The sequence below is a fragment of the Flavobacterium sp. MDT1-60 genome, assembly GCF_014844035.1.
In the GTDB taxonomy this organism is placed as follows: domain Bacteria; phylum Bacteroidota; class Bacteroidia; order Flavobacteriales; family Flavobacteriaceae; genus Flavobacterium.
This window is the reverse complement of the sequence record NZ_CP062159.1, coordinates 2075810-2133480: the sequence shown is the minus strand read 5'-3', so window position 1 is coordinate 2133480 and position 57671 is coordinate 2075810. Positions and strand designations below refer to the sequence as shown.

Here is a 57671-nt window from a genome sequence, read left to right as displayed (position 1 = left end):
GAAGAAGAACTTAATATTTTAATTTTCGACAGAAGTAAAAAACCCATTCAACTTACAGATATTGGTCAAAAAATTGTAAATCAGGCTAAAAACATTGTAAATGAAGCGAATAGAATCAAAGACATTGTGGAGCAACAAAAGGGTTTTATTGGCGGAGAATTTCGTTTGGGAATTATTCCAACAATTATGCCTACGCTTTTACCAATGTTCCTTAATAATTTCATTAAAAAATACCCAAAAGTAAAACTCTTAATTGAAGAGCTGAATACAGATGAAATTATCGTAAAACTTAAAAATGGTCATTTAGATGCTGCAATTGCCGCTACTCCACTTGAAGACGAAAAGATAAAAGAGATTGTTTTGTATTTTGAGCCGTTTGTCGCTTATATACCAGAGCATCACGCTAATTTTCAGAAAGAAGAAATTGAGGTTGCCGATTTAAATATCAATGAAATTTTGTTATTGCAGGACGGACATTGTTTTAGAGACGGTATTTTGAATTTATGCAAAAATGGCACTGATGTCGAACAAAACAATTTTCAGATTCAAAGCGGAAGTTTTGAGACTCTTATAAAATTGGCCGACGAAGGCTTGGGCACAACGTTACTACCGTACTTGCACACAATGGATTTAAAAGATTCCGATAAACTAAAACTTCGTAATTTTAAGGAACCAAAGCCTGCTCGTGAGGTAAGTTTAATTTATCCGAAGAGCGAATTAAAAATGCAAATCATTGATGCACTTCGATCAACAATTGCCGGAGTTGTAAAAGGGGCAATCGTTTTTCAGAATGTTCAAATTATCAGTCCGCTACAAAAGAAATAAAAATAAAAAAGGAGCCAAATTGGCTCCTTTTTTTATACTTTAATTAGTAGTAGACTTTGTTTTAATTCTGGTTTTTCAATAATAAAATTCAATAACCATTCTTGCAATTGTTCCATCTCATACGGTAACAGCGTTTTGATAGCTTTTTCCAGCTCTTTGCAGAAAAGTATCGGATCGAAACTAACTCTCTCAAGTATTGATTTCGTGTAATCAAACATCATTTTTGACATAATAAAATAAGATTTTGGGGGTTATCTCTATTTTTAAACTCGCAACAAATGTAAACAAATAACATTCATATGCACTCTTTTTAACTTATTTTTTTAAAAACTTTAGCAACGAAACCGTTTTCTTAGTACGGATAAATCAATATAGAATAATTCTAAATAACTCATTTAAACCTCTTTAAACGCCCGAAACATCTCTCGTTTACCTGGAGGACCTGCCAATTTTTCGACCGTAAATCCTACTTCAATCATACTTCTTTTAACAACTCCGCGGGCGGCATATGTTACTAAAACGCCATTTGGTTTTAGACTATTGTACATTTTTCGAAAAATTTCTGTACTCCATAATTCAGGTTGCACACGATATCCGAAGGCATCAAAGTAAATCAAATCGAAAGTTTCAAAATCGTTTATATCATCAAAAAATTGTTTCCTTTTTGTTAACGAGAACTGATCGCAAATTTCTACTTTATTATCCCATTCACATTTATGCATTTTCTGAAAAATGTTCTCAAATTCCAATGCGTTGAGTTCATTCACATAATTCATTGCCAAAACTTCTTTTGCATCAACAGGATAAGCTTCTACTCCAATATAATCAATCTTTTGGTGTTTTTGTTGTGCTTCTAAAAAAGTAATAAAAGCATTTAAACCGGTTCCAAAACCAATTTCAAGAATACTAACGGGTTTCCCTTCGAATAATGAAAGTCCATTTTTTATAAATACGTGTTTAGCTTCCTGAATGGCACCATGTTTAGAATGATAACATTCATCCCACTCTTTCAAATGAATTGTTGTTGAACCATCTAGCGTTTTAATTATTTCTCTTTCCACTTTTTCGATATTATCAATGTAATTATATTGTTTTTCAGCACATTTTGTTAGTCAAATTTAGTCAAAACAAATGCGTAAAGCCTTAAAAATCGATACTTTTTTCATAAATTCTTTATAAAAGTCAGTGTTTTTTTTAGGTTTATTATAAGATAAATAAATCTCAGTTAAACCCCGTAATTAATGCAGTTTTAGTAAGTAATTTATATATTTTTACTTAATTTTGCATTTAATAAAACCTATTTCACACCAAATCATTACTTTAGAATTCATTCTGTTGTGATGAAAATTAGATAAAACATATATTATTATGAGTACAACTCAAACAAGCAAAATTGAAATCAGAAAAGCTACTTCGTCAAAAATAAGCGCAGTAGACTTTGAAAACTTAAGCTTTGGTGCTGTTTTCACAGACCATTTATTCGAATGTGATTTTAAAAATGGGGAATGGCAAACTCCTGTCATTAAGCCTTATGCTCCTATTTTGATGGATCCTTCTTCAAAAGTCTTTCATTACGGGCAAGCTATTTTTGAAGGAATGAAAGCTTATAAAGATGTCAATAATGATGTTTGGTTGTTTAGACCTGATGAAAACCATAAGCGTTTCAATAATTCTGCAGTTCGTATGGCAATGCCAGAAGTTCCGGAATCTATTTTTATGGATGGTTTGAATGAATTATTAAAAATAGACCAGGAATGGATTCAAAGAGGAAACGGAAGCAGTATGTATATCCGTCCATTTATGATTGCAACTGGCGCCGGAGTTGTTGCAAATCCTTCTGATGAATATAAATTCATGATTTTACTATCCCCTGCAAAATCATATTATGCTGGTGAAGTAAAAGTAATTATTGCTGAACACTATAGTAGAGCTGCAAATGGTGGAATTGGAGCTGCAAAAGCGGCAGGAAATTATGCTGCACAATTTTACCCAACAAACCTGGCAAACAAAGATGGCTTTCAACAAGTAATCTGGACAGATGATGCAACGCATACTAAACTGGAAGAAGCCGGTACAATGAACGTATTCTTTAGAATTAATGATACTTTGTTGACTGCTCCAACAAGCGAAAGAATTTTAGATGGTATTACCAGAAAAAGTTTGATTGCTATGGCAGAAAAAGAAGGACTTAATGTAGACGTTCGCCCAGTTATTGTTTCAGAATTAGTTGAAGCAGCTAAAAACGGATCTTTAAAAGAAATTTTCGGAGCCGGAACTGCAGCTGTTGTAAGCGTAATCAAAGGATTCTCTTATCAGGATGTTTATTATGAAATGGCTCCAATTGAAAACTCTTATGCTTCTCTTTTAAAAGAAAAACTTACAAGTCTTCAAAACAAACTTTCTGAAGATACTTTTGGATGGACAGTTAAAGTTCAATAATCAAAAGACTTATATAAAAACAAAACCCGACAAATTCTAAGAATTTGTCGGGTTTTTTATTTTACAGTAATTTCGAAAAATCCGGTTTAAAATAATTTGGGCCTTTCATCACTTTTCCATCTTCACGATAAATAGGTTGACCGTCTTCTCCTAATTTACTCATATTACTACGCTGAATTTCATCAAAAACAGCTTCAATTTTATCCTGCAAACCATGTTCGATTATGGTTCCACATAAAATATACATCATATCTCCAAGAGCGTCAGCAATTTCGACCAAATCATTATTCTGAACTGCATCAAGATATTCTTCGTTTTCTTCTTTCATTAAATTATACCGAAGAAATTTTTTGTTTTCTCCCACATCAGCAATTGGCGTTTCGCTATGTCCTATTTTAAAAGCAGTATGAAATTCCTTAACTGCGTCTATTTGTTTTTTCATATGTAGATAAATTTGTTTTTTAATGAAATCAAAAGCCAAATTAGCAACTATTCATATACAATTCTCTAAATTTGTCAAAAATAATTTCAACTATGTTTAGTCAGGGACAATTAATATTCGCAGTCTGTTTTTTCATCGCCTTCGTAATCGTAATGATATTTGCTTATCGAAAAGATCTGGCATTGCACAAAATTTTTTATAAAGGAAATTACAAAGTATTAATTGTTTTCCTACTTTTTATTGCAATCTTATTTGTTATCAAATTCTTTTTTAAAAGGTAATTCCGTAATTTATTTCTATATTTAAAAAATATAAAATAAATGCCGAAGTTTTACAATTAAACCTCATCAGTATCGTTTTGTCTGAAGTTGATTTTAACCTGAAGAATAATTTAAAAAGTATGTTTTTATTTTTTTTCTGCTATAGTGCGACTAGTAATAAAATTTATAACTTTACGACACCAAACAACCTACACCAATGAAGATTTTAAAATATTTATTTCTTTTATCGTTATTAAGCTTAGTTGCGCTAACCGTTTTTGTTGCCACACAAAAAGGGATTTTTTCTGTAGAAAGAAGCAAAGTCATAAACTCACCACGAATTACTGTTTATAACTATGTAAACGATTTTAGAAATTATGAAGATTTTGAATCCTGGTCAGTAGAAGATCCTACAATGAGAATGACTTTTCCGAACAAAACAGTAGGAAATGGTGCTTCATTTTATTGGGAAGGTAGTGATGGAAAAGGAAACGCCATAACGCTAAAAACAAAAGAAGGCGAAAGTATTCAGCAAAAAATCAATTTTGATGGTACTCAGGCTGATGTTAACTGGACATTTAAAGATACTTTGGCAGGCAAAACAAAAGTGACATGGAAAGCTCAAGGAACTATGAGTTTTTTATTTAAAATTTACACTGCTTTAAATGGTGGTTCAGATAATATTATCGGAACAATTTCTGAAAAAAGTCTTGCTAACATTGATAAAAATCTGGATTACGAAACCAAGACTTATGCAATAAAAGTAAACGGTGTTGTTAAGAAAATCGAAACACCTTATATTAAACAAACCTTTACAAGCGAAATTCAGAAAGTAAATAAAAATGCCAGAATTGTAATTCCGAAACTAATAGAATTCAGTGAAACGAATGGTTTATCTACCAATGGAAAACCTTTTATTATTTACCATACTTATGATACTGCTAGCGGATTGGCTAAAATTTCAATCTGTTTACCAATCAATAAAGAAATCTCAACGAGCGCAGGAAGTGATATTACAGCAGGAAAATTAAATGGTTTTGAAGCTGTAAAAACTACGCTAAAAGGAGATTATACACATACAAATGAAGCTATTGCTAAAACAACAGCTTTTATTAACAACGAAAAAATTACTCCTGATTTAAGCTGGTCACATCTTGAGATATGGACCATCAGCAAATTGGATGTAAAAAGCCCGTCAAAACTAATGACCGAAATTTATTTTCCGACAAAACCTAAAGTAATTCCGGTTGCAAAAGTTCCTGTTTATCAACCTCAGACAGAAACTCAAACTGCAAAACCTGCAACTCCTGCTCCAACTACACCAAAAACTGAAGAAGAAGATTCGGAATTCTAAAAAAAAAGTAAAGACGATTAAACCTTTTGTTTAAAATTCATTCTAATTGATATAAGGTTAAAATTCCTAACTTTATATGTGGTAACAAGATAAAGTTTAAAGCTTGACAAACGAGAAGGAATTTATAGCACAATTATTAGATCCTAAAACGCAAAATATTGCGTTTCAAAAACTCTTGTCTGATTATCAAAAGCCGTTGTATGCTCACATTCGAAACATTGTTTTGAATCATGATGATGCACACGATGTTTTGCAGAATACTTTTGTGAAAGTTTTTCAGTATTTAAAAAACTTTAAAGGAGAAAGTAAACTCTTTTCGTGGATGTATCGCATTGCTACCAATGAGGCATTAACATTCCTGAACCAAAAAGCAAAGTTAAACGGAATAACATCTGAAGCATTGCAAAATAAAACTATAGACAATTTAAAAGCTGATGTTTATTTTGATGGAGATGAAATTCAGATCAAACTCCAGAAAGCAATTGTCACATTACCGGAAAAACAACAATTAGTCTTTAAAATGAAATATTTTGAAGAATTAAAATACGAAGAAATTGCAGAAATTTTAGGAACCTCAGTCGGTGCATTGAAAGCTTCTTATCATCATGCAGTTAAAAAAATTGAATTATATGTTACGTCAAATTAAACCTTTTGTAACTAAACCTATCTTATAGACATTATGAAAGCATTTAAATTAGAAAACGAACCGAAAATAGAAACTGGATTTAAAACTCCGGATCATTATTTTGATGATTTATCGGCAAAAGTTTTACAGCAAATAACCGAAAGAGAAGTAAAAGTAATTCCGCTTTACAAACGTAAAAAAGTACTTTCACTGGTGGCTGCTGCTGCAATTGTAATAACGATGATGATTCCTGTAATAAACAATTACAATGCAACATCAAAAGAACTGGATGAAGCTACTTTAGAAAGTTATTTATCATATCAGTCCAATTTAAATCAATATGACCTGGCAAAAGAACTTGATACGAAAGATATTGAAAAACTAGGCAAAAGCGTTGCCCTTGAGCAGGAAACACTGGAAGATATTCTGTCTTCGAACCCTAATATTGAAAATTTAATTTCAGAATAAAATAAAAATTTAAAAAGATGAAATTCAAAAACATACTACCGTTATTTATGTTCTTAATCACTTTTTCATTTTATGCCCAAAATGATAAAAAAGTAGATGAAAAGCGTGAGAAAATCAAAGCCTACAAAGTATCCTTTTTAACTACAGAACTTGAACTTACTTCGACCGAAGCAGAGAAATTCTGGCCTATCTATAACGCTTTTGATGATAAACAATATGAGTTGCGTCATGACAAAATGAAGACTTATATGAATAAGCTGGATGATGATAAGATCAATTCAATGTCAGAAAAAGAAGCAGCTACGCTTTTATGTCAAATAGAAAGCACAGATAAGGAACTTTATCTTTTACGAGAAAAATACATATCAAATCTTAAGAAGATACTTTCACATAAAAAGATATTAAAGCTTAAAAAATCTGAAGACGATTTTAACCGAAAATTGCTAAAACAATATAAAGAAAAAGCCGGCAAATAATATAAAAAGAACAACAGCGATAAGCCCCCTATATAATAATACTTGCTTTATTATTTAGGGGGCTTGTTATTTATTTAATGTTATTTAAAACGAAGTCTTACCACTTTATTGTGACCTGCAGCAATTGCAGTATTTCTATTGATAAAACGAATTGTAAAAAATTTTGTATCAGTAGATAATTGTGTCCAGTTTTCACCGCCATTTTGAGAATATTGTATTCCTTCAGAGCCTACACAAATAATTTCTTTACCATTTCCTCCCGGAACGTATTGTACACATGATGCGTACCCAAATCCCATATCCTGACCTATCAATAACCAACTCTTTCCTCCATCAGTAGTAAAAGCTTTATTTCCTGATTTTTTGTTTGGAAGTTCATAATCACCCCCGGCAATAAAACCATGATTAGAATCGTAAAAATCAGCTGTAAAAATACCCGTCATTGTTTTACCCTGAACAATAGGAGTATCAATTACTTTCCATGTTTTAGCTTTATCCGGAGAATAAAAAACGCGGGCTTTTTTTCCTCCTGAAACCAGCCAGGTTTCATCTCCATTTATTACAATATTTGTATTACTGGCTGCGAAAGCTGCTTCACCTTGTGCATTTGTTGGTAATTTATCTGATAATAATTTTGTCCAGGTCTCTCCTCCATCACGTGTAACGATTACTGAAAAAGTATCTTCAGTTGGATCTCCAATGGCGATTCCTTCTTTATCATTCCAGAATTGCATACTATCATAAAAAACTTTTGGATGCACTTCTTTATAAACCAGCTTCATTTTGTGGTCTTTTTTAGAAACCGAATAAAGTAGTGCGGGATTTCCTACACTTAATAAAAAAATATCTTTTGAAGTTTGAGCAATACTTCTGAACTCTAATTTTAAGGTATCACGATAAATATGTTCTTCAAATTTTTCTTTTTTATCTAAATCATAATATCCAAAGCGAGAATTATCTCCTCCATACCAAACCTTATTTTTATCAATAACGATGGCCCTAATACTAATTTTATCCTGAAATAATGTATCTATTTGCATTGATGTAAAACCACCATAGACCATCCTTTTATCTCTATCACTCAATGTTTTAAAGGACATAAATAAAATAAAAGCGCAACAAAATAACAATACTTTTTTCATATAGGGTAAGATTTAGTATTGCTAAAATACAATTATTTACAACATCTGAAATAAGTTTTGTTTTTTTTTCTGGCACAGTAATTGAATATCTCAGAATATTAATCTTTAATATGATTTGCCATGAAAGCCAAAGTACTTTTTTTAGTGTTCTTAGCAATAGGTTTTAGCTCTTGCTCTGCACAAAGTCAAACCACAGTATATGCAAAAAATTCAGATATCAGCGATAATTTAGATTTAAGAGCTGTTGCTTCCATTTTTGGAGAATCAGCTAATCTTCAGGATTTCGAAAGACGTTTAAATGATCCTAAATATCAAATATCAAATCTGGACTTAAATGGTGATGATCAGGTTGATTATCTTCGTGTAATCGAATCTGTAGAAGCCAGAACTCACGTTGTGATTATCCAGGCGGTTCTTGATCGTGATGTGTATCAGGATATAGCTACAATTGATGTCGAACGCGATAATTACAATCAGGTAAATGTTCAGGTTGTGGGTAACAGTTATTTATACGGTGCGAATTATATCTATGAGCCTGTTTACAGTGTGGCTCCGGTAATTTATACCTCATTTTGGATCACAAACTACAGACCGTATATTTCTACCTGGACCTGGAATTACTATCCAACCTATTATTATGCATGGAGACCTTATCCAATTTACAGATACAGAAATAACATCAACGTATGTATTAATGTAAATAATCGTTACAATTATGTGAACAATAGAAGAAGCTATAGAGCTCCTGCATTATACGAATCAAGACGTTCTTACGGATACGAAAAAATGCGTCCAAACAATAGTTTTGCGCAAAGACATTCTAATGTTAATAATAGATATGAATTAGACCAAAGACGTGTTGCAAGCAGAGAAACAAGTAGAAATTCGAATGTTTACAACAGTAATAGATCTAATACGAATAGAGTTTCTGATAACAATACCAGAAATACAAGCAGAGATAATAATCAAAACAGAACAACTTCTGATAGAAATTACAACTCAAATCCTGTTTCATCAAACAGAGACAATCAAAACAGAGCAGGCACACCTTCAAGAGTTGAAAACACTCAAAGAACTGCTGAACCAAGACGTGATTATTCTGAAAACAATAACTCAAGAGGAAACTCAGAAAACAGAATGAGTACAAACAGAACAGCTTCCACTCCCAGCGCTGAAGCTCCAAGAAATTCTGATAACAATATGAATAACTCCAGAGGGAATTCAGAAAATAGAATGAATACCAACAGAGCGGCTTCATCTCCAAGAGCAGAAGCGCCTAGAAGTTACTCTGAAAACAGAGCCAATACTGCAAGGCCACAAAGTGCTCAGAGATCTGAAGCCCCAAGAGTAAGTCAGGAATCAAGAGGAGGAGGTCAATCACAAAGAGATAATAACTCCGGAGGTTCAAGAGGCGGCGGTAGAAGAATGTAAATTTAAAAACAGGTTTTCTATAATAAAAGTAAAAGCACAATTGTTTAATTGTGCTTTTTTTTATTTTTACTATTAATAGACGCTAATTTATTTTAAAACAGTAAATTTGCAACCGTCTTTTATAAAAATATACATGAGCGCAGCGCATAAAAACTTACACAGTAAGTTGTCTATTGGAGGTTTATTGATCACATTAGGAATTATTTATGGAGATATTGGTACATCTCCATTGTATGTAATGAAAGCCATTCTTGGTGAACACATGATTAATGCAGACATCGTTTTAGGAGGTATCTCTTGCGTTTTCTGGACATTAACACTGCAAACCACTATAAAATATGTTCTTATAACACTAAGTGCTGATAATCATGGTGAAGGAGGTATTTTCGCTTTGTATGCCTTAGTCAAAAAAACCAAAATCCAGTGGCTCATAGTGCCCGCTATTATTGGAGGGAGTGCATTACTTGCCGATGGAATTATCACTCCGCCTATTTCGATTTCCTCTGCAGTAGAAGGAATCAGGGCATTTTATCCTACCATGGAAACGGAGACAATAGTTTATATTGTTATCGGAATCTTATTTATTTTATTTACTATTCAACAATTTGGAACAAAATTGGTTGGGAAGTTTTTCGCTCCAATGATGCTGATCTGGTTTGCTATGTTGGGCACATTAGGAGTTATTCAAATTTCACAACATCCTGAAGTTTTTAAAGCAATTAATCCTTACTATGCCTATCATTTATTACAAATTCACCCTGAAGGTTTTTTTGTTCTTGGATTAGTATTTTTATGTACTACCGGAGCTGAAGCTTTATATTCTGACATGGGACATTGTGGAAGAAAAAACATCAGAATCAGCTGGATATTCGTAAAAACAACATTAGTATTAAACTATTTTGGTCAGGCTGCGTATTTAACACACCATGAAGGAAGTACATTACAGCAATTAGGAGGAGAAAATGGGAATCCATTTTATCTGATTATGCCTCATTGGTTTCTTCCATTCGGAATTGTTGTTGCTACTTTAGCAGCTGTAATAGCTTCCCAGGCACTTATAAGCGGATCATTTACCCTGATAAATGAAGCTATGCGTTTGAATTTCTGGCCGAAAGTAAAAATCAAATATCCAACTGAAGTAAAAGGACAATTATACATTCCGTCAATCAACTGGTTACTGTTTTTTGGTTGTGTGGGTATCGTTTTGCACTTCCAGAAATCAAGTAATATGGAGCATGCTTATGGTCTTGCCATTATTCTATGTATGATCATGACGACCATTTTACTGAATTACTATTTAATAATGAAACGTGTTAAACTGTATTTTATGGTACCATTGATCACGATTTATTTATTGATTGAATTTAGTTTTCTTATTGCTAATATTACCAAATTTGCCGATGGCGGTTACGTGACTTTAATCATTGCAATAATGCTGATTTCGATTATGACGATTTGGTATTTGGCTAAGAAAATTAATAAAAGCTATACTAAAATTATCAAGATTGATGATTATAAGAAAGTTTTAATGGAATTAAGCGAAGATCTTTCGATCCCGAAATACGCAACGCATTTAGTATACATGACAAATGCGAATCGCGTTGATGAATTGGAGGAAAAAGTAATTTATTCCATCTTGCAAAAACGTCCAAAAAGAGCTGATATTTACTGGTTCGTTCACGTAAACATTTTGACAGAACCTTATAAAACACAATATAAAGTTACCGAAATTGCGAAAGACGATATTTACAGAATCGATTTTAACTTAGGATTTAGAGAACCTACCAAAATCAATTTAATGTTTAGAGAAGTAATTCGTGACATGGTAAAACGAGGAGAAGTTGATATTACCAGCCGTTACGAATCATTAAACAAAAACAATATTATTGGTGACTTTAAATTTGTATTGTCTGAGAAGTTTTTATCAAATGACAACGATTTAAGATGGCATGAAAACATTATTATGAACTCATACTTCTTTATCAAGAAACTTAGTTTATCTGAAGAAAGAGCTTTCGGTTTAGATAGTAGTTCGGTCAAAATTGAGAAATTCCCAATGGTACTTCACGCTCCGGAAAACATCGGATTGACCCGAATTATAAAATAAATCATTTATAAAATAACTTAGAAAAACACTCTTTTAAACTTTATCAGAGTGTTTTTTTTCTTTTACTGAAAGTCGAAAAATAACAATCAAAATTAAAAATTTAACTTTCAATCAATTAATAGTACCTTTGCAACTCAAATAATTAAAATGAGATTACACAGAAATTTAGTTTATACTACCATCGATTCTTTAAATGCGATCTTCAATGAAGGAGAATATGCTGATAAAGTGGTAGCAAGAGCATTAAAAAAAGACAAACGTTGGGGAAGTTCTGACAGGAAGTTTGTTGCTGAAACGATATACGAAATTGTTCGTTGGAAAAGATTATACGCTGAAATTGCCGAAGTTAAAGAACCTTTTGACAGAGACAATTTATGGAGAATGTTTGCTGTTTGGGCAGTTTTAAGAGGATATCCTATTCCGGATTGGAGACAATTGGAAGGAACTCCTGAAAGAAAAATTAAAGGTCGTTTTGACGAACTTTCAAAAATTAGAGCTCTAAAAGAATCTATTCCGGACTGGATGGATGAATTAGGCGTAAAAGAATTGGGAGAAAAAGTTTGGTCTACCGAAATTGCGGCTCAAAACCAACCTGCAAAAGTTATTTTAAGAACAAACACACTTAAAGGAACTAAAGAAAGTTTAAGAAACACGTTGATGGATTTAAATATTGAAACAGAATATTTAAAAGATCAGCCGGAAGCTTTGGTTCTAAAAGAAAGAGCTAACGTATTTTTAACAGATGCTTTTAAACAAGGGCTTTTTGAAGTTCAGGATGCAAACTCACAATTGGTTGCCGGTTTCCTTGATGTAAAACCAGGAATGCGTGTGGTTGATACTTGTGCAGGAGCCGGAGGAAAAACATTGCATATTGCTTCTTTAATGGAAAACAAAGGGCAATTGATTGCAATGGACTTGTATGAAAGCAAATTGAAACAATTGAAATTGAGAGCCAAAAGAAACGGCGCCTTCAATATCGAATATCGTATTATTGACACTACAAAAGTGATCAAAAAATTACACGAAAAAGCAGACCGAGTTTTAATTGACGCACCCTGTAGCGGTTTAGGAGTTTTGAAAAGAAACCCTGATGCAAAATGGAAATTACAACCCGAGTTTATCGATAATATTCGTAAAGTTCAGAGTGAAGTTTTAGAAAGTTATTCTAAAATCGTAAAACCAGGCGGAAAATTAGTTTACGCAACTTGCTCTGTTTTACCATCAGAGAATCAGGAGCAAGTAGAAAAATTCTTAAAAACTGAAATCGGAAAGCAATTTACATTCATAAAAGATCGTAAAATTTTAGCTTCTGAGTCTGGTTTTGACGGATTTTATATGGCACTATTAGAACGTAACGCTTAAGTTTAAATTCCAAAATAGAATTAAATTCCAAAATAAAAAAATCCCAAATTCCAATCTTATAACTGGAATTTGGGATTTTTTATTTTTATTTAAGATCATTAAAATATTTAGTCCCAACGGGACATTTTCTCATCTTATTTTTTTTCTACCAAAATTAAACTCCTAACGGAGTGTATTTGTAAGGTCTAAAAAAAAGTTTTAAGTCCTCAAGTTGACGATAAAATTGGAATTTGAAGTTTTAAAAATTTGGAATTTACTAATTTAAGCTTGGCTTTCTTAACAATTTTCCGTTTTCGTTTTCCTTGAATTTTGGTACGAAAACTATTTCTTTAGGTTTTTCGAACTTATCTAAAACATCAAAAAAATCAGAAGTAAAATCTTGTTTTTCGCCTTCAATAACCAAAATTAATTTTTCTCCTAAAACAGGATCAGGCAATCCTGTTACAAAAAATCTTGAATCAATTTTTTCAATTAGCTTTGCTTCTATTTGTTCCGGAATAAGCTTCACTCCTCCACTATTAATCACATTATCAATTCTTCCCAAAAAAATGAATTGATTTTCTCTTATTACCTCAACCAAATCGTTTGTAATAATTGATTCTTCAGAAATAGCAGGAACTGTAATAACCAGACAACCTCGATCATCCTGAGCAATTTTTACATTTGGTAAAACGGTAAAAACATTTTCTCCCAGTTTCTTTGCTGCAATATGGGTAATGGTTTCCGTCATGCCATAGGTTTCATAAATCTCCGTTTTCAAAGGCAAAAGTTTCGCTTCAAGCGTTGTATCCATTTTTGCTCCGCCGATAATTAACTTTTTTACATTTCCTAAAGATTCAATCGAATTTTGAACCTGTAGCGGTACCATAGCCACAAAATCATACTTAGTTTCATTTAAGGCAAGAGGTTCTGTACTTGGCGTTACTATATCTAAATCTAGTCCTAAAATTAAGCTTCGAACCAACATCATTTTACCAGCTATAAATTTTACAGGCAGACAAAGTAAAGCTTTATTGTGAGGCTCTAACCCAAAGAAATCTCCTGTAGCCAATGCAGATTGAATCATGGCTTGCTTTTCTAATTTCACTACTTTGGGAAGTCCAGTTGTTCCTGACGTTCTCATTTCGATATATTGTTTGTTATCGAACCAATCCAACAAAAATTCACCTATTGCCTGTTCATTAGCATCTCCTTCTTTTATATAATCATAAGCCACACGGCACAAATCAATTGCGTTTAAATGGAATCCATTTATTCTAAAATGGTTGTGAACATTTTTATGTGTTAGTTCTAACATAAATATTTAGTTTGATTACTCTAAGGTAATAATTTTCCCTGTTAATTTTTCTTTCCAGTTATTCCAATTATACTTTTTAGTAAAAATAAAAAGCAAAATCGGGTAAACCACAAAAATAGGCAGGATAACATCCATTCCGGCAGAAGGCTCTGACATATCTTTAAAAATAGAGTAAGTCTGAAACACTGACCAATCTGAAGTAATCAGAATGGCCCCAACTAAATTGTTAGCGGCATGAAATCCTAAGGCCAGTTCTATTCCTTCATCCATTAGCGTGATGATTCCCAAAAACAACCCGGTTCCTATATAATAAATCATAATGACGTAACCCATTTTTGCCACTTCAGGATTAAAAACATGCATCGATCCAAAAATTAGTGAAGTCATGAGAAGCGGAAACCATTTGTTTTGTGCCAGATTGGCAAATCCCTGCATCAAATATCCCCTAAAAACATATTCTTCAGTGCTAGTTTGAATAGGAATCATTATTACTCCAACTAACACTAAAATTAGAAAGGGAATTAATTTAAAATTCCATAAGAAATTTTCCGGAGACCTCAGATAAACTGCCCAAAAACTTAATGCTGAAAAAATAGACCATACTACAAATGAAAATAAAATACGGCTCCAGTCAACTTTTTTTCTTGATGTTGTTATTGACAAAAGCGTTTGATTATGCAAATATTTTACAACACAGTAAACTCCGGCAAAAGCAAAAACAAAAGAGATCATAACCAGAAATAATGTTAGATTTTGATCAAAAATTCTCATAATTGCTGCATTATCTGTTGGAAAAGCTTTTTTGTTTTTAAAACTAGAATACAAAACAGCAACAGAAAAAGGAATTTGTCCGATAAATGATGCGATAATAATTAAAACTGACCCAATAAGATATAGCCAAAATTTATTCTGAGGTTTAATTCCTTGTTCTAAAAACATACTTTAAAATTTAAAAATGAGAATTCGATTTAATAAGGAAACCTTATTTTTGGTGTCGCTAAAATACCCAATTTTGCATTAATTACATTACGACATCCTAAATATAACAAAATGATACAAATTTATCACAATCCACGTTGCGGAAAATCAAGAACCTGCCTCGCTTTTTTAGATCAGGCAAATCAGGAATATGAAATTATTCCCTATTTAACAGACACTCCAACATATGATGATTTAAAAATTTTACTTGAAAAATTAGACATTGAACCGCTTCGATTAGTCAGAATCAAAGAAAAAATCTGGATTGAAAATTATAAAGGAAAAACATTGACTAACGATCAAATTATTGATGCAATGGTTGACAACCCAATTTTGATTGAACGACCGATTGTAATAAAAGATGGTAAAGCCATTATCGGAAGGGATTTAGATCTTGTTGCCTCTTTTTTAGACTAAGTATAAAGTATCGAATTAACATTTTTTTGTGATTTTATTCTTTAAACCAAAAGCTATTTTTGCGGTCTAAGAGTAAATGAAACCAAAAATAACAATGAAAAAAATCAAATTTGCTGTATTGCTTGTTCTTTTCTTTACAAGTTTTTACAACTATGCACAGCAGGCACCTCCTGGTAAAAACAAGGTAAAAGTTACCGGAAAAGTATTCGAAAAAGTAAGCAAGCAACCGCTTGAGTATGCTACTATTTCGATAATGGCTCCAAATGACACCAAAGTTATTGCAGGCGGAATCACAAACCCAAAAGGTGAATTTGAAGTAGCTGTTGCTCCAGGAACTTATGATATAAAAGTTGAATTTATTTCATTTAAATCGACTGAAATTAAAGGAAAAACCATTTCCGGAGACACTAGTTTAGGAGTTGTAAATTTATCAGAAGATGCAGCACAATTGAATGAAGTTGTTGTTCGTGCTGAAAAATCTACAGTCGAAATAAAACTAGACAAAAAGGTGTATAACGTTGGTCAGGACATGATGGTAAAAGGCGGAACCGTAAGTGACGTTTTAGACAATGTTCCTTCAGTTTCTGTTGATACTGAAGGAAATGTAAGTTTAAGAGGAAGTGATAATATCCGAATTTTAATTGACGGAAGACCATCAAACGCTATAAATGTTGCCGAAGCTTTGCGTCAGCTACCAGCAGATGCAATTGACAAAGTTGAAGTTATTACTAACCCATCAGCACGTTATGATGCAGAAGGTGGTTCAGGTTTGATCAATATCATCCTTAAAAAAGGTAAAAATCAAGGTTTCAACGGAACTTTTATAGCCTCTACCGGACTTCCGGAAACTTATGGTTTAAGTGCCAACCTGAACTATAAAACAGAAAAATTAAACTATTTTACAACTGCTGGTTACAATTACAGAACCAATGAAGGTGGCGGTGAAACTAACACATCTTATTTAAATGCTGATGGAACACCAAAAGGCTTTTTAGATGAAGATCGTGATACGAAAAGAACAAATGACGGATTTAATGGAAGAGCTGGTATAGAATGGACAGTGGCGCCAAATACTTTCTGGACAAACGCCATCAATTATCAAAAAAATTCAGGTAGTACAACAGACCTCATCAATTATAATAATTACGATGCTGCCCATGCCTTTACAGGATCTTCATTCCGTTTAAATAATGGTGATACGGGAAGCGAAAATGTAGAATATACTTCTAATTTAATTAAAAATTTCAACGACAAAGGACATAAACTTACTGCCGATTTATCGATTTCAAGAAATACAGACGACAGCAATAGTTACATTACGGCATCTCCAAATTTCAACACCACCTTAAACAATCAGGTTCAGAAACAAATTCAAATTCAGGCCGATTATGTTTTGCCATTAGGAAAAGGAAGTCAATTTGAAGCAGGATATAAAGGAAGTTTTGGTGACCTAAACAATGAATATTTTGTTAAGGATGAGAATGATGATCCAATTTCAAATTTATCAAACACTTTAGAATACAAAGAAAACATCAATGCGCTTTATACTTCTTATGGATTTAAAGTAAACAAATTCTCTTATTTATTTGGTTTGCGTTGGGAAGACACTAATATCCAGGTTAACTTACTAGATACTAACGATTTCAATACTAAAAAATACAATAACCTGTTTCCTAGTGCTTTTATTAGTTATGAAATCTCAGATCAAAGCAACTTTACCGCAAGTTACAGTAAACGTCTAACAAGACCAAGAGGGCGTTTCATGAACCCTGCTGTAAACTATTCAAGTAACGTTAATATTTTTCAGGGAAATCCAGATTTAGATCCTTCATTAACTGACAAATACGATATCGGATATATCAAACGTTGGGAGAAAGTAACTTTTACGACTTCAGCTTATTTCGAAGATACGAAAGATGTTTTCAGTTTTGTGAGAACTCCAAACGGCCAGGAAGTAAACGGAATTCCGGTTATTTTAAGCAGACCGATTAACTTAGGAAAAGAGCAAAAGTTTGGTTTTGAATTTACATTCAATTATAACCCATACAAATGGTGGAGATTAAACAGTAATTTCAATCTTTATAATGTAAAAACAACCGGATCAAACACTTATACAGATACAAATGGAAACGACGTTGTTCAGAATCTTGATAACCAGGCCAACACTTGGTTTGCCAGAATTAGTTCAAAAATAACTTTACCATACAAGATAGACTGGCAATTAAACGGTACTTATAATGGAGAGCAAAAAACCGCACAAGGTAAAAACTTAGGTCAATTTGCTATGAATACCGCTTTAAGCAAAGATGTAATGAAAGACAAAGGAACGATTGCTTTCAATATCAGCGATATTTTCAACTCAAGAATCATGAGATCGTATACATACCTTCAAAATGATACAACACTTGAGAGTCAAACCTCGTATGGTGAAATGCAATTCCGTAAACGTCAATTCAATTTATCGTTTACATATCGTTTCAACAAACCTAAAAGTGAAAGAGACAAAAATGCACAGCCTAGAAATGATGGCGACGGTGGCGGAGATTATCCGGGATAATATAAGTTAAATTTCAATTATTAAATTCCAAATTCCAATTAATCAAATTACTGATTGGAATTTGGAATTTAATAATTGGGTTTTTTATTTTTTGCCATAAAAAAAAGGACTCGTAAAAACGGGTCCTTTCTTTATGAAGTCAATTTAAAATTAAATTGATTGTTCTTCTTGTCTCTTTTTTGCTCTTTTCTCTTTGAACATTTCCCAGCTTGCTCCCGTAACCCAATAAGATACGAAACCAACTAAGAAAAACATCAACCAAAACCCTATAGTTAGTATGGTCAAGAAAAGTAAAAAGCCTAAGTACTGTGAAAATTCAAACATGTTTTCCGGAATTTTTGAATGTAAGGACAAATGTAAGTTTTATATTTTTCCTTAGCAATAAAATCCAAATCAATTTTTATAAAAACACAATTATCCGTATATTTAAACTCATTTTAAATAAGAGGTTTTGTTTAACATTCTTTTGTTTTTCATTGAAATGTCTTAAACAGAAGACGATACGCATTTTCAGGAGCTGTATCCTGCTGTCCACTGTATCTTTTGTGTCCGCCGCGGCGGACACAAAAGGATGCCGCTCCCATCAGGGCTAGGGCACTCGTTTTCAAAAGATCTTTCCTATTTTAGTCACCAAATTCAATCGGACAAACAATAAACAACAAACATACATATATAATGAAATACAGAATAGAAAAAGATACCATGGGCGAAGTACAAGTCCCGGCTGATAAGTATTGGGGCGCACAAACAGAACGTTCCCGAAACAATTTTAAAATTGGACCATCGGCCTCAATGCCACCAGAAATCATTGAAGGTTTTGCGTATCTTAAAAAAGCTGCCGCTTATGCAAATTATGATCTCGGTGTTTTACCTATAGAAAAAAGAGATGCTATTGCAGCAGTCTGCGACGAAATTTTAGAAGGAAAATTAGAAGATCAATTTCCACTTGTAATCTGGCAGACCGGTTCAGGCACGCAAAGTAACATGAACGTAAATGAAGTAATTGCAAATCGCGCTCAGGTTCTTAAAGGTTTTGAAATTGGCGAAGGCGAACAATTTATAAAAGCCAATGATGATGTCAATAAATCCCAGTCATCAAACGATACTTTTCCAACCGGAATGCATATTGCGGCATACAAAATGATCGTTGAAACCACAATTCCAGGAGTCGAAAAATTACACGCTACGTTATCCGCGAAAGCGAACGAATTCAAAGACGTCGTAAAGATTGGCCGTACACATCTTATGGATGCCACACCTCTGACTTTAGGGCAAGAAATTTCAGGTTATGCTGCTCAATTGTCTTTTGGTTTAAAAGCGCTTAAAAATACATTGGCGCATCTATCAGAAATCGCTCTTGGCGGAACTGCTGTCGGAACCGGACTTAATACACCAAAAGGTTACGACAAAAAGGTGGCGGAATATATTGCTGAATTCACCAACCATCCTTTTGTAACGGCAGAGAATAAATTTGAAGCTTTGGCTGCACACGATGCTATTGTTGAAACGCACGGCGCTTTAAAACAATTGGCTGTATCTTTAAACAAAATTGCAAATGACATTAGAATGCTAGCTTCAGGACCCCGATCTGGGATTGGTGAAATTCACATTCCTGAAAATGAACCAGGTTCTTCTATCATGCCAGGAAAAGTAAATCCAACACAATGTGAAGCCTTAACTATGGTTTGTGCACAAGTAATAGGAAATGATATGGCAATTGCCATTGGCGGAATGCAGGGGCATTATGAATTAAATGTTTTTAAACCGGTTATGGCTGCAAATTTCCTTCAATCAGCAAGATTATTGGGTGATGCCTGTGTTTCTTTCGACGAACATTGTGCTCAGGGAATTGAACCAAACTACAAACGTATTAAAGAGTTAGTAGATAATTCGTTAATGTTGGTTACTGCTTTAAATACAAAAATTGGATATTATAAGGCTGCAGAAATTGCACAAACGGCTCATAAAAACGGAACAACTTTAAAAGATGAAGCTGTTCGTTTGGGATATGTAACTCCAGAAGATTTTGATGATTGGGTAAAACCGGAGGAAATGGTCTAAACTAATTGTGAATGGTTAATTGTAAATTATTAATTAGAAAAAGAGCTTAATAAATTTAAATTTTATGAAGCTCTTTTTTTAATGACAAAAGCCCGAAAAACAATTCACAATTAACCCTTTACAATTAATAATTATTTCCCGTCTACATAGTCTTGCAAATAAGCAAATCTAGGAGTTAATTTTCCTTTTTCAGTGATTTTAGCTCTTTGCAGAATTCCGTCTTTATCTCCGTTAAAAAATGCCGGAATAACGTGTTCCATAAATTGTTCTCCGAAACCCTCACTTGCATCTTTCGGGATTTCGCACGGCAAATTATCAACTGCCATGACTACAATTGCAGCAGGATGAAAAACATCAACTTCTTTATTCTCTAATGGAAAGTAACCATAAATAGGCTCTTCAATTGTTGAAGAACGCAATGTGCAGGCAATTGGTCCGTTAACATCACACGAAATATCAGCAACTACTCTTAATTTGCAGTCACTGGCATTCAACATTTCCTGCGTTAAAATCATTGGTGCTGCATTGTCATAAAAGTGACCTGCATAATAAATGTCAGAAACCTTAGTGAATTTTTCAAAATCAGAAACATATGCTTCAGGATGTGAGGTGAAATCATTGAAATCTAAAACCTGTCCATCAATTCGTTTATTGTATTCTAAAACATCCAGCTGCACGTAAACAGACTGCGTATAGTTTTTAGTCAAATAATTATCGACCGTAACTTCTTTTACTTTAATAGCGTCTAAAATTTCTTTTGCACCACTTCCTACTTTTCCGGTTCCTGTAACAACAAATTTTAAAGGTGGTAAAGTAAGACGTTTTAAATGCATGATTAAAGCTTCTTTTCCTGCCAGTGTTTCGGCTTTAGGCAATTTGAACAATTCAAATTTTATTCCGAATGCACGAATTCCGTTATAAACACCAACCATACCGGCATATTTTCCGAAGCCAATTAAACGACGATTTTCAGCATCAACGATAGTTTCATGATCGTATAAATCGATATTCTTTTCTAAAATTGCCTTTAATAGTTTTCTATTATAAGGTTGTTTTTTTATAGTATGCGAAAAAAAGAAATAGGCCTTGTCTGGAATCAAATTTTCAACAGGGACTTCTTTTACACCAAATAAAACGTCGCAATCCGAAACATCTTCTGTAACGTTTATACCCATGCTCTTATATTGCATATCTGAAAAAATTCGAATATCAGAACTTTCAACCTCAACAGTGGCTTCATGATAAAGCTGTTTTAATTTAGCAAGTTCATTAGGTGAGAATACTACACGTCTGTCTGGTGGGGATTTTCTTTCTTTTATAATTCCAAATTTCATTTATGCGAGATTAAGATAGATATTAATATAACTTTTTTAATTCAATTTGTTTCAAATATAACAAAATTAGTTAAAATTTTGTTGTTATTTTCTTATTTCAAACATTTTTATAACGCTACTAGCTGATGCACAATTGACTAACAAAAAAAGAAGTTAAAACAATGTTAAAATAAGTTTTTTAAAGGAGTCAAAAAACAAAAACATAAATATTGAATTCTATATATTTGTTTTCAAAGAATGATGAAAATGAGTCTCCTAAAAAAAACAAATATACCACAAATACTTTTTCTAATCTTAGTTTTAAGCTCATGCGGAAAAGATAAAAAAACAATTGTTGATAGTACTCCAACAGTTGAAGATACAATGCCAAAGATGAAGCCATTAGGTCCTGAAAAAAGACTCTCACAGGCTTATATCAATTCAGTAAAAGGGAGAATAAATCATTTTTACGTTAAAAACTGGCCAAACAACAGCATGAACGGAAGCTTTCTTGTGGCCAGGAATGGTCAGATTATCTTTGAAAGATATAATGGATATGCCAATAAAAACGAAGGAACAAAAATAACAGCAGATACTCCTGTACAAATTGCTTCTGTCAGCAAGGTTTTAACTGCTACCGCGGTTCTAAAATTGGTCAATGCAGGTAAAATTGATCTGGATCAAAAAGTAAATACAATCTTAAAAACATTTCCATACGAAGACTGTACTATTAGAATGTTATTAAGTCATCGCAGCGGTATGCGTAACTACGCCTATTTTACAGATCACGACAAATCGGTTTGGGATAGACATAATCAGCTTACCAATGCTGCTATTTTAAACATTCTGGCAACGAAAGATGTTGGATTGGAATCAAAAACGGGAACACGTTTTGGTTATTGCAATACCAATTACGCAATGCTGGCGCTTATCATCGAAAAAGTTACCGGTTTGACTTATAAGGAAGCGATGTCTGAAATCATTTTTAAACCTTTAGGCATGAGACATACTTATGTTTTTGACGATGACAAAGACAGAAAAAAAATTGTTCCGTCATACAAAGGCAATGGTGCAGAAATTGGATTTGATTACCTGGATAATGTATACGGAGATAAAAATATCTTTTCGACAGTTCGCGATCTTTTAAAATTTGACAGAGCCAGAAATTCACCTGACTTCTTGAAACCTGCTTTATTAAAAGAAGTCTTCACAGGCTACAGCAATGAAAGAAAAGGTACAAAAAATTATGGTTTAGGAATCCGAATGATCAATTGGGAAACCGGTCAAAATTTCTATTTCCATAATGGCTGGTGGCATGGTAATACCTCATCATATATTACTTTAAAGAAAGAAAATATTACCATTCTTGCCTTATCCAATAAAATGACCAGAAACACTTATGCGGTTCGTAAACTGGCACCAATTTTTGGAGATTATCCTTTTAATTTCAAAGACGAAGAATAATATAATTTTAAGTCAAATTTATTATTTATCTAACAACAAATAGTATAAATTTGCAAACTCAATTTTGGGGTCGACTGGTTTTGACAGCAAGTCGAATTGGAAAGTAAGCACGTCGAGCATTGAGACCTTGCTCGTAAATATAAGATCTTACAATTTTACACGGCGAAAATAACTACGCTTTAGCTGCATAATCTGAATTATAGTAAGATTAGCCACGTCCCTATCAGATAGGGAAGCTGGATTCTCCTTGAAAGCCTTGGTTTGTGGCGTTCAGCATAGGGGAACCGTAAAAATAAACCTAGATTTCCATGAGCTTCGGGTGGATTTCGAAATTAAGAAGATAAGTGTTGAGTGGTTGTTCCTGACCTAGCTTAACATCGAAAATCCAATCAGGAAATAAACGCGTAGAAAGCTCTTTAGTTGCTTGTTTGGACCCGGGTTCGATTCCCGGCGACTCCACAAAAAAACCTGTAAACATTGTTTACAGGTTTTTTTTATGCTTATGGTTTATTTTTTTCCAATTTTATCCATTCGTTAATAGTCCCTTCACCTCCAACTCCTTTAATAAAGTATTTATCTGCTTCTTTTTTTATAATGTAATTAGGTTTTGATTGTTTACAACGGTCATCTTTCTCGTCGTAATAAACCTCTAAAATATTATCTTTTTCAACTCCTTTATAATTTCCTTCGCATAAAAAGTCTCCCCTAAAAGCTTCTGCCTTTAATACAATTCCGTTTGTTGTAATCGAAAAATGATAAGTAGTATGTCCTGTTCCATCTGTAGTTAATTCGCCTTCCGTGTTTGCTTCAAATTTGCCTAGAAATTTTTCAGTGATTGGCGTGCTAAATTTTACTTTATCTTTTAATAGCAGATTCAATAAATTATAAATTTCCTGATCTTTGGCTTTAGCATAACTTAAGGCCGAAGTCTCTTCTAAATCAACTTGATTTACATCTGCACCTTTTTCTACTAATAGTTTAACTGCTTCTTTATTTTTACTCTTTACAGCTTCTATTATAGGAATAGAAGCCATTTCAGTTTGTGGATTATACTTCCCTTTTATGTCAGCATTATGATTAATTAATGCTTCAACAATATGAAAATTAGAAAATTGGCAGGCAAAGGAAAGTGATGTAAGACCACCCTCTGTATAGATACTATTTACATTTGCTTTATTTTCTAAAAGTAAATCAACAATTTTTTCATTTTGATTCTCTATTGCAACATAAAGTGCATCATATTGATAATCTTCATCCTCTTCACCCAATGTTATATCGGCTTTTTTCGAAATAAGCTTTTTTACAAAATCATATCTGTCAAATTTACAGCAATATCCTAATATTGTATAGGAATTGGATTCATCAAATTTGTAAAAAGCATTTATATTTTTAGTTGTATCTATATAATGAACAAAATCTGCCTGATCTGATTCTATTGCTTTTTTTATATAATTTTGATCTTGATTTCCTTTAGAAGATTGAGTTGACGCCGTTTTAATTACATTTTCATTTTCTGATTTTTTACAACTCAAGAATATAATTTGTAATAATAGCAGACAGACTAATTTTGATTTTTGCACTTTTTAATATTAAGGATGAATTGGGGTTATTTAATATAATTTTCTACTCTGCTAAATTAATTAAATTTTCAAATCAGCCTAATTTATATTTAGTATATAAATTACCCGCTCCACAAAGTGTTCCTCCACAACGCTGCGCAAATGCCTCTGACTTTGCGCCATTTCAAGCTAATATAATTGAAAAACGAAAACTTCTCAAAGTCTCTGACTTTAAAACTAATTTCTTAAAATGTTATTTCCTGAATATATAAAATCAAGGCAATATAAGAACTAAACGTAAAAAGTCGGGAGACTTTTATCAGGTTTACAATTTCTAAGGAACAAAAAAAATGCACAAAGTCAGAGACATTTGCGCAGCTTTTCATAAGGAAGATCTAGGAGAACGGGTTTGTTTTTTATAATTTTAATGCTAAAATAAAGTATTCTTTAAAACAAAAAAACTACCTGATTAAGGGTAGTTTTTGATGGATCTCAAATCTGAATTTAAGTTTCTTTAAAAAACATATTTCTGTTTATTATTTTATTTTCCTGTAATTTAAAAGATCATTTGGATTACAAATGACTCTTTTAAAATTATTTTTTACCAGCTAATGATTCTTTATATTTATTATAATCTTTATCATCCTCTATAATACGTTTCTCGCGATCAGAAACAACACTTTCTTTATCTTTATTATCACTCCAGGAAAGATATAAACTATCATATGCCTTTTCTCTAGAGGGGAATTCCTTAGTTTGTATCAGTTTACCATCAGTATCATAATACTTCCATTTACCTCGTTTTTGGGTTAAGTAATATTTAGAACTTGAGTTTTCAGATACTTTATCTATCCCGCCTTTTTCTATATATATATGTATCCCTTTTTCTTTTAAATTTCCACTCTCATGATAATATTCCCAAGTACCAACTCTTAAACTGTCCTGAAATGCACCTAATTCCCTTAGTTGTCCATTTTTGTAATAATATTTCCAAATCCCTTCTTTTCTATTCGATGCATATTGTCCTTCTGATTCTAATTCACCAGTAGTATAAAAATGTTTCCAATCGTAATTTTTAACTGTCCTTTCAGAATCATCTTCCTCTATCCCAATAGCTTTAATAATTTTTGTATTAGGATAATAAAAAGTGTCCTTATTTTTTAAATAGGCTTCCCTTTCCTCTTCTCTTTTCTTTCTTCTTGTTCTTACCTCCTCTACATCTTCTTCTTTTATATAATCTGCATAATTACTCCCATCCGGAGTAACATCCAGTCGAGAACCATGTATCCAAAAAATTTGGTTGCCAAGGGTGGTTCCAAATTCTACCTTCCCCATACCAGATATAATCTCTAAATACCCAATACTATATTCTTCCCAGTTAAAAATATTTATTTTATTATCTTCCTGAGTCCATTTACCGGAATGACTGCGTTCAACGGAACCTTTTTTATAGTAATGAAAAAAAGTGCCATCTTCTTTAAAGTCAATATAATGGAGGGCTTTATCATCTTCGATGTTATAGTATTTTCCTAAAACTTCTTTCTGGCAGGAGGTAAACCCACATATAATAAGCAAAAACAATACAATAATCTTTAATTTCATTTGTTTTAATTTTCCTGCAATTTACTATTTTTATGGTAATTTAAAAGTAAAATAAATACGCTGCTTAATAGTTGACAATATTGCTTCTATTTTATTTGTATTTTTCCTTTTTACATCATCAGCCAGATGAAGCATTAATGACTGCCTACCGGTTTGATTGTAAATATAACCTTCTAATTTTTTATTTTTTATGCGTACTAAAGCAAAAGCTCCTCCTATAAATATTTGTGCCAAATTAGAATCTAAATGTTTGTCAAGGCTTTCTACAGCATACACCGGAGTTGGGCTAAATTCTAAATCAAGTTTTAAGTCTTTACTATCAGGTTTTTTCACAAAGTCATAATTAGTTTGTCGTAATAATTTTAAGGTTTCCGCCATAATTTCATTAATCATTCGGTCTTTTAGAAGAGCCTGCGCAAATTTATGGTCATGATAATCAAAATTACGGATTTCAGGTCCTTCACCTTTTGCAAATTCATATAGCAAAATAGCAACCGTTGCCTCATAATTTTTTTTAAATAATATTTCTTTTTTACTATCATTAAGTTTCCCAACTCCCGGATAAATACGTTCTGCTACTTTTACCAAGGCATTTACAGCTATTTCATCAGGAAGATTTTTAGCTTCTTCCGCTACAGTATTTACTATTTTCTCTCCCTCCTCTATTAGCTTTACTCTTAATTTTTCACTTATCTCATTAATTTCAATCATATCATTATATAAGTTTTCAATTAAATCTACATATTCTTTATCATTTGATTCATTTGTGCTTGTAGTTTCAAATTCTTTTTTAATGTCATCGTAGAGTTCTCTCAAATCATCATAAATTATTTTCTCGATAACTAATGCTGAATCTGAAACTTCATTCTCAATACTTGCTAATGAGTTCTTAATTTCCTTTTTTATATTAGCTAATGATTTTTTAATTTCTTCAATAGTAGCATTTCCTATATCATCTCTAACTTTAGCAACCTCATGTAAGCCAGAAGACATGTTATTAAAATTCTTTTTTATTCGCTCTAATCGCTCTAATAATTTATATTCTTTTAAATATTTAGGTTTCTCTTTTACTGCATTTTTTTGATCAATTATAAAATATTCCCCTGTTCTGATGCTGCTTTGTTTTGGATTTTTAAGTATTTCATCAATATTATCAATTTTAAAAGTGTCACTCAATTTTAGATAATACAATTCTTTTACCATTACTTGTCCAAGTTTTACCCTGTCATCGTATTTTGCAAAATTGAAAATTACTTTTCCATCTTTGCTAAAATATTTCGCCATAATATCCTGCATAATATCAGGAGCCATCCAATGAGTAAAATTTTCATTAATTTCCTTAATAATAGTATCAAATTCTTTATTTCCACTAGGAGATGATACCTCATCTAGTGATTTTTTCAGGAAGCTGTTATTTAAATCCTTGAAAGAAGAATTTATATAGTCCTGTACAACAGATTGCTCAAACTCTACCAATTTAAGATCTAATTCTTCTTTAGATAAATTTTTAAAACTTTGTTTATTTCCTTTGGCATCTATAAATTCACCATTTAATTTTCCCTTACCCTCTAAAAGTAGTTTTACGTTATTCATATTATCAGAAAACAAATACCTGTTTCCTCCCTTCAAAAACTCATCAGTATCATCAGACAGATACCAAAGGTTAACCATTTCAGCTGACCCTAATGCGATTTCACCTTCCAATGCTTCTTTTATTGACCCCATTGTCACTCTTGCTGCAGCATCAAACCATTCAGATATAATATCTTTTGTCTTTAAATAAGCATCTACAAATTGATAATAAGCATGACGTTGGCCAATGGTATGGTAAAAATAATGCTGTTCATTTATAGTATTATATAATGAGGCTTTCCAGAAGGTAGATCCTTCTTTTGTCGGATTATTGATTCTATCGTAGTCATACCATTGACCATTTTTTAAATTAGGATATTTTCCATTTTTATCTTTTATAATTTCGCCCTTACCGTATTTGATTTCTATGTTATCTAATAGGGTTCCTGACCAAACAAAATACATCTCTTCTACTCCAATGCCGGGATATATTTTTTGAGGACTTAAATCTGGATATATTATTTTCCTGGTTTGAATTGTTATCTTATTTGGCAGATTAGGAAAGACTGACTTCAATAATAAAAATAATTCATCATGTTCTGAAAATAATTGTTGAACATTTACATCAGGTTTTTTAATTTCTTTAATTAACCTCTTATAATAATTACTCAAATTTTCATCTTCTTCATCTTTAGACAATTGCAGTAATTTCATCATCATCAACTCACTTGCTTCTCCCCAATTTAAGTTATTAATTGTCGTTTCACCAATAGTTGAAAGGCGCCAATTTTGTAATCCAAAATACATTTTTGTAAAACGTTCCTGATCCTTTTTTCCATCAAAATCCTGAACTGTAGCTCCTTCATCAAAAGCCTTAGAAATCCCTTTCCAATATTCTGTCGTTTCAGTATCATTGGCAATAATAGCCAGATCCAGTTTCTTTTTAATTTCTGCTTTAATAGCTTCGATAGTTGGTTCGCCCCTATTTGTCTGAAGCATTTGAGGAACCGATAAAGTTTGCTGAGCTGCCACATTTGCATAGGTTTGCGTCGTTAAGCCGCTGTTTAAGTTTAAAGCATTGTCTTCTGCTCCTGAGATCGGAGAAGTAATGTTGGCTGATGTGGGAGAACTCATTGTCGTTCTTCCGGTCGTATCAGCAACGCCTTCTCCGATTGAAGCACTCAAAGTTGATGTTCTTGCCTCCGAAACTGAAGATGTAGTACCAAGCAGCTCTGGTGCGCTGTTGATGCCTCCTCCAGTTGGGACAGTGAGGTTTACTATTGTTCCCTCAGCAACCGAAGAAGTAGTGCTTACCGTTATTTGTTTTTCGCTTTTTTCAGCAGTGGTATTGGTAGCGCCTTCTCCGATTGAGGTACTAGAATTGTTAACAATAGCAGTAGTATTTAGAGTTTGTTGCTCCTGCCATACTTGCACTATATCTTTTTGCTGACTCATTTCTTTTGAAACTTTGGCTAACTCTTTTAGGATAGCTTCTGTTAAGTGTTCTGAGCTTTTTATATCAGCACTATTTTTTATTGAAAGATTGAAATTGTGAATTGCATTTTTAGTCATCGCTATAGTATTTTTTCCGGATGTAAAAGTAACATCGATACTCGTGATTTTGAAATTTTAAACCACTTGTATTCAGTAGTTTCAGCAAAAAGTAAACTTACTGAAACTACTGAATACAGAGGGCTTTTTTGTGTTTATTTTCCATTCTTCAGTCTTACTTTTACACCCTCAAATATCAAATAGAGGTATTGTTTTATCGCAATAATAATTTGTGAATTCTCTCCTCCTATTTTCTCAAAAATAACCTCAACACCATTTATTAATCATTTTAAAAACAATAACCATTATGGATTATGTAGTATCAATTGGCATCAGTAAAATGCCGAAAATACCGGACAAGAGTACTTTTCATTTTTTCCTGAATCAGGCATTTAGAAAAAATATTCCCATTAGAAAATTTAGTCCTGCTCTATGAAAATAAAAACCATATTCATTATAGAGACGACATCAAAAAAGATCGAGTTTATTACAAGTTAATTATATAATTAAAAAACAAAAAATGGCAGTACAAACATTAAAAACTATCAAAAATTGGTTTAAAACAGGTTTAAAACCAACAGAAATTCAATTTTGGGATACTTGGGATTCTTTCAGGCATAAAAGCGAAAAAGTACCAGCAGAAGATATTGAAGGGATTGAGGAATTATTGACTGGAGATAAAATTATTCCATCGGGACAGTTTATAGTTTTTAAAGTTAGTCCAAATACAGCTGATGAATTAGAAATCGGTGATACTGTAATAGGATATTGTGAAGGTAATTTCCTTGGTCAGGCAACCTATTACGGTGGAGATACGAGTTTGATGACCAGTTTTACTGAAGCAAACAATTTAGTAGGAAGAATTATATCATTTACTTCTAGCGACAACGGTGACATAATTACTTATGAACTTAATGATGAAGTATTACTAAGATCATTAAGCTGTGGTGTATATAATGGAATTTATATTATGTATAAAAGACCGGGAGAACACGAATTTTCCAGTGCATGGCCTAGTGGCACTTACCCAAAAGCATGGCTAACATGGCTTGAATTAACTCCGGGTACTATTATTAAATTAACAGATACAGTTGGCGGTTTAGACGATTCGGAAGAATTTATAATACCAAACTCAGAAAACCCTGATTAGACATTAAACTTATAAAAAAATGGAAAATATAATTAAAAATTGGAAAACCACAGTAGCCGGAATTATTGTGGGAAGTGTTGCTGTTGCCGTTGCTTTAGGATATATCACAGCCGAAGTTGGCGGGCAGATAACAAGTGTTTGTATTGCTTTGGGTTTAATTGCCAGTAAAGATGGTAATAAAACTGGTGTGGCAAACTAAAATCATATTCTAAGCTAAATAAAGAACTGAGATAGTTGTTAAAATTCATGAAACTCTCTATTTTTTAAACAAAAACATTCAAGATTGTCAGAGAATATAAGTATCTGATAATCCTGAATGTTTATTTGATAAATGCATGAAAAGCAAACTTAGTTTTCATTACTGCAGACAGAAGAAAGTCTCTATCAAAACAATATCTCACAAATAGCCATTTATAATTTAATTAAAAAAACTGATGAAAGAAAATATAGAAATACAACCTAACGAAACACAATCATCGGCAGGTACCTATCAAATTAATAAACCTTTAAAATTAAATACCGTACACGAAGGAGAACCAACCGACAATATTTTGGTTTATGGTACAGATAATGAAGTGAAATATGTAAATAATCAATTTTCAAATCTTCAAGATCAAATCAACTATAAACAAGAAACTCTCGATGCAGGTGTTAATATTATGACAATTAATGGCTCGTCGCTTTTGGGACCTGGAGACTTAATTATTGATAGTGGAAATGTTCAGGTTAATTCTGACTGGAATGCTACAAGCGGCGTTGAGCAAATTCTTAATAAACCAGCTTACTTTAAAGATATTGTAACAGTTAGCACTCTTGAAAACTTACCCTCTATAGGAGATTCTTCTACAATGTATATAGTCACAGCCTTTGGAAGCAAATATTACCTGTGGGTTAATTCTTCTTATAAACAAATAACAAAAATTAATGGTGTCAGGCCCTATTTGTCAAATTTAATTATCAATGATAATTATGTGACATGTCATGGAGGAACATTTGGAATTAGTAATACAATTTTCGGCAAAGATGCTTTTAAACTAGGTTCTGATCAGGATTCCGCCAGACATAATACTGTTTATGGCTTTAATGCATTTTCAACAGCAACAAATGCTTATTATAATACTGTCTATGGAGCATCTGCTTTGGCATCATGGGATGGAAGCGGAGACAATACCGTTTTTGGATATGGAGCTTTATCAGGATCTTTAAGTGGAAGCAATACTGCATTTGGGTCAAGTGCTGGTATTGAGCTAACAACAGGTACGGGGAATTTGATTTTAGGAAGCAACTCTGGCAGAGGATTAACAACCGGAAATGGTAATATTTTTGTTGGCATGGGCGCTAGCCCATTTAGAACAAGTAGTAGCTATAATGTAGTTCTTGGAAATGTGAATCCTAATCAGGGATTAATGAATAATACAGTAATTATAGCTGATGGACAACAGAATAAAAGAATTGTAATTGATTCAGCAGGTAAAACAGTATTGCAAAATAAATTAAACATATTGAATGTTCCTGTTTATGCGGATAATACTGCAGCTACAGCTGGCGGACTTGTAGTAGGCGATGTATATCGAACAGCAACAGGCCAGTTGATGATAAAATACTAAAAACAATCAAAAAGAAATATTTCATACTGTTTTTCACAATATTATTAAACCCAAAAACATGGCAATACAAACATTAAACACAATCAAAAACTGGTTTAGAACTGGTTTAAAACCAACTCAAACTCAATTTTGGGATACCTGGGATAGTTTTCGGCATAAAAGCGAAAAAATTCCTGTAGTCGATATTGATGGTCTTGGTGAGTTACTTCAAAATAAAACAGAAATTGAAGCTTTTGAAAATCATTTAACTGATACAGAGGCCCATATTGATTTGTTTAACTCAAAAGTAGAAAAATCTCAGTTTGATGCCCATATAATCGATCCTGTTGCGCATGAAGATTTATTCAACTCAAAAGTAGAAAAATCTCATTTTGATACTCATATAATAGATCCAAATGCACATCAGGATTTATTGAATGGCAAAGAAGATAAATCACAAAAAGGTGCTCAAAATGGGTATGCCCCATTAAATGATTTTACAAAGCTGGCCAGTGAGTATTTAGATATTGTAAATGACGTTGTATCAGGCGGAACAACTTCTGTACTTTCTGCTGAACAGGGTAAATTGATGCAAAATAGAATTGATGCAATTAACACAATTCTTACGTCAGATAATGTAAATCTTGATACTGTTCAGAAGCTGGTAGATGCAATTGAATTAGTGCAATTGTCTTTAAATTCCATTTTGGTAAACGATCTTACCACCGGAGGAACCACAAAAGGATTAACTGCGGAAATGGGTAAACTTCTGCAAACAAATAAAGTTGATAAGGTAGCCGGTGAGCGATTAATAAACGCTGCCGAAATTACAAAACTTTCAGGACTGACAAATGTAACTACTACAGTAAAAACAATTCTATCAACGGCTTTGGCTACTCAAAATGTTGCGGGATTTGTAGCTTATATAAATGCGCTTTCGCCTGTACTGGTTGTTGGTCCAAATGAGATCGTAAAATACACAACATCCGATACAGGCAGAACCTTTGAATTAAACCTAAGAGGCAGAAGCTTTGGAGTTGGGCAACCGGCAATTGTTGCAGCGAATGTTCTTGAAATTACTGAGTTTTTGAATAAGGATATTAAGTTGAGTAATTATCCAAATACTCGTAATGATGGGCAGTTGCCAACGAATAAAGTTTTAAGTACGGATATTAATGGTAACTTAAAAATGTACACCATTGCTACTTCGCCTGCGCCATATTTAGAAATTCTAATCCCTGACAGCACATTACCTTCAACAACAACAAATTTTGTTTTGAAGGGAGCATTTTTCACACCAACTATGACGGTTACAATTCAGGGACAAACAATAAATTATAACACATTTATAAATGATAATGAAGTGCGAGTAAACGTAACAACAGGAGCAGTAGAAGGTCTTTTTTCGGTAACTCTAGACAACGGTATTTCAGCAACTTTTAGCAATGCATTAATGGTAGTTTTGGGAACTGTCTTTAAACCTACGACATCTGACTGGGAAAATTTGATTCAACCAGTTGACGTCTCAGGAAATAACATTTTAGCAAAAACAATTGGATCTTCGGGTTCGGCTCGATTAGCTCTCTTAATAAACTCTGCTAAAAAGACAAGTATTTATTTTTCAATAATTAAAAGTCCTTTAAATGGTTCTATTAGTGAAAAAATATACAACGTATGCAAGTTTGAAGATCAAGTTAATGGTGATATCTATATTTTACGATTTCACGAAATATTAAGTACTGGTCAAGCTGAATTCCAGATAACTAAAAACGGAATTAATACAATCACAAGTGGTTACACATACTTTGGATGGAGAACTGGAGTTCCTGCAAATATAAACATAAGAATTCGTTTTTTTTGGGACTTAACCTCAATGATTATTTATGCTGACAATGTGTCAATATATACAGTTCCTTTTGGAAATTTTGTAAACAACACAAAATTTACAGCTATTGCACCGTATTCAGACATAATAGATGTAAGACACGTAACACATACATAGAAATAACAATGAGCGCACAAATAGTATTACATCATTATCTCGATAAGTTTCAAACCCTTGCAAACACATTGACCGATATTTCATTTGATAATTTATCTTTTTTAGTCGAAAAAGAGCCTATTTACAATATGAAAGGGCAAAAGATTTTTAAATCATATTGCGATAAAGAAGGACGCGAAGCTATCCGAATTTCTTATAATAGAATTGTTGGCGATTATGAGTTTAACGGAACAACGTACGAGAACATCTTTTTAGGACTTCAAAAAACGATTCATTTTCTTGACTGGGCAGGTGAAATTGCTTATTCAAAGAAAAAACAGTTTTATAATTTCGACTTACAGCCCGTTTTTTCAGGTGATGGAACGGAAACAATTATAGGTTTTTCTAGTAGAAAACAAAGGCAAGTGTTGAAAAACGAAAGGTATTCAGCTGATGAATATTTGCAGTCAATGAACCCTTTAATTTACAAGGCTTTATACCAAAATTATAAGAGTGAATATGAAATTTATCTAATTACTGGAATAAGTGATTCTTTGGTAAACGCAATTAACGTGGAGACAAATGAAAGTATTTTAGACTTCTTAGATAAGGAAGTTTATGGCTTCGAACCAATGACAGTAAAAGATTTTATAATATTGAATCTTCAATAATTTACCGATACAATTTTAGCATTTTATCATCAACTCTTCCCTTTGGCATTTTTAATTACAATCATTATTAAATGCTTAAAAGGATTAAAAAACTGTTTAAATATCTAGAGTTAAATTTATCAAAATAACTTAAAAAACAAAAAACATGGCAATACAAACATTAAATACAATCAAAAACTGGTTTAAGACTGGTTTAAAACCGACACAGACTCAATTTTGGGATACCTGGGATTCTTTTCGACATCAAAGTGAAAAAGTTCCTGTAGCAGATGTTGAAGGTATTGATGAATTACTTAACTCTAAGACAGACGAATCTGATTTTAAAACAATCAATGGCGAATCAATATTAGGTTCTGGGGATATATTAATAAAGACTCCAGTTGATGCGACGCCTTCAGTAAAAGGAGTAGTTCAGCTAACGGGAGATTTAGGAGGTACAGCGGATAACCCTACTGTTCCGGCACTTGCAGGAAAACAAGAGACTTTAATAAGTGGGACAAACTTAAAAACTGTAAATGGTGTTTCTTTATTAGGTTCTGGAGACGTTCCTTTTACGGCAGTTTCTGGAATAGTTTCTGGAATAGTAAACAACACGCCTTTACAAGAACTTGGAGGTGTAGATAAAACAATCAGAGGTGTGAGAATAGGCAAGGGTAATAGTTCTGGAATTGATAATGTAGTATTCGGAATAAATTCACAAAACTCAGCAACAACAGCTGAGGGGAATCATTCCTTTGGATTTGAAGCATTGAGAGACCTTACAACGGGAATTTATAACAATGCTTTTGGCTGGGGAGCATTGCAAAAGAATACAATAGGCACTTACAATAATGCTTTAGGTAATAATGCTTTAGGTAATAATACATCCGGAAGTTTTAATGTTGCCATAGGGGGCAGCGCACTTAGAGAAAATACCACCGCATCGAGCAATACTGCCATAGGTGTAAGTTCATTGCGCAATAATACAACCGGAAGCTTTAATACCGCTATAGGCTCTTTGACGCTTACGCTTAATACTGGATCAAATAGTACCTCTATAGGCTCCTCTGCATTACGTAGCAATACAACTGGAAGTTATAATACCGCTATGGGTATCCAATCACTATATTCTAATATATCAGGAAATTACAATACTGCTATAGGTGCCAATTCTCTTTATTTTAGTACAGCAGAGGGGAATGTAGCTTTAGGAAATTTAGCTGGGTCACATATAACAACTGGTGCAAGAAATGTAGTTATAGCTAGTCAAACAGGTATTACCCATGGTGCAGGTACTCTCACAACAGGTAGTAATAATCTAGTTATTGCTCAAAATAATGGTAGTGATAATGGTTTAACTACAGGAAGCGGAAATACAATATTAGGAAAAACATCTGGATTATCTTCTTCTTTAAGTAACACGGTAATTTTGTCTGACGGAATAGGAACACAAAGATTTGTGTCAAACTCCAATAACTTAACCACTTTACCAGCTCAAACTACTGCTCTAATTACCGCTGATGGAACTGGAAAATCTATTTTAACTAAGGAATATTTAGGAACTAGGATAGGTACAGTAGCTCCTTCTTCTGCCACAGATACCGGAGTTACTGGAGAAATAAGAGTAGTTTCAGGATATATTTATTGGTGTATTGCTACAAATACATGGATAAGAGCTGCTGGAACCACATTTTAATCCTTAATTAATTATATCAATCAAAAAAGAATTGCTACATTAGTCAACTTAGTAGTATTGCTTACTGCATTTATTGACACTTATTTCAATCTTTTGAAAAATGCGGGGTTGTCTCTTAAATTAATCAAATCAAACTCGTAGGATTGTTAGTGTCAGTTTTGTTGCCAGGTGTTGCAACATTGTTTCCAAGCAAAAACAAGTAAGACATTCCAAGGAGATTAGGATTTAAAAAAAGCCCTCCAACAAATTAATACTTTCTCAGGGTAATTTAATTTAGCACAAAGCCACCATAAAAAAGACTAAAAAATCTTATAATGGTGGCTTTTATTTTAATAAACTCTCTCATTCTTAACAACAACCAAAAACCATAATCAAAAACAACAAAACTACCTACAAAACAACACTTTAACTACAATTATTTTCTACTGAAACTACTGAAAACAAAGCCCAAATTTTTCGTTTTTCAGACACTTCTGCCCTATTTTTACATACTCTAAGTCCAACTATTAGTTTGCCTAAAAGGCATAAAAACAGCTTCTGTTTTCTAAATATTTTAGAAAACAGACACCTCAACTATACAAGTTATTCGAACAATCATATTAACAATTAAAACAATAAACTAATCATGGAGTATACACCAAAAGATTTAGGAGAAACACCTAAAACACCAGACATGAGTAATTTCAAAAACCCTTTAATGCAGGCATCAGAAGGAAGCATTTTTATCGAAAGTTTTACTATCACTCCTTTAAGTGTATCCGAAAAAAGTGATAACCTGGCAGAAGTCATTAAAAAAGAAAGCAGAGACAGCGGTATTTAATATTCGGAAATCATACAACTTACTTCTGCTTCATAAAAAATATAAAAACCCTAAAACCAGAAAAATGCCCGACGAAATAACACTCCAAAAACTAAAAGAAAAATACGGTACAGTATTAAAACTGACCTCAGCCGATCAATCAACAACGACTTACTGCAAAAAACCATCCTTTACTATATTCTTAAACTATCAAAATCTTTATAAAGATAATCCGCATGAAGCGATCTTGTTTTTATTTAAGGAATGCGTGCTTGATCAGGAAAATTACGATGACGAATTCATGCTTTCTGCAGGAAATTCTATTGTGGCCCTGATCAAAAAGGATAGTGAATTTACTATTGATGCAACTCCACAAAAGGATGAATTCAAGAAATCGGCTGCTCTTATCAGAAATGCTTTTCAGGTGGATCCTTATCAATTAGCAATGGATGAGTTCTATAAATTACTCGAAGAAGCTCTCTGGTTACAAAAACACAACGAGAAAAGAATGGAAAATACACTTATGACCGCCTTTGCACAAACATTTTCAAATTAAAAACAAAAAATATAATTATGAAATTCAATTTTAATGTAAACGAAATTTTAGATACCAAAGACATCGAATATAGTGGTATTAACTACAACGAATCAGAATCAAAAGATTTTATCATCGATAAAACCGGAGGTGAATTTAACTTAAGAGTCTTCGCTCCTTTAGTTTTTGAACCACTCGTAAAAAACGATCTTAATTTGCCAAGTTTACGAATCGATGCCGTTACGGTTAATCTAAATCGTTCAAAAATTATAAAAAAGGAAGGAATTGAAGGAAGAGATTCAACAATCAAAGAACACATTACAAATGGTGATTTTGGTATTTCCATTGAAGGGCTAATTGCCAATGAAACTGGAGATGAATATCCAAAGGAAAAACTTTTTTTATTGAAACAATTCTTAAATGCCCCTTATTCTTTAAGAGTAACACATGCTATTTTGAACCGATTTGGTATTTATGAACTGGTTATTGATTCTTATTCTATCCCTTCTATTTCCGGAACAAAAAATATTCAAAAATTTACTGCCAGCGCCACATCAGACGAAACCGTAGAACTAATAATTAGAGACAATGCTTAAACTAAATGCTAAAATTAGAGTTTACGAAACGGTAAGACTTATTCCTACTCCTAAATTTTATGAATTTACTTATGTCAAAAATGTAGACATAAACAGTTCGTACAAATCCCTGACAGATACGGCCACGATTGTAATGCCCAAAAAAGTATATACTGATACCAAAGGGTTCGACCGAAGCTTATTTACCAACGCAAGTGGTGAAGAAAAAACAATTCATGATTTTTTTAAACTGGAAGATTATATCGAAATATTCTTAGGATACGATGGCGATTACAAACCTGCTTTTAGAGGTTATATCACCGGAGTTCAATCAGATATAACAGCAACTATAACTTGCGAAGACGCGATGTATGCCTTTAAAAAAGTAAAAGCTGTAAAAGATGCTGATGTTCAGAATCCAAATGATCCTTTGAATGTTGTCGCAACAAACCCTACAACAAATATTGAAAATTTTAATCCTAAAACTTTTTTTGAAAAAAGAAGTAAAGAGTTAAAATTACCTTTTAAGGTAAATGCTCTTGATGAAAATCTGGGAAATGTAATGATTAGCAGAAATCAAAGTATGTCACAAGTGTTTGAGATGTTAAAAGACAAAGGAATTTACACTTATTTTAAAACTGAAGAAACAGGTCCTGTACTTACGATTACCAATAATCCGCAACAACATACTGCCACTGAATTAGCCGGTTTTATAGATCGAAATTTCATTAAAAGTCCGTTAGCAGGAGTACTTGTCAAGAAATTAATTAATCAGGGACTTAGCCTTTTAAGTTCGCAATTAAATAAAGCTACCCGATCAGTTTCTGATCGTTTTACCGGAAAAGTCCGTTTTAGGTTTCGTTATAATATTATTGAAGATAAACTAATCGTAGTTAATGAATCGACAAAAAACACACGTACCAGGGTAGAAAAATATTTTAAAAACTCAAACACTCCAATTTATGTTGAGTTAGGCGATCCGAATGGGCAATTAACGAAAACCCATGTATTGCATAATGATACCGATGAATTACCAAGAGATCCTGCGGCTTTCAAAAAAGAAACAACACAAGTAGCTTCAGAATTGTATCAATATGCCGCTTTAAGGGCAATGGAATCTAAACCAAGTGGATTTGAAGGTTCTTTTCTCACTTTTGGAGAACCATTTGTTCGACCTACAGATCAGGTAATTCTTGAAAACGCAAAGGATAAAGAAAAAAACGGAACTTTTCAGGTAGAAAAAGTCGAACGAAGTTACGGTGAAAACGGCTACAGACAAAGAATTTATATAGGACGAAGAGTAGAAGCAATCTAAAAATAGAAAAATGGGAAATATAACAGATCTAATAAAAGATGTCGCCAGTAAGAATCAAATTATCGAAACTTTTGCAGCAAAAGTTATCGAAATAAATACAGAGGCAGCATCACTTCATAATCCACAAGATGCTTATACCGTAAATGTCATGCGGGCAGATGGTGCCATTATTAAGAATGTCAGATTAAAAGCTTCGATTCTGGATTTGGAACAAGGAATTATTACGATTCCAAAAAAGGACAGCTGGGTTTTAGCCACAATAATTGACGGAGTCGAAACAAGAGCATTTATTTCGCAGTTTTCAGAAATCGAACGCACTTTTATCCGTTTCAAAAATGATCAAAATCATTACCTGGAAATCGATACTGATGCAGATAAATTTCAAATGTTGTTTAAGGAAAAAGAAAATAATAATCCTTCATCAACCTCGATACCTACTTACAAAAATATTGCTCAATTAGAATTTAATGGTAATACATCAGATCCAAATATTAGCACCTCTTTTTATGATGCAAATGGTAAGGAAATTTCTAAAAACAGTTTTAATATTGATGAACAAAAAATCAGCATTAATGAGGGAAACACGATTTTCACTTTAAAAGACAAAGAATCAAAAGTAACGATCAAAGACGGTTTTGAAGCCATAATTTCAGATGCTAAAACTTCATTTAAAAAAGATAATCTAACTTTTGAAATGGATGATAGATTTAAAATTGATGTTGGCGGAAAAAGTTTAAAATCAAAATTAGAAGAATTGATTGATGAAATTAGCAAAATTACAGTAACCACACCAGTTGGACCATCGGGACCTCCAATCAATTTAGCTAAACTTATGACAATAAAAACAAATCTAACACAACTACTAAAATAATAAAACTATGCCTTTAAATAAATCAGTTTTAGAACAAGCAATAAAATCTCTTTTAATTGAAGAGAAAGAAAAAACCGATGATGGTGCTTCTTCTATAGATAACATTGCGGCAAAATTAGCAGCCGCTATTGAAACATTCGTCAAATCAGGACTTGTAACAACAACAGTAACAACAACTGGTAGCGCATCAGCACAAACCGGAACGGGAACCGGCGGGATTTCCTAACAAATTCATACTAAATTTAAAATGCCTCTTACGACAAAATCACAAGAGGCATTTTTTATTTGAAAAACCTCAACTTAATCAAGAACGAAGTCTTAGTTTTTTATAATCTTAATTCAATTTTTTCTTTAAAGTCTCTTCCATTTCATAGAATTTACTTTCGAGATCATGAATCTTTTCATAAATATTGATTGGATCCGGCATTTGTTTCGATGCATACATGCTCGCGTACCAAACCTCCAGAATATCCTCTGCATAAATAGAATACATTGGATAATTTCCATCTCTGTTGTCTGATTTAAGGATTAGTTTTCCGCTTTCTCTAATTCGGTTTAAAACCCTTTTTACCACTACTCCATCATTCTTGCTGATAATAACATAAATTCTACCATCCAGAATATCATCAAAATTATCGACATATTTTCCAAAAAGATAATCTCCGTCATGTATGGTTGTTGACATAGAATTTCCTTTTATTTCAAAACATCTGTACGTTCCGTTTTTTAGCATTGGCATACTGAATGAAGGAAGCGTTTCCATATACTCCGGATCGGCATAACCATCTAAATAACCTGCTCGTGCTTTTACTCCAACAAAATTAATATTTTCTTCTCCGTCTTCATTTACCGTAATAATTTTTGGCAGATTCAGACCAACTTCAGCATTTGTTTTATTGGTAAAAATTTCGTCGCTGTCTCCAAAAAAATAGTCGGGATTTACATTGCAATGTGTAATTATACTTTGCAACAAATCAAAACCAGGTTTGGTTCTTTTTCTATCCCCATCTGCTTGTAATCTTCCAATAGTAATACTGTCTATTGTTGTACTGGTTACTCCTATTAATTTCGCAAATGAGTTATTGTTTAACTTCATCTCATCTATAATACGTTTTATCTTAATGTGTATCTCCATGTTGTAATTGCGTTTTTTTTTCTTATGTAATATGTTTTATATAACATAAAACATTCCACTATATGTTGCAAAATTAAATAAATATAATAAATAATTACGTCTTTCCGTAATTATTTTCAAAAAATAGCTGATTTACAGCGGTTTTGTAATTTCTTTCCTATCGAATTTTCTCAATAACTCCAAAATAATTAAATCATATTACTGAAACTATTGCAAATTTAAGTGTAATATGTTGTATATATTAAAACATATGTTGTATATTTGTAAAAAAATAATCCATCATATGATTCTAAAAGATTTTTATACCGAGAAAAAAAGTGCCATCGAAACAGCGTTTCCTTCTGATGCGCCAACAGTTCAGCTTTACAGTGATACTGTTTTTAAAACTTCTATTGAAACACCAGTAGTAATGTTTAAATATGACAATATCAACTGGGAGACATCTTCTGAGAAAAATTACAAAGCCGATGTATCCTTTTGCCTGTATATCGTATTACCTGTTGATACTATTTCATCAACAAGCTATGCAAATGCATTCGATATTGCTCAACGTATTGATAAAGCCGTATTATCTAATAACACTAGTAATGCTCTTATAGACACCCATTCTACTTTTAAAGTAAAAGAAAAGCAATGTACTAATGAAGATACCTATTGGAATAAAAACGATTATTTCATCTGGGAGATCACTTATAAAACGACATTAATTGAAAATATTTTAAAAAAGAAATATATTCTTTTTAACAACGGACTTAGTAACGAAGATTTAGAAGAGCTGGGATACGATTTGACTTCCGGAATTATCGAAATAAACCCAAATCAAATTGAAGGAGACATAGAACTAAATACAACAACTTAAATAATAAACAGTCTCGTTTAAATTGCCATCACCTGCGATTTATATGACACAAAATTAAAACTATAAAAAAACCAAAAACAAATTAAAATTAACCCTACTATAAATACCACAAATGAGAAGAAGCAGAACACTATTAGACAAAAGAAGAGATTACGTTATTAATTATCTAAATAGAAATCAAGCTAAACAAATGAAAGTTGTAGTATCTGAACTTTCGGATACTTTGTTCTTAACAGAGCGCACTATTTATACTATTATAAATGAAGGTCTCGCTACAGAAGCCAGAGCTTAAAAGACTGAAACTACTGGTTTTGACAATCAAAAAAATTGGAAAAAGCAACCCTGAAACTTAAATTTGTACTCGATATCAAAAGCAAATTTATTTCCTGGCCAGGAGTAAAATTCAATTTTTAAAATCAGTTTTTACAAATCGTCCAAAATAGAAATTCTACTTTTTTGGATTCCGGATTACGAATACCATTTTAAATAATAAACCAGAGAAATAACAATTTTAACAAATTGTTACAGCCCTTCTTTTGCCCTTTTTTGAGCGAAAAAAACAAAAACAAATTTTTAAACAATTAAACATTTTATATTATGAGTACATTAAACGATGTAGGGATTAACAAACTATCTGGCGGATTAGGAAGAAGAACTCCAGAACAGGACATGGTTTCGGGATTACTTTTTGATGGTGAACCAACCGACAAATTTGATTTAGCCAAAGTAGAACGTTTAGCTTCATTAGAAGATGCTGAAGCTTTAGGTATTACAGCAGATTATGATGTAGAGGGACAATCAGCTTATTACCAAATTCAACAATTCTTCAGAATGAATCCTTCTGGCGACTTGTATATTATGGGAACAACAGCTACTTCTTATGAAGATGTCGCAGCCAAAGCAATGGATATGCAGGAAAAAGCAAACGGAAACATTCGTCAAATCGCGATTATCTATTCTGGTGCAACAACATTTGCACAAACTCAGACTGCTGTTGCAAAAGCACAACAACAAGCTGCTCTTGCTTATACAGATTACATGCCTTTCGAAGTTATTCTGGAAGGAAAAGGTTTTAATGTTGAAGATGCGACTTCTTTAGCCGGATTAAACGCAGAAAACGTATCAGTAGTTGTTGCCATGGATGTAGAAAAAGCAGAAAAATATCCAAACTCTGCAGCAGTTGGATTAGCATTAGGCGCAATTTCGAAAGCAAAAGTATCTGAAAACATTGCCTGGATCGAAAAATTTAATTTGACTGGTGAAGGTTTTGCAAAAGCAGGTTTTATAGGCGGAGAAGAAGTAAAAACTCTTGGAACGCTAAGCGACCTAAACGAAAAAAGATACATTTTCGCAAGAACACACACTGGTTTAGCAGGCGTTTATTTTAACGACAGCTCTACTTGTACTACTGGTACATCAGATTTTGCCTATGTTGAAAACAACCGTACCATTAACAAAGCAACTCGTTTATTGCGTACCGCTTTATTACCAAAATTAGCTTCTCCGGTTTTAGTTGATATTGATGGTAAATTACCACAATCCGTTTCAAAAAGCTTTGAAGGTTTATGCAGAAGCGCTTTAGAAGCAATGGTAGCCAACCAGGAAGTATCTGATTTTGATGTTTATGTTGATCCAAAACAAAACATTTTGGCAACTTCAGAATTAAAAGTGAAAGCTGAAATTACCCCAATTGGAACTGCTCGTAAAATTATGGTTGATTTAGGATTCAAAAATCCTTTCGGAATTGACAAAGCATAATTTATAATTCACAAACAATAAAAATTCACAAATGATATCGCCCTAATTCAATTGTTGTAAACACAAATGAACAAAGGTTATAGCCTTAGAGCGTTATCGGGATTATTAAAAAACAAATAAAGCTACATATGAATAAATTACCATTAATTAACGGACAACAACACAGCTGGTCATCAATTGAAGTAAGTATTGCAGGTAACATCGTTACCGGTATTACAGCTGTAAACTATAACGACTCAGTATCCAAAGAAAACCATTACGGTGCCGGAGACATGCCAGTACACAGAGGTAGAGGAAAATACGAGGCTAAAGCTTCAATTACTTTATACAACTACGAAGTAGAAGCTATTTTAGCTGCTTTGCCAAAAGGACAAAGATTGCAGGATATCAATCCGTTCAGCATCATTGTAAGTTACCTGGATGACAGTAACGAAGTAATTACACACACGGTAAGAAACTGTGAATTCAACTCAAACAGCAGAGGAATTAGCCAGGGAGATACTAAAATTGCGGTTTCTTTTGACCTAATCTGTTCTCACGTTGAGTGGAACTAATCCTCAGGATAAATTCTTAAAACCATAATCCCCTTTCCTGTCTTTAAAACCGACTAAAAAGAGAAAACCAATATCAAATGCGTTACGCAAAAAAGGAGTTCAACGAAACATGATTTTTGCATGCAATCTATTCTACACGCTCTTTATTAGTCCGTTTTAAACCGGGAATCTACTTCAAGAGGCTGTTTTGAGCTTATTAACTTCAAAAAAATAACTCAGGCAGCCTCTTTTTTTAAATCCGCTTACTTAAATAATTCATTTTCTATAAATAATAAAAGAACGTCAATCCGTTAGCATAACAGAAGTGACATTTATACTTGTGTCTGACAGTATTTCAACAGCAAAACAGACACCACTAAATCAGACATCAATTACCCAATCATAAAAGCAAATAACAGCACTCCAAATGGAAAAATCAATCTCAAAAACTGCCGATGTTCTTGACGGAAACATTACACAAGCACAATTAAATCAGTGGAAGTATAAACATAAAAAAGTAGTCAAACTCACCATTACAGATGATGATCAAACTCCCCTGTTTGCTTATTTCAAAAAACCGGATATCAGTATTCGTTCCGCTGTTTTACAAGCCTCAAAAATGGATGAATTCAAAGCGCTCGAAGTATTATTCAAGAACTGTTATTTGGGTGGCGACGGAAAAATAGAACAAGAAGACGATTTGCGTCTTAACATCACCACCGCATTCTCAGATCATATTCAACCTAAACCAGTAAAAATAGAGGTCATTTAAAAAAATTTTCTTGTTCTCCTTAAAAAACTATCCTAATGATTATTAAAAACCATGATATAGAACTAAAAGATACCAGTGCTTCTGAAATGGCCCGGTTTAGGCAAATTATGCTGAGTATTTGGCGTCAGCAAATTGAAGATGATAAAAATAGTGCTGAGATGCTAAAATATGTTAGCAGCTCTAATTTAAATAACGGCATTACTCTTGTTTCGGTAACAAAAATTATAGAAAGTATTAAAAATCAAATTGGAAAAGTCCATGACCATATGCTATTTCATGATTTAGTTGACATTCCAAATAGTATACCCGATGGCTTCGAAAATTTCACTTATAACGATAGTCAGGGAAATGTAAAAGAAGGTGGAATTCTTTTAAAATGGAATCCGTTTAAGGGCATCAATTTAGTACCAGGCACTTTTCAGGCATTCATTGAAATTGGTACTGAACAAACTAATTTTTCACTAACAATTTTTAATAATGATTTAACTGAAACTGCACTTAAATTTATCGTCCATGATTTTGATCTTTTTATTGCTCTTTTTAAATCCTTAGGAATTAAATATAGTGATATTGGTAACAAAGAAGTTATAGATTTATATCTTAAAAAAATAAAAGACGCTAAAAACGATCCTGATAAATTAGACGTCATTTATCAATCGCTTCCAAAAATTTTATTTGGTAAAATGGATGATTCCGAATTGTATAAACATCTAAATCTCATTTTAAATGACATATATTTACTTGGAGGATCGTTTGGTACAAATGAAGACAAAGCTATTTTACAAATTCTTTACGCAATAAAAGACAGGCAAAGTTTGTATATAATTCTTAGAGACACAGACTTACTATACAATATATATAGAAAGCTACAAGGTGATGAACTCCAAGACCTCCTTCGTTTCCTAACTCGTTTAGTTGCTGAATTTGACACTGAAAAACCAACTGATATTGTATATTTTGATAATAGTTATTATTTATTTAGAGACACTCATGTCGAAACGGATTGGTCTGGAGGAGAAATTTTGATAAACAATTATAAAAATTCAACGAAAATGGGTCCAAAAGTAGGATTTAAAAATCCTATGGAAATACCTTTTACGGAAAATTATATAGCAAACAAAGGTTTTAATCCATTAGCAAAATTAAATTTCGGAACAAAACTGGGGAATTTAGGAGAACAAACAGGCGATGAAAATACTTTTGTGATTGCCTTAAAACTCCATAATATGGCTACTAAACAATCGAACTGGGATTTGTTTAATGTTGCTACAGATTTATTGAGTTTATTATCTGCTTATGGTGCATTGCGTGTAGTGTTGGCAAAAGGAGCACCCATTGCGGCACGAGCACTTGCAGGAGTTGTTTTGGCAAAAGATGCTACTCATTATGCCATGTTGAGCAATGGTACTTTAGAAAAATGGCACGAAAACGGTTATAGCTGGCTAGCCAATCTGTGGATTGCTTTTAGTGTAACTGTAGATCTTGCTTCTTTTGGATTACCAAATCTATCTAAAATAGCAAAAGAAGGAAATGCTGCAGCAGAGTTGGCTGAAACGGTAGAAGATGCCAAAGAAATAAGAAGAGTTGCTGATGAGGCAAATAAAATTGTAGAAGCAGAAACAGGGAAAGATGTTTCTAAGATGAGTGACAAAGAATATGAGGAGCTTTTTGATTATTTAACAAAGTGGGATGGCAAGGATGTAAGTAGAAGAGGTTATTTAGGTGCTAGAAAATTATCAAAAAAAGAATTAAATGTATATATTCGAAAAATAAATGAGATGTCAAATGGAAAATCAGAAGTAGTTATTCTGCCTGTAGGTGATAAATTTCTGAAAGGGAACAAGGCAGCATTCCACCCCTTTTCTGGCACTTTGTATGTTCAAAAAGGTGTAACAGAATTTGAAATTTTCCATGAATTTAAACATTTTGAAGAATTTAAAAAAATTGGGCTTGATGAATATCTAAAAGGTGCAGTTGATATTAGTGGTGATTATGTATTAGATGCTATTAGAACTTATAAGCGTGAAAAATATGTATTTGATGAAATTATGAAAAATAAAAGTAAGTTTAATAACGCACAGATAGCCAGAGCTCAAGAATACATGGAAGAAGTAATTACTTCATGTAGAGCATATAACATTGATGTAACAAAAATAAAATAGAAGTATGAATACAAAAGAACAAGTAATTGAGAACTTAAAAAAATGGCTTAATAAGACAACCGTAATTTCATACGAAGAACGTATTCCCTTAAATTGTTGGGACAAAGAATTAAAAGAATTAAGGGATGGAAAACAAAAAGAAGTTTATGTTGTATCTTTTAAAACAAAAAGTACCAATATAGAGTATGATGAAAACGGTAAAATTATTTCATTTTTTGAAGGAATGTATTGTTTTGCTTATTTTGATGCAGAAACATTAGAGTTGCTTTATATAAGTAAAAAGGCAGGATTTATAGAAGTTGATGGTTCTTATTAATATATTAAAAATTCAATTTTCACTCCGTTACAATCCCATTTTTCTACTTTAGAAAAATGGGATTTTTTTTTCGTCAATAATCTTCATTTCACACTAAAAAACAAAACACTAAAAACCACAACATCTTCTACTGAAACTACTGACTTACAACCTCATATTATTTTACAAACACGCTATTTCGGCGTATTTTTACACTATAATTAAAAGCACTTATTCCATCAGGATTGCGATAAAAAAAGAAACATTTTCAGGATTTATTTAAGGAATTCTTTTAACCGGAAATAAATTTCAAAACACAAAAATCTTACTTGTTAATTAAAACCGTGATTGTTTCCTAAACAATCGGGAAAGGCTTTTTATTCTCAAAATTGAAATCATTAATAAATATAAATATGGATCAAACAACAAAAAAACACATTGATTTGCTTCATCCTTCGGTCAGGGAAGAAGTTACCAAAATTATCGGGGAATGTGATCTTGCTTTAAACGGAAGAGCAAAAGTTCGCATTACACAAGGCCTGCGATCTTTTCAGGAGCAAGAGGATCTTTATGCTTTTGGCCGAACCAAGCCTGGTAAAAAAGTTACGAATGCCAAAGGCGGTCAATCTATTCACAATTATGGTTTTGCTGTAGACATCTGCCTCATTATAGATGGCAAAACAGCTTCCTGGGATACAGCAAAAGACTGGGATAACGACCAAATCTCTGATTGGCAGGAATGCGTCAAAGTTTTCGCCAAATACAACTGGAACTGGGGTGGCGACTGGAAAACCTTTAAAGATCTTCCACACTTCGATAAAAAAGGATATAGCGAATGGAAAGTACTCAGTAAGCTAAAACGTGATAAAAAAAACTATGTAATCTTATATAAATAAACAAATGAAACAGTTCAAATTAAAGCTTGTACCTTTTTTAATTGCGATTTCTTTTGCAGTTGTCTCCTGTACTTCGACCAGAACAGCTTTGTTCGACCAATATTCTTATCAAAAAACAACAGAGTTAAAAATAGAAACGGCCAAATTAATGGATAAAGCAGTAACACCGTATGCTTCTAATAAAACAGAAGTCGAATCTCTGTTGTTAAACATTGAAAAATTGGTCGAATATGAAAAAAGCAAACCCAATAACGAAATCACTTTTGCGATGTGGGAAATTCTAACCGATAAAGAGAAAAACTTATTGTCAGGTTTTTTTAAACGTTGGGAAACGAAAGCGACTTTGTCTCCGGTTTTTGTAGCCGAATCCAAAAAACAGGTTATGGATGCTTTGGATTTACTTATTCAATATGAAAGTAAAAAAGACAAAGAGTCAAAAGATGCCCTTTTAGATTTAATCAACTTCAACAAATAAAACTATGGACAACGATAAAGTATTAAAAGAGTTAAAAAGCAGATTAAAAATTATTATAGCCAATAGCTATAAAGATATTAAACCCGAATTAGAAAAAGATCTAAATACATTTTTAGAAACATCCAGAGAAAAACTTGAACGCTGGATCCTGCTCTTCTCTACTTCAGCCCTAACGGAAGAAGAATTGGAATGGCTCTTAAAAAGTCAGCTTGATTTAGTCGCTTTACAAGCATTGCAAACTACCGGAATATCAAAAATCAGATTGAATACACTTAAAAATAACATTTTAAAAACAATTTTCAAGGTTATTATCGAGCTGGTTATTCCTGTGATCTAAAATTCTTATCTCAGACGACAAATACAATTTAAAAGCTTGATTACAAGATAATTAAAACAATTACAAACTTACTGAAACTACTGATTACTACCCCTTAAAATCTTGGTTAAGGAGAAAGCATAGCTTATTTTTACAGTATCAAATAAAACATCATTTTTTGAATATCGCGCGCAGATTCAGAAGAAGATATTAACCCACAAAAAATCAAAAAGTACAGATGAAAGATTTTATCATAGAGGAAGATTTGTTAATAATAAAAGGTGATTTCGAAGGTGATTTAAAAGGCGATTTCGCCATTAAAGATTCAGATCAGCAACACATTGAACACCTTTTGCTCAGCCAAAAAGGAAGCTACAAAGAGTTTCCGATACTTGGAGTAGGAATTAAAAAATACATTAACAGTCCGGATGCAACCTCCAGGCTAAGACTAGAAAACGAAATAGACAAACAATTATCGTATGACAACTTTTATGTAAAAACATTAGATGTTAACGATTTACAAAACATTAAAATCGATGGGAACTATTAAACCACAGGAAAATCAAAACATTTTTGACTTGTCCTTGCAAGAATACGGAAGTATAGAAAAAGTATTTGATCTTTTAGAAGACAATGATCAATTTAACATCACAGAAGACATTTCTGTTTACGAAGATTTAAAAATAGGCAGAGAAGCCTTTAAAAAGGATATTGTTGAATATTACAATTCCAGAAATCTAAAACCCGCGACTTCACTTACTGAAGAAGAAGAATTTTTACTGGATAACTTCTCCGGAATTGATTATATGATTATTGAAGATGACTTCATCATTTATTAATCAATTATCAAAAAAAATAATCTCAACTTTTAGAAATCTCTAAAGAAAACTACATCTCTGTAGTATTTACAAAAACATAAACAATTATCTATAAGCATATTACACATGTCTTACAGGCTAAACTATATCTAAAAAATAAAATATGGCACGTACAATTGCTGAAATACAGAATGAAATTCTGATTGAGAAAGGGAAACAGCCCTCTCTAAAAGGCTTAACAAGCTCCTCAAATACAAGTATTTGGAGGCTGTGGATCAACATTGTGGCTACTGCAATTTGGGTACACGAAAAAATAGTCGAAAAAAACGCCTTAATTTCAAGACCTCATACCTTAAACTGGTATAGAGATCAGGCTTTAAATTTTCATTATGGTGTTCCATTAGAGCCAGACTCGAGTAACGGAATGTCACTAATCTGGCAAGATGGTTCGTATCAATTTGACACTACAGGTCTTACAGAATCAGAAATTGAAGAATCGAAAATAATAAAACATTGTGCTGTAAGCGAAATTGACTTAGAAACAGTTCTCAAACCAAACAAAGAAATCGAAGAAATTTTTTCTGACTATTTCCATAATAAAGTTGGAGTTGTTTTTATAAAAGTTGCCACAGTAAAAGAGGATAAAATTTCGAGAATTGATGTACCCAACGAACTCTATGCCTTTAAAGAATACATCTCTAAAATTAAAGATGCAGGAAATCAGGTCTATATAAGTTCTGATCAGGGTGATATTCTGAGACTAAGTCTGAATGTTTATATTGATCCTTTGAGTATTTACATCAACCCGAAAGACATTGAATATTATCAAACAAAAATCTCAAACAGCTCAGATGAGGGTATTATATTACCTATGGACGAGTACGAATTAGATCCATTAAATGGTTCATTGATATCCAATAGTCAGGCATTTCCTGTAATAGATGCTGTAAAAGATCATTTAAAAAATATCGAATTTAATGGTGCTTTTGTCAAAACGTATTTAGTTGATGCCATTCAGAAAGCGCAGGGAGTTAAAATTCCGATTTTAACAAAGGTTCAAACTGCTATGGCAACAAATCCAAATGATGAGCCAAATCCGACACTTCCGGATGTGACCAAAATAGAATATTTCATTCCAAAAGCAGGTTATTTTGATTTGGACACCCTTGAAGTTGAGGTAAACTACATTCCTTATACATTCTACCGAGATAAACAATAGTCTAATACGTAAACGATGAATAAATACACGATTTTAAAATGGGAAAAGCTATTATTATGGCTCATCCCTCCTATTCTTAGAAAAAAAACACATGCGCAATGGCTCAATGTTTTACTTGCTCCTATTCGTTCCATTTATGAGGAGACTCTTTACAAAATGCAACATACAGGCCAGGTGATTTATCTGGAAAAAGTATTGAACGAAACCTTCAATCCAACCAAAAATTACAATCCTAATGCAAGCACGGAGCAAAAACGATTGAACGAGTTAATTTATATAGACGAATCGGTCAAGCCTACCTTGCAGTATGTATATCTCCATAAAGAATACTATGAACCGGACGGAACATTAATGATTCCGTTATTAAAAATATTTAAGCGTGAGGAATATAAAAACAAAAACAACAAACCTGTTTATCTGGCCCACCGTAAAGATTACACCACACTAGCCTATGCTAATTTTAGAGTATTTATACCTGAAATTTTAATAACAAACGGAACTATAACGATCCAGCCAGATAAAAATGGAGCTGTATCGAAAACAGCAGCCATCAAAGTGGCAAACATTGAATTCCACAATCTTCTTAACTTCTATAAACTAGCTGGTAAAAGTTATGAAAGCTATCCTTATTCACCAGAAGTCTTAGAAAAATAGTATCAAAAACAACAGACATTTAAATCAATAAAAATGAAACAAGTAAATTTTAGTCATTCGGGAGGATTTCCGCTCGAGCAAGAAACTTTAGAAAAACTTCAAACTGCCTACAGGTCTGAATTATACGAAGCTTTAAAAAGGCATTTAAGCATCGACAACAATAACGATTATATTGTAGCTCACGCAACAAGCGAAGCAAAAGGCTGGGCAGTTATCCGTCAGGAAGATGCTGTAAACCCGGAAAATCAGACAGGAATTTTATATCCTATCAAAAATGGAACTCCAACGAATTATTTAAAAACCACCAGAACAGAGACAAATTTAATCTACGGAACCGGAGAATCTCAACCCGCTTATTATGATTATGAGGCAGAATACAGCCCAGCCAAATTGAATGATGGTGTTTTTGTTTCTGAAAGTGGTCAGGTACAAACGGTCTATTATTATGATGTAAGAAATTTTAAGATTGTTAAGGATATTCAGGCAATCGAAGAAATTCTTCAGGCAATTCAATCCAACATTAATGCAATAGAGGCTAATATTGACGTTGTTGAAGGAGATATTAATGCAATTGAAACAAACATCAACGTAATTGAAGCAGATATCAATTTAATTAATCAATCTTATCTTCCGCTTAATGGTTCTAAAGCGATGCAGGGAGATTTAGATCTGGGGACTCATCAATTATCAAAATTAGACACAAATCAAACCTTAGAAGCAAACGTAAGAGCCAGAGATTTTAGATTAGGTTATAGTGGCGGAAGAGGATTATTGCATCAAAATGATTATCTGGGAAGAGCTTTAGTTGACAACAGCACTGCGTCGACGACAAATCTTACTCTAAATTATGGTCCGGATTGGGATAATACTTATATCGGTGGGAAAGTATATTTAGACAATATCAATACAACAAGTTCTAATGGCTCCTCTTTGCTGGTATTAGACAATCAAAATCAGGTTATTAAAAACAGTACGTTAATCAACTCGTTACTTAATCGTATCCAGGCTTTAGAAGACAAACCCGCCACTGCTGTACCACTTGGAATGGTTGCTATCTGGGGAAAACCAGCTCCATTTCCTGAAGGTTGGGAAGAATATGTACCATTAAAAGGTAAAATACCTGTAGGGCTTAATATTCTAACTCCAGAAGAAAAAACTGATGCACAAGACGGAGACGGAGGTAACGGTATTAGCTACTATAGAGATAATTATGGCAACATAATATATCCATTTGAAACCTTGGGAAGTACAGGAGGTCGAATGGCTAAAAAACTAAGTATTAATGAAATACCTGCACACACTCACACAGAAACAAGAGTAAAAGAAGGTTTAGGAAGCATAATAAATTTTGAAGCTGTTGGTGATGATGGCCATTTAGGATATGAATCTGTGGCATCAGGACCTGCTGGTGGAGGACAAACTTTCTCAATTCTTAACCCTTACAGAGTTGTCCAATTCATCGAATATACAGGACGTCCAAAAGATAGTACCGCACCAACAAATCCAACAAACTTGCAAGTATCAAATATTCGCGATACAAGTGTAACTTTAAGTTGGTCAGCATCGACTGATGAATATGGTGTTACAAATTATATTATATATGGAAATGGTATTTCGCCAATCATAACAGGTAACGTTCTCTCTTATACCGTTAGTGGACTATCTCAAGACACATCTTATAATTTCTATGTCAAAGCAAGAGACGCCGCAGAAAATTTATCAACTGAGAGTAATACCGTAAATTTTACAACAACTATAACGGATTTAATGAAGCCAAGCACACCAACTGGTTTAATGTGTTCCCCGGATGGTGATAGCTATATAAATATTTCATGGAACCCTTCTACTGACAATCTAGCTGTTGTTCGTTACGTGGTATATAGACGAATCGCTGGCGGATCTTCTCAAGTATATGTTGGAACCCCCGACAACTTTTGCACTGTTTATGGTACAGCAGGTACAACATATTATTTTAAAGTACTGGCTGTGGATGCGGCAGGAAATGAATCTCTATTTTCATCTGAAGTTGTAGGATATGTAGAATCAGAAGGCGGAGGCGGATCATGTTTCGACGTAGAATCATTAGTAACAATGGCATCAGGACAATCAAAGAAATTAAAGAATATTGTAGTTGGAGACAAACTTCAGGGATTTTCTTTCCCTAATGAGATTGATGAATCTGATGGAGACTATTTCTTGTGGAATGGAAAATTAGATGAAGCTACTAAAACTGACGTAACTGTTGTTAACAAAATCACAAGTGTTCAGCCAAATTACTACGAAATTAAAATGGCTGACACAACGATTAAAGTTACCGGAGAACACCCTTTATTAGTTACTCAAGATGGTGAAAATCTACAATGGATATCTGTAAAAAATGTGTCACAAAGCATGCTACTGATTGATAAAACAGGGAAAACAAAGGCTATTGAATCGATAACATTCAAAGAAGAACCTTTGGAAGTTGCTCTTTTAGATGTTGAGAATGTAGATAATTATGTTATTTCCGGAATTGTTGCTCACAACAATAAACCAGAAGATCCACAAGATCCACAACTATAAAAAACAAAATAACTATTTAGTAATCTTTTGGGGTTTAATTACCCCAAAAGATTACTTACCTAAAACCATTCAACTTAAAAAACTATAAATGAAAATTGTGAAATTTATTTTTACAGCTTCGGCTTTGCTGTGGCTTTTAATTACAATCTTGACAATGATCCCATTAGTAACCTTATTACTTCCAACCTTATTAATTTCGAAAAAACATTATACCGAATGGATCCTCTTTTTATTTGCATCGATTTGTTCTTTAGGCATCTACCCTATTTGTTTTGTATATGCCATCATAAAATGGAAAGGTTTTTTAACCTATCTGAGAAAACTTAGTTTAAGCATCGACATTGCCGGAAATACCGTTGCCGGAACATTATTAAATGACAATTTTATTATCGCTTCCTCGACAAATAAATTTGGTGTTATCCAGGAAACCATAAGCGATAATTTAGGAGAAAATGAAAGAGACAATACCCTATCGGTTTTCGGGAAAAGATTTACCAACTTATTGGGAGTAATTGATTTTGATCACGCCCAAAAATCTATAGTAGAAGACTAACAACATAAAAACCATGATACATAAAATCTCAGAATACTCAAATGAACTAAAATTATTGCTTTACGGAATTTTTATTTACTTGGAGATGGATGCCGAAATTGTTAAGATATTATTTTACTTAATGGTAATGGATACTTTTTTAGGCATTATAAAAACCATAGTGCTAAACAATCCTTTCAGCTTTAAAAAATTAGCTCTGGGATTTGTGTCTAAGTTAGCCGTATTGCTAATACCAACAGCCTTGGCATTAATGAGTAAAGGACTTAATTACAACTTTAAATGGTTTGTAACCATAGTAATGGATTTACTTATTGTTAGCGACGGAATTTCAATAATCAGCAATATTATTGCCATAAAAACAAAAAAAGAAGTAGAAAATTTTGATGCGATGACTTTGATTCTTAAATCGATAAGAGATCGTTTAATACTATTATTCAAAAGACTTTTGATCACCATCGATCCTAAATATCATATCGAAAAATAGGCAAATACTTCATCCTAAATATATCTATATAAATAGAGGAATACGAACAACTATAAGAAGAAAAATTGTTTGTATTCCCTTATGAAAAAGCAGAAAAGATAGGAATTCCTATATACAAATTTGGTTTATACACTAGAAGGAAAAATTAATTTCTCAAATTATTCATCCCAAATACCGCCAGATTAAACTGCTTCCTTTTTCTTCTGAATCTGAATTCCAGCCTATAACCAATTAACCAAATTGAAAGTAAAAACCAAAAATGCACCTTATTTATTAGAACGAATATTTAAGATCAGAAGAATCGAAAACACAATCGATTTAAGTAATTCTTTTTCTGTTGTAAATAAAAAAGAATTCCCAGCATTGTTTGAAGCAGAAATTTACAAAGTAACATTTAGCACAAAAAAACATGGGAAAACAAAAAGTTACGATCTCTTTATGTCTTACAACGAATTGATCTGCGACGAAGAAATAGATAATTTAAAAGAATCTCTGGGTATAGTCATAACAGGAGACGGATCACAATTTAAAATTCTTGACTACGAAGCAGATTTTACTATCCAGTTCGATCAGGAAAACAGCTCTTTTATAGCAATTGATGAGGTGAAAAATGGGATGATAAGTTTCAGAAAGTAAGTTGATAAAAATTCTCAGTGCTGAAAAACCGTTGCTTTCTATTGATAAAGCATGACTAATCAACTGTCTAAAAAACATATATAACTAAACAAAATTAAAAAATGAAAAAGATAATCTTATTGTTAGCGTTGTCCGTTACGCTTTTCTCAACGGCACAATCTACTTATTTAATTCAAAAGCCATTACGCTTAGAGACTGTTAATGGGGGCACTAAGTTTGACAGCGTCCTTGTACGTGGTGCTGATAAAATTGTCAAATTTGTTCCTCGAAGTGAGTTTGTTGGTTCATCCGGCCTTAAAACTGTAAATGGCATTTCTTTATTGGGTTCTGGAGATGTTCCATTTACTCCTGTATCAGATACTGTATCTGGTATAGTGAACAATACAGCTTTACAGGAACTAGGAGGTGTAGATAAAACTATTAATGGTTTAAGAATTGGTAGAGGTAATAGTACCGGGATTGATAATGTAGTATTCGGAATCAATTCACAAAACTCAGCAACAACTGCTGTTGAAAACCATTCATTTGGATTTGAAGCGTTGAGAGATGTTACAACAGGTAATTATAATACCGCTATGGGTTGGGGTGCACTACAAATGAATACAACGGGTAATCAAAATAGTGCTTTTGGTGATGCGGCTTCTATGGCGAATACTACTGGTTCTTATAATGTTGCTATGGGAATTAATACTTTAAAAGCAAATCAATATGGCAGCCAAAATGTTGCTATTGGAGCAGGTGCTTTAGCTAAAAATATAGGCACTGCCGGTTCAAATATATTTGGACACAGGTCTGTAGCTATTGGAGCAAGTGCGATGTTTAATAATACAACCGGACATGGTATAGGAATAGGTAATTTTGCCTTAAATAACAATACTACAGGTGCACACAATATAGCAATAGGTTTTCAATCCGGAAGTGGTATTACTACAGGCAGCAATAATACAATCATAGCTGGTACAGGATTTATACAATTTGGAGGTGGTATAACTACAGGGGCCAACAATTTAATTATTGCTCAAAATAATGGTAATACTACAGGCATCACTACAGGATCAGGCAATACTATTGTGGGTAAAGTAAG

Annotated in this window: 56 protein-coding genes and 1 other RNA gene (2 of these 57 running past the window's edge); 46 read left to right on the top strand and 11 right to left on the bottom strand. The window is 32.8% G+C overall.

The window, feature by feature from the left end; all coding sequences use genetic code 11:
- Nucleotides 1-825, top strand: partial view of a LysR substrate-binding domain-containing protein gene (locus IHE43_RS09245; protein WP_192187665.1) — the 3' portion only. The gene continues 117 nt to the left of window position 1, outside the view; 825 of the gene's 942 nt are visible here — the last part of the coding sequence; the start codon falls outside the window, past its left edge; its stop codon occupies nt 823-825.
- 32 nt (nt 826-857) lie between these two features.
- On the opposite strand, the gene IHE43_RS23510 is transcribed toward IHE43_RS09245, so the two are convergent.
- On the bottom strand, nt 858-1055 hold the full coding sequence (locus IHE43_RS23510; protein ID WP_017496117.1) for a hypothetical protein: 198 nt from the start codon (nt 1053-1055) through the stop codon (nt 858-860).
- A gap of 165 nt (nt 1056-1220) precedes the next feature.
- On the bottom strand, nt 1221-1886 hold the full coding sequence (mnmD, locus tag IHE43_RS09240) for a tRNA (5-methylaminomethyl-2-thiouridine)(34)-methyltransferase MnmD (RefSeq protein WP_192187664.1): 666 nt from the start codon (nt 1884-1886) through the stop codon (nt 1221-1223).
- Between the two features lie 307 nt (nt 1887-2193).
- Here mnmD and IHE43_RS09235 point away from each other — a divergent pair, with 307 nt between their 5' ends.
- Nucleotides 2194-3264, top strand: a complete 1071-nt coding sequence (locus IHE43_RS09235; RefSeq protein WP_056193699.1) for a branched-chain amino acid aminotransferase — start codon at nt 2194-2196, stop codon at nt 3262-3264.
- 61 nt (nt 3265-3325) lie between these two features.
- Here the strand turns inward: IHE43_RS09235 and IHE43_RS09230 are convergent, their stop codons facing one another.
- Nucleotides 3326-3706 (bottom strand): nucleoside triphosphate pyrophosphohydrolase family protein, encoded by a 381-nt coding sequence (locus IHE43_RS09230; RefSeq protein WP_192187663.1) that lies wholly within the window; start codon nt 3704-3706, stop codon nt 3326-3328.
- A gap of 92 nt (nt 3707-3798) precedes the next feature.
- Between IHE43_RS09230 and IHE43_RS23505 the strand changes: the two genes are divergently transcribed.
- From IHE43_RS23505 to IHE43_RS09210, 5 genes are all read left to right on the top strand, one after another.
- Nucleotides 3799-3987, top strand: coding sequence for a hypothetical protein (locus IHE43_RS23505; protein WP_072972699.1), 189 nt, complete (start codon nt 3799-3801; stop codon nt 3985-3987).
- 196 nt (nt 3988-4183) lie between these two features.
- Nucleotides 4184-5320 (top strand): transcriptional regulator, encoded by a 1137-nt coding sequence (locus tag IHE43_RS09225; protein WP_192187662.1) that lies wholly within the window; start codon nt 4184-4186, stop codon nt 5318-5320.
- A 103-nt stretch (nt 5321-5423) separates the two neighbouring features.
- Nucleotides 5424-5966 (top strand): RNA polymerase sigma factor, encoded by a 543-nt coding sequence (locus tag IHE43_RS09220; protein ID WP_192187661.1) that lies wholly within the window; start codon nt 5424-5426, stop codon nt 5964-5966.
- 33 nt (nt 5967-5999) lie between these two features.
- Nucleotides 6000-6413: a hypothetical protein gene (locus IHE43_RS09215; RefSeq protein ID WP_192187660.1), complete on the top strand. Its 414-nt coding sequence runs from the start codon at nt 6000-6002 to the stop codon at nt 6411-6413.
- 17 nt (nt 6414-6430) lie between these two features.
- A complete protein-coding gene (locus IHE43_RS09210) occupies nt 6431-6889 on the top strand; it encodes a sensor of ECF-type sigma factor (protein ID WP_192187659.1) in 459 nt (152 codons plus the stop codon).
- Between the two features lie 80 nt (nt 6890-6969).
- On the opposite strand, the gene IHE43_RS09205 is transcribed toward IHE43_RS09210, so the two are convergent.
- Nucleotides 6970-8031 carry an oxidoreductase gene (locus IHE43_RS09205; protein WP_192187658.1) on the bottom strand — a complete coding sequence of 354 codons (1062 nt, stop codon included), beginning with the start codon at nt 8029-8031 and terminating at the stop codon, nt 6970-6972.
- A gap of 120 nt (nt 8032-8151) precedes the next feature.
- On the opposite strand from IHE43_RS09205, the gene IHE43_RS09200 reads away from it, so the two are divergent.
- From IHE43_RS09200 to IHE43_RS09190, 3 genes are all read left to right on the top strand, one after another.
- Complete coding sequence (locus tag IHE43_RS09200; protein ID WP_192187657.1) at nt 8152-9462, top strand: hypothetical protein; 1311 nt, start codon at nt 8152-8154, stop codon at nt 9460-9462.
- A gap of 133 nt (nt 9463-9595) precedes the next feature.
- Nucleotides 9596-11569, top strand: coding sequence for a KUP/HAK/KT family potassium transporter (locus IHE43_RS09195; RefSeq protein ID WP_192187656.1), 1974 nt, complete (start codon nt 9596-9598; stop codon nt 11567-11569).
- 147 nt (nt 11570-11716) lie between these two features.
- Nucleotides 11717-12931, top strand: coding sequence for an RsmB/NOP family class I SAM-dependent RNA methyltransferase (locus IHE43_RS09190; protein WP_192187655.1), 1215 nt, complete (start codon nt 11717-11719; stop codon nt 12929-12931).
- A 256-nt stretch (nt 12932-13187) separates the two neighbouring features.
- Here IHE43_RS09190 and IHE43_RS09185 read toward each other — a convergent pair whose 3' ends face one another.
- A complete protein-coding gene (locus IHE43_RS09185) occupies nt 13188-14228 on the bottom strand; it encodes an AMP-binding protein (protein WP_192187654.1) in 1041 nt (346 codons plus the stop codon).
- Between the two features lie 15 nt (nt 14229-14243).
- On the bottom strand, nt 14244-15167 hold the full coding sequence (locus tag IHE43_RS09180; protein WP_192187653.1) for a CPBP family intramembrane glutamic endopeptidase: 924 nt from the start codon (nt 15165-15167) through the stop codon (nt 14244-14246).
- A 111-nt stretch (nt 15168-15278) separates the two neighbouring features.
- Here IHE43_RS09180 and IHE43_RS09175 point away from each other — a divergent pair, with 111 nt between their 5' ends.
- The 3 genes from IHE43_RS09175 to fumC all read left to right on the top strand — a co-directional run bounded on the left by IHE43_RS09175 (nt 15279) and on the right by fumC (nt 20241).
- Nucleotides 15279-15623 carry an arsenate reductase family protein gene (locus IHE43_RS09175; protein WP_192187652.1) on the top strand — a complete coding sequence of 115 codons (345 nt, stop codon included), beginning with the start codon at nt 15279-15281 and terminating at the stop codon, nt 15621-15623.
- A 94-nt stretch (nt 15624-15717) separates the two neighbouring features.
- On the top strand, nt 15718-18180 hold the full coding sequence (locus IHE43_RS09170) for an outer membrane beta-barrel family protein (RefSeq protein ID WP_192187651.1): 2463 nt from the start codon (nt 15718-15720) through the stop codon (nt 18178-18180).
- Between the two features lie 675 nt (nt 18181-18855).
- The gene (gene fumC / locus IHE43_RS09165) at nt 18856-20241 is read left to right on the top strand and encodes a class II fumarate hydratase (RefSeq protein ID WP_192187650.1); all 1386 of its coding nucleotides are present in this window, start codon (nt 18856-18858) and stop codon (nt 20239-20241) included.
- A gap of 131 nt (nt 20242-20372) precedes the next feature.
- Here fumC and IHE43_RS09160 read toward each other — a convergent pair whose 3' ends face one another.
- Nucleotides 20373-21575, bottom strand: a complete 1203-nt coding sequence (locus IHE43_RS09160) for an NAD(P)-dependent oxidoreductase (protein ID WP_192187649.1) — start codon at nt 21573-21575, stop codon at nt 20373-20375.
- Between the two features lie 240 nt (nt 21576-21815).
- Here IHE43_RS09160 and IHE43_RS09155 point away from each other — a divergent pair, with 240 nt between their 5' ends.
- Both IHE43_RS09155 and ssrA read left to right on the top strand, forming a co-directional pair.
- The gene (locus IHE43_RS09155) at nt 21816-23018 is read left to right on the top strand and encodes a serine hydrolase (protein ID WP_192188189.1); all 1203 of its coding nucleotides are present in this window, start codon (nt 21816-21818) and stop codon (nt 23016-23018) included.
- A gap of 66 nt (nt 23019-23084) precedes the next feature.
- Nucleotides 23085-23480, top strand: a transfer-messenger RNA (tmRNA) gene (gene ssrA / locus IHE43_RS09150).
- A 38-nt stretch (nt 23481-23518) separates the two neighbouring features.
- On the opposite strand, the gene IHE43_RS09145 is transcribed toward ssrA, so the two are convergent.
- From IHE43_RS09145 to IHE43_RS09135, 3 genes are all read right to left on the bottom strand, one after another.
- Complete coding sequence (locus tag IHE43_RS09145; protein ID WP_192187648.1) at nt 23519-24550, bottom strand: ankyrin repeat domain-containing protein; 1032 nt, start codon at nt 24548-24550, stop codon at nt 23519-23521.
- A gap of 621 nt (nt 24551-25171) precedes the next feature.
- Nucleotides 25172-26179 carry a toxin-antitoxin system YwqK family antitoxin gene (locus IHE43_RS09140; RefSeq protein WP_192187647.1) on the bottom strand — a complete coding sequence of 336 codons (1008 nt, stop codon included), beginning with the start codon at nt 26177-26179 and terminating at the stop codon, nt 25172-25174.
- Between the two features lie 30 nt (nt 26180-26209).
- Nucleotides 26210-29323 carry a hypothetical protein gene (locus tag IHE43_RS09135; RefSeq protein ID WP_192187646.1) on the bottom strand — a complete coding sequence of 1038 codons (3114 nt, stop codon included), beginning with the start codon at nt 29321-29323 and terminating at the stop codon, nt 26210-26212.
- Nucleotides 29324-29822: 499 nt separating this feature from the next.
- On the opposite strand from IHE43_RS09135, the gene IHE43_RS09130 reads away from it, so the two are divergent.
- The 12 genes from IHE43_RS09130 to IHE43_RS09075 all read left to right on the top strand — a co-directional run bounded on the left by IHE43_RS09130 (nt 29823) and on the right by IHE43_RS09075 (nt 40686).
- On the top strand, nt 29823-30452 hold the full coding sequence (locus tag IHE43_RS09130; RefSeq protein ID WP_192187645.1) for a hypothetical protein: 630 nt from the start codon (nt 29823-29825) through the stop codon (nt 30450-30452).
- Nucleotides 30453-30471: 19 nt separating this feature from the next.
- Nucleotides 30472-30651 carry a hypothetical protein gene (locus IHE43_RS09125; protein WP_192187644.1) on the top strand — a complete coding sequence of 60 codons (180 nt, stop codon included), beginning with the start codon at nt 30472-30474 and terminating at the stop codon, nt 30649-30651.
- Between the two features lie 235 nt (nt 30652-30886).
- Nucleotides 30887-32059 (top strand): hypothetical protein, encoded by a 1173-nt coding sequence (locus IHE43_RS09120; RefSeq protein WP_192187643.1) that lies wholly within the window; start codon nt 30887-30889, stop codon nt 32057-32059.
- Between the two features lie 58 nt (nt 32060-32117).
- The gene (locus IHE43_RS09115; RefSeq protein ID WP_192187642.1) at nt 32118-34040 is read left to right on the top strand and encodes a hypothetical protein; all 1923 of its coding nucleotides are present in this window, start codon (nt 32118-32120) and stop codon (nt 34038-34040) included.
- 8 nt (nt 34041-34048) lie between these two features.
- On the top strand, nt 34049-34690 hold the full coding sequence (locus IHE43_RS09110) for a hypothetical protein (RefSeq protein WP_192187641.1): 642 nt from the start codon (nt 34049-34051) through the stop codon (nt 34688-34690).
- A 145-nt stretch (nt 34691-34835) separates the two neighbouring features.
- Complete coding sequence (locus tag IHE43_RS09105) at nt 34836-36365, top strand: hypothetical protein (RefSeq protein ID WP_192187640.1); 1530 nt, start codon at nt 34836-34838, stop codon at nt 36363-36365.
- 625 nt (nt 36366-36990) lie between these two features.
- Complete coding sequence (locus IHE43_RS09100; RefSeq protein ID WP_192187639.1) at nt 36991-37185, top strand: hypothetical protein; 195 nt, start codon at nt 36991-36993, stop codon at nt 37183-37185.
- Between the two features lie 64 nt (nt 37186-37249).
- Nucleotides 37250-37720: a hypothetical protein gene (locus IHE43_RS09095; protein ID WP_192187638.1), complete on the top strand. Its 471-nt coding sequence runs from the start codon at nt 37250-37252 to the stop codon at nt 37718-37720.
- 17 nt (nt 37721-37737) lie between these two features.
- Nucleotides 37738-38295, top strand: coding sequence for a DUF6046 domain-containing protein (locus IHE43_RS09090; RefSeq protein ID WP_192187637.1), 558 nt, complete (start codon nt 37738-37740; stop codon nt 38293-38295).
- Nucleotides 38288-39589 (top strand): hypothetical protein, encoded by a 1302-nt coding sequence (locus IHE43_RS09085; RefSeq protein WP_192187636.1) that lies wholly within the window; start codon nt 38288-38290, stop codon nt 39587-39589. The genes IHE43_RS09090 and IHE43_RS09085 overlap by 8 nt, the downstream gene beginning before the upstream one ends.
- Nucleotides 39590-39599: 10 nt before the next feature.
- Complete coding sequence (locus tag IHE43_RS09080; RefSeq protein WP_192187635.1) at nt 39600-40460, top strand: hypothetical protein; 861 nt, start codon at nt 39600-39602, stop codon at nt 40458-40460.
- A 7-nt stretch (nt 40461-40467) separates the two neighbouring features.
- Nucleotides 40468-40686 carry a hypothetical protein gene (locus IHE43_RS09075; protein ID WP_192187634.1) on the top strand — a complete coding sequence of 73 codons (219 nt, stop codon included), beginning with the start codon at nt 40468-40470 and terminating at the stop codon, nt 40684-40686.
- 108 nt (nt 40687-40794) lie between these two features.
- On the opposite strand, the gene IHE43_RS09070 is transcribed toward IHE43_RS09075, so the two are convergent.
- On the bottom strand, nt 40795-41595 hold the full coding sequence (locus tag IHE43_RS09070; RefSeq protein WP_192187633.1) for a S24/S26 family peptidase: 801 nt from the start codon (nt 41593-41595) through the stop codon (nt 40795-40797).
- A 283-nt stretch (nt 41596-41878) separates the two neighbouring features.
- Between IHE43_RS09070 and IHE43_RS09065 the strand changes: the two genes are divergently transcribed.
- The 19 genes from IHE43_RS09065 to IHE43_RS08975 form a co-directional block, all read left to right on the top strand.
- Complete coding sequence (locus IHE43_RS09065; protein ID WP_192187632.1) at nt 41879-42454, top strand: hypothetical protein; 576 nt, start codon at nt 41879-41881, stop codon at nt 42452-42454.
- Nucleotides 42455-42566: 112 nt separating this feature from the next.
- On the top strand, nt 42567-42746 hold the full coding sequence (locus tag IHE43_RS09060; RefSeq protein ID WP_134151036.1) for a hypothetical protein: 180 nt from the start codon (nt 42567-42569) through the stop codon (nt 42744-42746).
- 305 nt (nt 42747-43051) lie between these two features.
- Entirely contained in the window at nt 43052-44212 is a 1161-nt protein-coding gene (locus tag IHE43_RS09055) for a DUF2586 domain-containing protein (RefSeq protein WP_192187631.1), read from the top strand.
- Nucleotides 44213-44340: 128 nt separating this feature from the next.
- Nucleotides 44341-44766 carry a hypothetical protein gene (locus tag IHE43_RS09050; RefSeq protein ID WP_192187630.1) on the top strand — a complete coding sequence of 142 codons (426 nt, stop codon included), beginning with the start codon at nt 44341-44343 and terminating at the stop codon, nt 44764-44766.
- A gap of 406 nt (nt 44767-45172) precedes the next feature.
- Nucleotides 45173-45517: a hypothetical protein gene (locus IHE43_RS09045; RefSeq protein ID WP_192187629.1), complete on the top strand. Its 345-nt coding sequence runs from the start codon at nt 45173-45175 to the stop codon at nt 45515-45517.
- A 35-nt stretch (nt 45518-45552) separates the two neighbouring features.
- On the top strand, nt 45553-47679 hold the full coding sequence (locus IHE43_RS09040; protein WP_192187628.1) for a zincin-like metallopeptidase toxin domain-containing protein: 2127 nt from the start codon (nt 45553-45555) through the stop codon (nt 47677-47679).
- Between the two features lie 4 nt (nt 47680-47683).
- Nucleotides 47684-47995, top strand: coding sequence for a hypothetical protein (locus IHE43_RS09035; RefSeq protein ID WP_192187627.1), 312 nt, complete (start codon nt 47684-47686; stop codon nt 47993-47995).
- A gap of 392 nt (nt 47996-48387) precedes the next feature.
- Entirely contained in the window at nt 48388-48870 is a 483-nt protein-coding gene (locus IHE43_RS09030) for a M15 family metallopeptidase (RefSeq protein ID WP_192187626.1), read from the top strand.
- Between the two features lie 4 nt (nt 48871-48874).
- Nucleotides 48875-49345 carry a hypothetical protein gene (locus tag IHE43_RS09025; RefSeq protein ID WP_192187625.1) on the top strand — a complete coding sequence of 157 codons (471 nt, stop codon included), beginning with the start codon at nt 48875-48877 and terminating at the stop codon, nt 49343-49345.
- Nucleotides 49346-49349: 4 nt separating this feature from the next.
- Nucleotides 49350-49682, top strand: a complete 333-nt coding sequence (locus IHE43_RS09020) for a hypothetical protein (RefSeq protein WP_192187624.1) — start codon at nt 49350-49352, stop codon at nt 49680-49682.
- Between the two features lie 217 nt (nt 49683-49899).
- Nucleotides 49900-50211, top strand: a complete 312-nt coding sequence (locus IHE43_RS09015) for a hypothetical protein (RefSeq protein ID WP_192187623.1) — start codon at nt 49900-49902, stop codon at nt 50209-50211.
- Nucleotides 50198-50500: a hypothetical protein gene (locus IHE43_RS09010; protein WP_192187622.1), complete on the top strand. Its 303-nt coding sequence runs from the start codon at nt 50198-50200 to the stop codon at nt 50498-50500. The genes IHE43_RS09015 and IHE43_RS09010 overlap by 14 nt, the downstream gene beginning before the upstream one ends.
- Nucleotides 50501-50642: 142 nt before the next feature.
- The gene (locus IHE43_RS09005; protein WP_192187621.1) at nt 50643-51698 is read left to right on the top strand and encodes a hypothetical protein; all 1056 of its coding nucleotides are present in this window, start codon (nt 50643-50645) and stop codon (nt 51696-51698) included.
- Between the two features lie 15 nt (nt 51699-51713).
- Nucleotides 51714-52352 carry a hypothetical protein gene (locus IHE43_RS09000; RefSeq protein WP_192187620.1) on the top strand — a complete coding sequence of 213 codons (639 nt, stop codon included), beginning with the start codon at nt 51714-51716 and terminating at the stop codon, nt 52350-52352.
- 33 nt (nt 52353-52385) lie between these two features.
- Nucleotides 52386-54914 carry a fibronectin type III domain-containing protein gene (locus IHE43_RS08995; RefSeq protein WP_192187619.1) on the top strand — a complete coding sequence of 843 codons (2529 nt, stop codon included), beginning with the start codon at nt 52386-52388 and terminating at the stop codon, nt 54912-54914.
- 88 nt (nt 54915-55002) lie between these two features.
- Complete coding sequence (locus IHE43_RS08990; RefSeq protein ID WP_192187618.1) at nt 55003-55467, top strand: hypothetical protein; 465 nt, start codon at nt 55003-55005, stop codon at nt 55465-55467.
- A gap of 13 nt (nt 55468-55480) precedes the next feature.
- Entirely contained in the window at nt 55481-55951 is a 471-nt protein-coding gene (locus tag IHE43_RS08985; protein WP_192187617.1) for a phage holin family protein, read from the top strand.
- Between the two features lie 240 nt (nt 55952-56191).
- Nucleotides 56192-56587 (top strand): hypothetical protein, encoded by a 396-nt coding sequence (locus IHE43_RS08980; protein WP_192187616.1) that lies wholly within the window; start codon nt 56192-56194, stop codon nt 56585-56587.
- 101 nt (nt 56588-56688) lie between these two features.
- Nucleotides 56689-57671 carry the 5' portion of a hypothetical protein gene (locus IHE43_RS08975; RefSeq protein WP_192187615.1) on the top strand. The gene runs 301 nt beyond the window's last position, so only the first 983 of its 1284 coding nucleotides appear in the window; its start codon is at nt 56689-56691; the stop codon falls past the right edge of the window.

Excerpts from the sequence above, each read along its gene's own strand:
- IHE43_RS09040 (WP_192187628.1), top strand. The coding sequence starts at position 45,553 with ATGATTATTAAAAACCATGATATAGAACTAAAAGATACCAGTGCTTCT.
- IHE43_RS09035 (WP_192187627.1), top strand. The coding sequence starts at position 47,684 with ATGAATACAAAAGAACAAGTAATTGAGAACTTAAAAAAATGGCTTAAT.
- IHE43_RS09190 (WP_192187655.1), top strand. The coding sequence starts at position 11,717 with ATGAGATTACACAGAAATTTAGTTTATACTACCATCGATTCTTTAAAT.
- IHE43_RS09005 (WP_192187621.1), top strand. The coding sequence starts at position 50,643 with ATGGCACGTACAATTGCTGAAATACAGAATGAAATTCTGATTGAGAAA.
- IHE43_RS09170 (WP_192187651.1), top strand. The coding sequence starts at position 15,718 with ATGAAAAAAATCAAATTTGCTGTATTGCTTGTTCTTTTCTTTACAAGT.
- IHE43_RS09210 (WP_192187659.1), top strand. The coding sequence starts at position 6,431 with ATGAAATTCAAAAACATACTACCGTTATTTATGTTCTTAATCACTTTT.
- IHE43_RS08985 (WP_192187617.1), top strand. The coding sequence starts at position 55,481 with ATGATACATAAAATCTCAGAATACTCAAATGAACTAAAATTATTGCTT.
- IHE43_RS09130 (WP_192187645.1), top strand. The coding sequence starts at position 29,823 with ATGGCAGTACAAACATTAAAAACTATCAAAAATTGGTTTAAAACAGGT.
- IHE43_RS09205 (WP_192187658.1), bottom strand. The coding sequence starts at position 8,031 with ATGAAAAAAGTATTGTTATTTTGTTGCGCTTTTATTTTATTTATGTCC.
- IHE43_RS09085 (WP_192187636.1), top strand. The coding sequence starts at position 38,288 with ATGCTTAAACTAAATGCTAAAATTAGAGTTTACGAAACGGTAAGACTT.
- IHE43_RS09080 (WP_192187635.1), top strand. The coding sequence starts at position 39,600 with ATGGGAAATATAACAGATCTAATAAAAGATGTCGCCAGTAAGAATCAA.
- IHE43_RS09095 (WP_192187638.1), top strand. The coding sequence starts at position 37,250 with ATGCCCGACGAAATAACACTCCAAAAACTAAAAGAAAAATACGGTACA.
- IHE43_RS09235 (WP_056193699.1), top strand. The coding sequence starts at position 2,194 with ATGAGTACAACTCAAACAAGCAAAATTGAAATCAGAAAAGCTACTTCG.
- IHE43_RS09020 (WP_192187624.1), top strand. The coding sequence starts at position 49,350 with ATGGACAACGATAAAGTATTAAAAGAGTTAAAAAGCAGATTAAAAATT.
- IHE43_RS09050 (WP_192187630.1), top strand. The coding sequence starts at position 44,341 with ATGAATAAATTACCATTAATTAACGGACAACAACACAGCTGGTCATCA.
- IHE43_RS08990 (WP_192187618.1), top strand. The coding sequence starts at position 55,003 with ATGAAAATTGTGAAATTTATTTTTACAGCTTCGGCTTTGCTGTGGCTT.
- IHE43_RS09055 (WP_192187631.1), top strand. The coding sequence starts at position 43,052 with ATGAGTACATTAAACGATGTAGGGATTAACAAACTATCTGGCGGATTA.
- IHE43_RS09060 (WP_134151036.1), top strand. The coding sequence starts at position 42,567 with ATGAGAAGAAGCAGAACACTATTAGACAAAAGAAGAGATTACGTTATT.
- IHE43_RS09120 (WP_192187643.1), top strand. The coding sequence starts at position 30,887 with ATGAAAGAAAATATAGAAATACAACCTAACGAAACACAATCATCGGCA.
- IHE43_RS09195 (WP_192187656.1), top strand. The coding sequence starts at position 9,596 with ATGAGCGCAGCGCATAAAAACTTACACAGTAAGTTGTCTATTGGAGGT.
- IHE43_RS09225 (WP_192187662.1), top strand. The coding sequence starts at position 4,184 with ATGAAGATTTTAAAATATTTATTTCTTTTATCGTTATTAAGCTTAGTT.
- IHE43_RS09015 (WP_192187623.1), top strand. The coding sequence starts at position 49,900 with ATGAAAGATTTTATCATAGAGGAAGATTTGTTAATAATAAAAGGTGAT.
- IHE43_RS09070 (WP_192187633.1), bottom strand. The coding sequence starts at position 41,595 with ATGGAGATACACATTAAGATAAAACGTATTATAGATGAGATGAAGTTA.
- IHE43_RS09185 (WP_192187654.1), bottom strand. The coding sequence starts at position 14,228 with ATGTTAGAACTAACACATAAAAATGTTCACAACCATTTTAGAATAAAT.
- IHE43_RS09200 (WP_192187657.1), top strand. The coding sequence starts at position 8,152 with ATGAAAGCCAAAGTACTTTTTTTAGTGTTCTTAGCAATAGGTTTTAGC.
- IHE43_RS09125 (WP_192187644.1), top strand. The coding sequence starts at position 30,472 with ATGGAAAATATAATTAAAAATTGGAAAACCACAGTAGCCGGAATTATT.
- IHE43_RS23505 (WP_072972699.1), top strand. The coding sequence starts at position 3,799 with ATGTTTAGTCAGGGACAATTAATATTCGCAGTCTGTTTTTTCATCGCC.
- IHE43_RS09065 (WP_192187632.1), top strand. The coding sequence starts at position 41,879 with ATGATTCTAAAAGATTTTTATACCGAGAAAAAAAGTGCCATCGAAACA.
- IHE43_RS09110 (WP_192187641.1), top strand. The coding sequence starts at position 34,049 with ATGAGCGCACAAATAGTATTACATCATTATCTCGATAAGTTTCAAACC.
- IHE43_RS09135 (WP_192187646.1), bottom strand. The coding sequence starts at position 29,323 with ATGACTAAAAATGCAATTCACAATTTCAATCTTTCAATAAAAAATAGT.
- IHE43_RS09115 (WP_192187642.1), top strand. The coding sequence starts at position 32,118 with ATGGCAATACAAACATTAAACACAATCAAAAACTGGTTTAGAACTGGT.
- IHE43_RS09030 (WP_192187626.1), top strand. The coding sequence starts at position 48,388 with ATGGATCAAACAACAAAAAAACACATTGATTTGCTTCATCCTTCGGTC.
- IHE43_RS09140 (WP_192187647.1), bottom strand. The coding sequence starts at position 26,179 with ATGAAATTAAAGATTATTGTATTGTTTTTGCTTATTATATGTGGGTTT.
- IHE43_RS09090 (WP_192187637.1), top strand. The coding sequence starts at position 37,738 with ATGAAATTCAATTTTAATGTAAACGAAATTTTAGATACCAAAGACATC.
- IHE43_RS09045 (WP_192187629.1), top strand. The coding sequence starts at position 45,173 with ATGGAAAAATCAATCTCAAAAACTGCCGATGTTCTTGACGGAAACATT.
- IHE43_RS09025 (WP_192187625.1), top strand. The coding sequence starts at position 48,875 with ATGAAACAGTTCAAATTAAAGCTTGTACCTTTTTTAATTGCGATTTCT.
- IHE43_RS09175 (WP_192187652.1), top strand. The coding sequence starts at position 15,279 with ATGATACAAATTTATCACAATCCACGTTGCGGAAAATCAAGAACCTGC.
- IHE43_RS09000 (WP_192187620.1), top strand. The coding sequence starts at position 51,714 with ATGAATAAATACACGATTTTAAAATGGGAAAAGCTATTATTATGGCTC.
- IHE43_RS09075 (WP_192187634.1), top strand. The coding sequence starts at position 40,468 with ATGCCTTTAAATAAATCAGTTTTAGAACAAGCAATAAAATCTCTTTTA.
- IHE43_RS09100 (WP_192187639.1), top strand. The coding sequence starts at position 36,991 with ATGGAGTATACACCAAAAGATTTAGGAGAAACACCTAAAACACCAGAC.
- fumC (WP_192187650.1), top strand. The coding sequence starts at position 18,856 with ATGAAATACAGAATAGAAAAAGATACCATGGGCGAAGTACAAGTCCCG.
- IHE43_RS09215 (WP_192187660.1), top strand. The coding sequence starts at position 6,000 with ATGAAAGCATTTAAATTAGAAAACGAACCGAAAATAGAAACTGGATTT.
- IHE43_RS09155 (WP_192188189.1), top strand. The coding sequence starts at position 21,816 with ATGAAAATGAGTCTCCTAAAAAAAACAAATATACCACAAATACTTTTT.
- IHE43_RS09010 (WP_192187622.1), top strand. The coding sequence starts at position 50,198 with ATGGGAACTATTAAACCACAGGAAAATCAAAACATTTTTGACTTGTCC.
- IHE43_RS09105 (WP_192187640.1), top strand. The coding sequence starts at position 34,836 with ATGGCAATACAAACATTAAATACAATCAAAAACTGGTTTAAGACTGGT.
- IHE43_RS09160 (WP_192187649.1), bottom strand. The coding sequence starts at position 21,575 with ATGAAATTTGGAATTATAAAAGAAAGAAAATCCCCACCAGACAGACGT.
- IHE43_RS09230 (WP_192187663.1), bottom strand. The coding sequence starts at position 3,706 with ATGAAAAAACAAATAGACGCAGTTAAGGAATTTCATACTGCTTTTAAA.
- IHE43_RS09180 (WP_192187653.1), bottom strand. The coding sequence starts at position 15,167 with ATGTTTTTAGAACAAGGAATTAAACCTCAGAATAAATTTTGGCTATAT.
- IHE43_RS23510 (WP_017496117.1), bottom strand. The coding sequence starts at position 1,055 with ATGTCAAAAATGATGTTTGATTACACGAAATCAATACTTGAGAGAGTT.
- IHE43_RS08995 (WP_192187619.1), top strand. The coding sequence starts at position 52,386 with ATGAAACAAGTAAATTTTAGTCATTCGGGAGGATTTCCGCTCGAGCAA.